Below are 57,671 nucleotides of genomic sequence, written 5' to 3'. Positions count from 1 at the left end.
TCGTGTTCACCCACGACACCCGGCTCCAGCGGGCGTTCACCAGCCAGGGTCTGCCCGTGACGGTGTTCGAGGTCGAGCGGGCCAAGTCGTCCAAGGTGAAGGTCAAGCCGGTGACGGACCCGGTACGGCAGGCGCTCGACGACGCGCGGGCCCTCGCCAGTACCGGTGACCTGCCGTCGGCGGCACGGACCCACGTGCTGCCCAGCCTGTGCCGTATCGCCCTGGAGAACGCCTTCCTCGAAGCCGCCTGGATCCGGCATCACCGCTCCGGCGCACCCGAGGACGAGCTGCAGGCTGCCGTCGGCAGTGCCGACAAACTCATGAAGGTCGCGGCACTGGCCCTGTTCGGCGACGCCGGCCGGACCGGCGACGTCTACCGGGAACTGCGCACCCTGTGCGGACAGCGTGCGGTGGACCTCCTCAAGGAGTGCCAGAACGGCTCCCACGCCACGGGAGCGCGGATCACCGACCCCCACCGCTTCGTGGACGACATCGAGATCATGGCGCAGAAGGTGCGCAAGCCGGGGGTGACCGCGTGACGAGCACTCCCAGCACCTCGGTCGAGGAGCTCCTGCTGACGGCGGATCAGCTGCTTGCCGGCCGTACGGGCGCCACGGCCGTCGGCCGGCACCGCGGAGCCTCCCTCGCTCTGCGGACCGCCCTGGAGCTCTCCGTCGACCGCGTGCTCGACGCCGCGGTGCCAGGGCTCGCCGACACCACGATGCGGGCCAAGCTGCTGTGCCTCCACTGCTACACCGCGGCGGAGACCGCTCGCCGCACCAACGCCGTCTGGTCGCATCTCTGTCTGGGATGCCACTACCACCGGTACGAGATCGGCCCCACGCACGACCAGGTTCGCGCCTGGCGGACGGAAGTCGGCGATCTGGTCGGGACGTTGACCATCTGACTGTTTGTTACCAGCAGGTCTCTGATAGTTATTCCGACGGGGCCAGGCGTATGCCCGTCGCAGCGTCCTCCGGGGTGCTGCAAGGGGAGGGGGACGTGTACATGGGCACCACCACGCGCAACGAGATCATCGCCGTCGAGCAGAAGGCGGTGGACCACGCCTACGACTGCTATACCGCGCGGCTGGCCGAAATGACCGGGGGCTCGGTCGCCTCGGCCTCCGCGAGCGGCAAGGACAGCGTCGCCAACCGTCTCGCGGCCGAGGAGCGAGCCGCGGCCTATGGAGGTCTCGGCAGCGCTTCGCTGGTCATCAGCCGCGTGGACGTGCAGGACGGCCGAGGTGGGGAGCCCGAGACCTGGTACGTCGGCCGGCGTGCCGTTTCCGACGTGCGGACTCGCGATACCGTCGTCGTGGAGTGGACCAACGCGCTTGCGAAGCAGTGGCTCGACGCGCTGCCGGACTCTCCGGGGGAGGTGCTTCTGCGGCGGCGGCTGCGCTGCACGCAGCGCGTCGTCGAAGGTTATGCCGACGACATCTCCGTCACCGTCCCCACCCCGCGGCCGACCGTGGACGACGCCGATCCACAGTCCGCGGCGGCAGACTCCACCACCGACACACAGCGGCCTGACAAGGCACGGCGGCCCGCCCTCACCCCCGCCGACATTGCCCGCCGCCAGCGCCGGAAGCCGCCGCAGCCCGACGACTTCCTCCTCCGCGAGCTTCAGCGCTCTCGCCGCGGCAGCATGCGGGACATCGTCGAGACCATCCGCCGCGACCAGATGGCCCTGGTCACCGGCTCGCCCTCCGACATCCTCGTCATCCAGGGCGGCCCGGGTACCGGCAAGTCGGCGGTCGGCCTGCACCGCGTGACCTGGCTCGTCAACAACGGGCACTTCAAAGCCCAGGACGTCCTCGTCGTCGGCCCCCATCAGCGGTTCCTGGAGTACGTGAGCCAGGTGCTGCCCACGCTCGGCACCCGGAACGTCAACGCCGTGCAGGTGACGCGCCTGTGGGACGGCGAGATCCTCGGCACCGACACCCCCGCGGCGCGGATGGTGAAGTCCGATGAACGCATGGCGGCCGTCCTGCGGCGGCGCGTCGAGATCGAGTGCCGTCCCGAGGCCGTCGACGAGTTCACCACCACTGCCTCCTACGAGGGGGCCAAGCCTGAGCTCACCGTCACCGTCGGCAGCACGACCCTGCGCGTCCCGCGCTCCGAGATGCTTTCGCTCCTCGAAGACGTGCGCCAAGGCGACGGCTCCTACCGTGAGCGCCGCGACCGCTTCCGCGGGTTGCTCGTCGACCGCCTGCTGCGGGAACTCGTCGCCGTCGCCCCTCGCCGCAGCCGCGACGACACGATCCGCCGCGACCTGGAACGCAACCGTCAGGTCGAGCGCCTCATCGAACGTGTCTGGCCTTCGCCCGGCGCCAGGGAAGCCCTCCGCACCCTCTACGACTCGGAAGACCTCCTGCGTACCTGTGCCGAGGGCATTCTCGACGCCGCGGAGCAGGCCGCTGTGCGCCGCCCTCGGGCCGACACGGCCGACGCCGATCCCTGGACGCTCGACGACCGGGTCTGCCTCGAAGAACTGCGGTATCTCATCACCGGGGAGACCCCACAGCGGTACGGGCACATCGTGGTCGACGAGGCGCAGGACCTGGCACCCATGCAGGCCCGCTCCCTGCGCCGGCGCTCCGCGGCGCAGGGCTCCATGACCATCCTCGGCGACCTGGCCCAGGCCACGGGCCCCCACACCCACACCGACTGGGACCGCCTCGGCACCCTCCTGTCCGACCACGGCGACTGGCGCGTGGCCGAGCTGAACACCAGCTACCGCGTGCCCGCCGAAATCATGGAGTTCGTCGCCCCCTTGGCCCGTACCGTCGCCCCCACGCTGCCCTACCCGCAAGCCGTGCGCGCGGCGGGCGAGGACGCCGTACGGACGGTCGCGACGGAACCGTGGAAGCTCCTCGACGACACTGTGGCGGAAGCCACCCGCCTCATCGGCACCAGCGACGGACGGACCCTGCGCTCCGTGGCGGTCATCGTCCCCGATGACTCCGGCTGGCTCGACGAGATCAGTCATCACCTGGACCTGGCCGACGGCATCACCGAGCAGGGGCGCGAGGCGGTGTCCGTGCTGGCTGCCGCCCAGGCCAAGGGCATGGAGTACGACCACGTCCTCGTCGTCGAACCCGCCACCATCGCCGACCGGGGCCCGGCGGGCCTGCGCCAGCTGTACGTCGCGCTCACCCGCAGCACCCAGAGCCTGACCGTCCTGCACACGTCCCCGCTCCCGGAAGCACTCACGACCACCGACGGCAGCGGTACCGAACCAGCACCTGCCGAAGGCGAACCAGGCATGGCAGACGCCAACGTCCCCGACATCGGTACGGACGTCCGAGTCCGCGTGACTGGCCGGGCACCCGGCGGCCGGTACAGGGTCAAGGCCCTGTCGCCCGCGATCGACGTCCCTCTTGTCCTGACCGTCCGCCACGGCTCAGTGCCCCCGCGTCCCGGCGCGGTACTGGACTGCTGGGTGTTCGCCCACGAGACGAACCACTGCCTGCTCACCGCGGACCAGCGTGGCCGCCAGCCCATCTCCCCCACCATGGCGGAACGCTATGTGTCGGCGCTCGGCGTCTTCGACGACCTGACCAACGGTGACGGAACCGTTCCCGAGAACGCCCGTGACCGTCTGTCCGAGCTCAAGGGCATGGCCAACCGCGTGCTCCGCCGTGACCAGGCGGACTGGGTGAACGTGCGTCGTGTGCTCGGATCCCCGGACAAGCACCGCCTCAGCCTCCTGCGCGACCTGGCGGCGCACACCAACCGCATGGTCAAGGACAACAACCTGGACCTGAACCGACTCCAGGCGGACCTGGTACGCGCCGACTGGGCCCAGGCCCTGAAGGCGGCCCGGGAGACGCTCCAGCACCGCCGGGCCGCCCTGGGCGAACCGGAAACCGAGAGTGCGCCCGCCTCCGTCGAACAGTCATCCGAGCAGAAGGAAGCAGAACTCGTGACCTCCGCAGGCATGCCCGCCACGCCGACGCCCGCCACGCCCGCCAAGGGACTTCTGCACTCGCTGGAGACCACGGCGGCCGCCGACCGCACATGCAAGAAGCACGAGGCGGTGCGCCATGCTCTCAAGGCGGCTCTGCTCTGGGCGGACCTGCAGCCGACCGACTCCCCGGTCATCGATGTCAGCCGCACCGCGGAAGACGGCCGCTTCCTCTACGAGGTCCTCGGTGCCGGCCGCTCCACCTACGCCGACCTCCGCTCGGGAGCCACGCGCCTCCTGGAGATCAACCACACTCTGCCCGCTCCTGCCGACCGCCTCTACCTGGTGCTTTCCGAACCGCCCGCCGAAGGCTGGTCGGCCGACACCGTGTTCGGTGCCTTCGGGGTTCAGGTCCTGTGGCGTACCCCCGACAGTTGGGGCGGCAACGACGCAGAAACCGCCCTGGGCTCCGGAGAGGCGTAACCACTTTCGACAGAAGCGCGATTCTTCCCCGGAGAAGACCGGGCCGGAGCCCGTGCCGGAGGATGCTTATCCGCTGGAGAGATTTCGGAGATCAACTCTCCGCCCGCTCACGCAATCGGCCCCGGACGAGGAGTCCGAGGCCGATCAAAAGCCCTACCTGGGGGAGAAACCCCAGCTCAAACCGGTAACGTGCTGTCCTCCGGGCAGGATTCGAACCTGCGACACCCGCTTCAGGAGAGCAGGGCCCGGCCCTTGTCGGTGCGCGGTGCGGGTGACCGTCAGTAGAGGGCGACCCTCGGGTGGACCGTGCCCGGGTCCGTGCCCCCGGCCGTCGGGCCGGTGACGGTGACGCGGTAGACCTCGGTGAGGGTGGCGCCCGCCGGCAGTGTGCGCCGGGCGGTGGTCAGGTCGGTGAAGAGGGTGCCGGTCTGGCTGCCGAGGCTGACGGCCTCCCAGCAGCCGTCGGCGCTGCGGCGCTCGACCCGGACGTCGGACGGGGCGAGGAACGGGCCGGCGTCCGGCGACTCCACGAGGAGCTGCGGGGCGACGGTCCGGTCGGCGCCGGAGTCGTTGCGGTAGGTGACGGTGACCTCGTGGCTCTCGCCGTCCGCGGTGAGCGGGGTGGTGGCGAGGTCGACGAAGCCGACGGGTATCGCGGACGCCTGCGGCGCCGTGGACACGGTGGTGGCGGTCTGCGGTGCGGCAGCGGCGGCGGGTCCCGCGAGGGCGAGCCCGGCGGCGGCCACGGCCACGGCGAGGACGGCGACCCGGAGACGGCGGCTGTTCTTGGATGACACGTGCGCGGATCCTTTGTGATGGTGGGGGGTTCCGGCCGGACCCCGACACTGGAAACCGGCCAGGGACGTTCCAAGATTACGAAGAGACGGCCGCGGACGGTAACTACCGCCGGGTAGTGGAGAGATTGCACAGAATCCCGGCCACGGTGGCACCGCTCTGGCCTTTTTCCCCTCTCTTCAGTTAGACACTTCTTGACCCCACCTTGACCAGTGGGTTCTTGGGGATACTGACCGCTCAGGGGGGACACACCCATGTCCACGTACCACCACACACCGAGACGTGTACCGCGTCTCAGACTCGTCGGTGCCGCGGTGACCGCGCTCGTGCTCGCGGCCACGGGGACCGCGACGCAGGCGATGGCGGCGCAGAGCACCACGCAGAAGCCGCAGTCGGCGAAGACCCCGCCGCCGCCCGTGCCGACGCTCGCCTGGACCGACTGCCAGGGCGGCTACGAGTGCGCGAACGCGGACGTGCCGCTGGACTACCGCAAGCCGCAGGGCCAGAAGATCACGCTCGCCGTGGTCCGCAAGAAGGCCGCCGACCCGGCCAAGCGCAAGGGCACGCTGTTCATGCAGCCCGGCGGACCGGGCAACTCCGGGGTGGACTTCGTCCGCAACAACTACGACGACCTCCCGGCCGCCATGCGCGACTCGTTCGACGTCTTCGGCTACGACGTCCGCGGTGTCGGCCGCAGTTCGGCGCTCACCTGCTTCGACGACGCCCGCTACACCAAGGCCGTCACCGACGCCAAGGGCGTCCCCGGCCCGGACGCCTTCGGCCCGGCGCTGCGCGAGGCCGCAGAGTTCAACCAGGCCTGCCTGGACAACGCGGGCGGCCTGCTGCCGTACGTCGGCACGGAGTACGTCGCCCGGGACATCGACCTGCTGCGCCAGGCCCTCGGCGAGGAGCAGCTGACCTACTACGGGCGGTCGTTCGGCTCGTACATCGGCACCGTCTACGCGGCGATGTTCCCCAAGCGGGTGCGGGCGCTGACCCTCGACGGGGCGTACGACCCGTACAAGTACGCCTCCCGCCCCTACGACTACGACCGGGACCAGTACCTGGCGCTGGACGGCTCCATGGGCCGCTTCCTCGACTGGTGCGCCACCGACCCGGCGGTCTGCGGCTTCGGCGACGGCGACCCGCGCGCGGCGTTCGAGCAGCTGAAGAAGGACCTCGACGCCAACCCGGTGCCCACCGCGAACGGCGGCAAGGCCAACGGCTACACCCTCGTCTACCGGCTGATGTTCAACATCAACGAGGGCAAGGTCATCTGGCCCTCGCTCGGCGCGGCGCTGAAGAAGGCGCAGCTGCGGGACAACACCTCGTTCCTGCTGCGTCCGCCGTCCCCGGCGAGCTACGACTTCCTCGGCCCGAACGTGGTCGTGGAGTGCGTCGACAAGGAGTACCCGAAGAGCCTGCGCAAGCTGGAGTGGAACGTCACGGCCAACGCGAAGGACGCGCCGCTGCTCGGCCCGGCCATGGCGTTCGGCCCGCCGACCTACGACCACCAGCACGCCACCGCGTGTGTGCAGTGGCCCGCCGAGAAGGCCAGCCGCTACGACGGCTCCTTCCGGGCCAAGGGCTCGGCGCCCATCCTGGTCCTCGGCACCACCGGTGACCCGGACACCCCGTACCAGCACGCGGTCGCGCTGTCCCGGCAGCTGGACAACGCCGCGCTGGTGACGTTCGACGCCGAGGGCCACACCGCGTTCGGGCGCAGTGCCTGTGCGACGGACGCGGTGGTGGACTACCTGGTCGACCTGAAGGTCCCGGCCCGTGGCACCACCTGCGCGGACGAGACCCAGCCGCCGTCCTCGGCCCCGAAGACGGCCCCGCCCGGCACAACCCTGGGCGAGCTGCGCAACGGCGTCAACGAGCGCGTCGAGCGCATCGGCGATGTGAGCTGACCGCCCGGCACGTTCAGTGAACAGAGCGGCCCCCACGGTCGGTTGACCGGGGCCGACACGAACCCCGGGGCGCCCGCGCCTTCATGGCGAGCGCCCCGGGGTTCCGCACGACCGGGTTGAAGCTGGGGGGAGCGGACCGGTGGGACTGCGTATCCATTTCACGTACGAGGACCTGGCCCGGGTGGTGCTGGCGGAGGAACCCGACCCGTTGTGGGAGGGGCTGCTCAGCCTGCATCTGCTGCAGAACCGGGACGGCGCGCTGGTCTTCGGCCGCTGGCGGCGGTCGTCACGCGGTCTGTTCGACCCGGAGCTGCCGAGGCTGCGCCATCTCGCGCCGCCGCGCGGCTACTCGGCGGACTTCCTGACCCCGGGCGGCGCGGCCGGCGGCCTCGACGCGGGCCTGGACGCGCTGCTCACCACACCCCGGGCCCGGCTGCGGACCGATCTGACGGAGCTGTCCCTCGCCCGCCCGCTGCCCGGCTGGGCGCGCCCGCTCGCCGACGGCGACACCCAGGCGCTGCGCGGGCTCGCCGGGCTGGTCCGGCGGCATCACGAGCGGTTCGTCGCCCCGTACTGGGCCCATGTCCGGGCCCGCTTCGACGAGACCCGGTCGGTGGCGGCCAGGGCGCTGCTGCGGTCCGGGTTCTCGGGGCTCGCGGAGGGGCTGCATCCCAGTGTGCGCTGGTCGGCGCCGGTGCTGCACATCGCCGGCTCGCATCTGCGGGGCGATCTGCATCTGGACGGCCGGGGTCTGCGGATCATCCCCTCGTTCTTCTGCTGGCCCGGCCCGATCGTGCTGAAGGACGGTTCGCTGCCCCCGGTGCTGGTGCATCCGGTGACCCACGACCCGCGCTGGCTGGCACCGCCGCCGCCCGCCGCGCCCGGCACCCACCAGGCCCTCGCCGCGCTGCTCGGCCGGGCCCGCGCCGCCGTCCTGGAGGAGGTCGCCGAGGGCCGCACCACGAGCGAACTGGCGGCCCGGGTCGGTCTCAGCCCGGCCACCGTCAGCCACCATGTGGCCGTCCTGCGGGAGTCGGGCCTGCTCACCAGCCGCCGCATCGGCGGAGCCGTCCTGCACACCCCCACCACCCTCGGCCTCGACCTCCTCGAAGGCGGCCCGGCCTGTGGGATCCTCCCGCCCTCGAAGGCCGCGGCGCGCGGCGCGCGGAGCCGCTGACCCCCGGCCGCCCGGCGCCCGAACGCGCCCTGACCTGCGGGATTCGATCACCTTCGAATGCCGTGGTGCGGGGCGGGCGGGCGCGGTGAGCATGGGTGGACGGGGCCCCGGGGACCCACGCCCCGGTGTGCCCCCGGCCGGCCGGGCGTCATCGGAACCGGCCGGCCCCGACCCCACCGCTCGACACCCACAGAGGGAACACGAACCCATGCGTCCCACGACCAAGCGCTCCCTGCTCGGCGCGGCCGGCACCCTGACCCTGGCCCTGGCCTCCGTGGTCACCGCCGGTCCGGCCCAGGCGGCGACCTCCGCCGCCTCCCCGACGACCTCACCGGCCGTCCGCTCGGAGCTGCTCGCCCCCGGCTCCGGCGTCGTCTGCAGCTCGGGCAACTTCTGCGCGTCCGTGTGGGATCCGGCGGCCAACCGGTTCCGCGTCTTCTACTTCTACAACTGCGCCCGCTACTCCCTCTCCAACTGGAACGAGTGGGGCGAGGCCAAGAACAGCCAGACGGGCAGCGCCGTGGCCCGGACCTACGGATCGAGCGGCAACCAACTGGGCGCCTACAACGCCGACAACGCCGTGTACGCCGTCAACTGGGCGCCCGTCTACTCCATCCGCAACTGCTGACCGGCCGACCGGCCAAGGAAGGAAGCGGAACCATGCGTATCGCTCAGCGAATCGGCGCCCTGCTGGCCACCACCGCGCTCGCCACCGGCGCCGCCCTGCTCACGGCGCCCTCGGCGTCCGCCGCGAACCCCTGCTGGCAGAGCGGCGGCAACTGGTGGTGCAACAACGTGTCCGGGGCGGCCGTCTACAAGAACCCGTACACCTTCGAAGTCGTGGGCCACATGTACAGCAACCCCAGCTGGTTCAAGTGCCGTTACGACTTCGGCGGCAATGTCGGCGGCCCGCACCCCAACCGCTGGCTCTGGACCCAGGCCGACAACGGCGCCTGGGGCTGGATGAAGGACACGGACATCTACAGCGAGACCGACTCGCTGCCGGCGGCCTCCCCGTCCTGCCCCTGAGGTTCACCGGCCGCCCCTGAGGGTCACCGGCTCCCGTCCGTCCGCCCTCCGTCCCCATCGGGCTCCAGGTCCCCGAACGGCAGCGCGTCCAGGTCGCCGTCGAAGTCGTCGGGGACCAGGAGCGAGGGGGCCGGCGGACCGGCGGGCGGCTCCTGTCCCTGTCGCGGGTCGGGGCAGGTGAGGGACTGCTCGGTCCAGATGCACTTGCCGGTGGCGGTGTAGCGGCTGCCCCAGCGCTGGGAGAGCGCGGTGATCAGCTGGAGGCCCCGGCCGCCCTCGTCGGTGTCCCCGGCCCGGCGGATCCGGGGCATGGTGAGGCTGCCGTCGAAGACCTCGCAGACCAGTTCGGCGCCGTGCAGCAGCCGTAGCCGGACGGGGCCCTTGGCGTGCCGTACGACGTTGCCGACGAGTTCGCTGGCGAGGAGTTCGGTGGTGGGGGTCAGGTCGTCCAGGCCCCAGGCGGTGAGCTGCTCGCGGACATGGCGGCGGGCCTGCCCGGCGGCCCTCGGGTCGTCGGGCAGCGGCCAGGAGGCCATCCGGTCGTCGGTGAGGGCGTGCAGACGGGCGACGAGGAAGGCCGCGTCGTCCGCCGCCGCGTGCTCGGGCGGCAGCAGCCCATGGGTGAGGGTGTCGCAGAGGCGTTCCAGGTCGGCGGCGGTGCCGTCCTCGTGGGCGGTGCGCAGCAGCCGCGCCAGATCGGCCAGGCCCTCGTCCATGCCGCGTTTCGCCGACTCCACCAGGCCGTCGGTGTACAGCACGAGCAGACTGCCCTCGGGCACGCTCAGCTCGACCGTCTCGAACGGCGGCTCGGCCGCGCCGAGCGGCGGGTCGGCGGTCCACTCCGGGAAGCGCACGGTCCCGTCGGGCAGGACCAGGGCCGGTGGCGGATGCCCGGCGCGGGCGATGGAGCAGACCCGGGTGGTGGAGTCGTAGAGGGCGTACAGACAGGTGACGTAACTGTCCTCGCCCAGGGAGCCGACGATGTCGTTGAGGTGGCTCATGATCTCGTCGGGCGGCAGTTCGAGGTCGGCGAGGGTGTGCACGGCGGTGCGCAGCCGGCCCATGGTGGCGGCCTCGGACAGGCCGTGGCCCATGACGTCGCCGACGACCAGGGCGACCTGTCCGCTGGAGAGCGGGATGACGTCGTACCAGTCGCCGCCGACGTCCATGCCCTGCCCGGCCGGGAGATAGCGGGCGGCGGACTCGCAGGCGGCGAGGACGGGCAGGTCCTGCGGGAGCAGGGCGCGTTGGAGTTCGCGGGACCGGGTGTGTTCGAGGTCGTAGAGCCGGGCGCGTTCCAGGGACTGGGCGAGGAGCGCGCTGATCGCGGTGAGGAGGGTGCGTTCCTCGTCGGTGAGGCGGCGCGGCCGGTCGAAGGAGACGACGCAGACACCGAAGGTGTGGTCGGACGCGGTCAGCGGCAGGAACGCCCAGGACCGCTTGCCCGCCCGTGCGGGCAGGTCGGCGTGCTGGGGGACGTAGGCGGCGTACTCCTCGGGCGAGGAGATGAAGATCGGGGCGCCGGTGTTGATGGCGTCCCAGGCGGGGCCGTACGGCGTCCTCGGGCGGTGGTTGACGAGGTCGATGAACTCGGGCGAGTAGCCGACGGCGCCGACGTTGTGCAGCCGGCCGTGCTCGACGGCCTGGACGAGCAGGCCGCTCGCGCCGAACGGCGGCAGCACCCGCAGGGCGACCGCGTCGACGACGTCCTGGGAGGTGGTGGCCTTGGCGAGCGCGGCGGTCAGCGCGGCGATGCGGTGGGCCCGTTCGGAGGCGGCGCGTTCGGCCTCCAGGCGTTCCTCCTCGTGCCGCCGTCGCTCGGTGACGTCGGTGAAGTAGATGGTGCGGCCGTCCGGACCGGGCACCAGCCGCAGGTGGTAGACGCGGTCGCCGTCCGGCACATGGACGTCGAACCCGGAGGGTCTCTCCTCGGCGGCGGCCTCCCGGCAGCGGGTCTCCAGACAGGGCGTCTCGCGCACGGACGGCAGGTCCCACAGCAACTGCCCGAACAGCTCCTCCTCGGAGAGCCCGAGGGTACGTTCCGCCTCCAGGTTGGCGAAGGTGATCCGCCAGTCGTCGTCGACGGCGAGGAAGCCGTCGCTCATGTGCCGCAGGGCCCGGCTGAGGGCGTCCCGCGCGGACCGCGACTCGTTGCTCTCCCAGCCGACGCCGACCATCCGCCGCGGGTCGCCGTGCTCGTCGTAGCTGGCCCGGCCGCGGGCCCGGGTCCAGCCCCAGGTGCCGTCGAGGCGCCGGACCCGGTACTCCGCCTCGTACACACCGTGGTCGCGGATGGCCCGTTCCGCCGCGGCCAGGGTGGGCGCGAGATCGTCGGGGTGGACGATCCGCATCCAGTTCTCGATCTTGCCGGTGAACTCGGCCGGGGTGGTGCCGTACAGCTCCAGGGCGGCCTCGTCCCAGATCAGGTCGCCGGTGCGGATGTCCCAGTCCCAGGAGCCGACGCTGACCTCCTTCAGCGCCTGCCGCAGCCGCTCCGCGCCCGGCTCGCCCTGCGCGGGGCCGGACGGCGGGGGTGCCTGCGCCATCCGGTCCTCGGTCCAGTCGACGACGGCCCGCAGGAAGTCCCACTGCAGGCCGGTGGGTTCGCCCCGGTCGCCGGTGAGGACGGTGAGCGCGCCGACCGGGCGGTCACGGCCGGACACCGGCAGCGCGGCGAGTCCGGTGCCGGGCCAGGCGATGGCCATGGAGCCGAGCGGCGACCACACCCCGCTGCCCTGGTGCAGGGCGCGGGCCGGGGGCAGCGGACCCTCCTGGTCGATGATCTCCCAGGGGCGGGTGAGGGCGGGCGGCAGACCGGTGACCGACACCAGACGCAGGGCCGACATGGGGCCCCGCAGATGGATCATCCCGCCGAGGGCGCCGAGTTCACCGACCGCGTGCTGGAGCGCCAGCCGGAAGATCTCGCTCTCCGCGACACCCGGATCCACCGTGCTGAGCAGGGCCAGCCGTGCGTTCATACGGCAGACCCTAATGCTCTACTCACACGTAAGGCAGTCCGCCACAGGAATTCCACAGTGGCTCCTCCGCGCCGGCCCCGGGAACCCCTTCGACGTCAACGGCACTTTCCCCGAAGTGAATTGACGCACTTTCAGACAACCCGGAAGACCCGGCCCGTCTGTCCGGAAGAAGCCGGTCCGCGTGACCAATATCCGATGAACGTCGTTGGGTCGCTGCAACCCCAGGATGTCCGGCCCAACCCCAGCAGGCGCCCCATGTTCAAGTCGTTGTTCAGGACGTTCGTCGAGCAGTACACGAGGAACCAGCAGCTCAGACGGGAGTTGAGGGCGCAGCGAGGTGAGCAGGAGCGGCGCTGGCGGGAGGAGGACCGGGCGATCCTGCACGCGGCCCTCGCCGCCAACCGGGTCGCCCTCGAACAGCACAACGCCACGCTCCGGCGCGCGGCCGGCGTCTCGTACCTCACCCTGCGCTGCCACGAGGACACCTGGACCTTCCTGGCCCGGACGGCGTTCGGGGTGTGGGAGCCCGGCTGGACACAGAGCACCCGCGACCCGTACGACCGGGTCGGCCCCACCGCGACCAGGGCGGCCCACTTCACCGCGAACCCCAATCTGCCGCCGGGCCGTATCGCCAAGGCGGACGGCGGGATGCAGGACGTCCTGCTCTCCGGCCACAACCTGGTGCACCTCCTCGACGCCCTCCGCGAGGCCACGGGTTCGGAGCTGACCGCCACCGGGGCGCGGGCCCGGACCCTCTACGACCGGCTGGCGTCGTTCACCGCCAAGCTCGACGCCGCCGCGCCCACGGGCCGCACCACGGGCATCCTCTGGCGGATCGACGACAGCCTGCACAGCCAGTACGTGAGCCGCCCGCCCGGTGGCTCCGGCCCAGGCTCCGGCCCCGGACGGGCCGCCGCCGCGCCCCTGCTGCACAAGGTCCCCTCCTCCACCCCGACGGCCCGCCGCCGCCACCCCGAGCGGGGCGGCTCACCGACGCCCGTGGCCCAGAAGTAGGAGACGGACGGGCGGCTTCCGGGCTCCGGGTTTCCGGGCTGCTTCCGGGCTCCAGGTTTCCGGGCTGCTTCCGGACTTCCGGACTTCCGAACTCCGGAGTACAACCTTCCGTCGCAACCGGTCGTCTCATCCGATATCAGCACCACGACAGTGTTGTGCGACGAAGGGGGACGAAATGCGACGAATCGGAGTGACGGTCCTGGCGCTCGCGCTCGCGGCGACCGCGATCGGGACGGGCGCGGCCACGGCGAGCGCCGCGCCCGGGAGTGCCGCGCGAGCGGCGGCGGCCTGCCCGACGGGCTGGGGCAGCGGCGTCAAGGGCAGCCCCGACAGCGGCGCGGTGCCGCTGTCGGACATCAGGACCGGCCGGCACGACTGCTTCGACCGCATCGTGTTCGACGTCCCCGGCGGCGGCGACCGCCTCGGCCACTGGGTCCAGTACGTCGACCGGCTCCACCAGTCGGGCTCCGGCGACCTCATCCCGGTGACCGGTGGGGCCATCCTGGAGATCCGGATCGCCGCGCCCAGCTACGACCCCGAGACCGGTGGCGTCGCGTACCCGGGCAAGGTGGGCAAGAACCTGCCCGGCGTGAACATCTCCGGCTACCGCACGTTCCGCGACACCCGCTTCGCGGGCAGCTTCGAGGGCGAGACCCAGATCGGCGTCGGCATCCGCGCCCGGCTGCCGTTCCGGGTGCTCCAGCTGCCGGACCGGCTGGTGGTGGACGTGGCGCACAGCTGGACGTAGGGCCTGTCCTGCGAGGTGCCGGGCCGGGCCGACTTGTAGGGTCCGGACGGTGGAGAGATCGCGTGAGGGTGTGCGGGACGGCGGGCGCGGCGGCGTGGGCGGTGAAGACGCGTCGTCGTTGCTGGACGTGCTGCTGGAGGCGGCGGACCGGGCGCCCGGGCAGACCGTCGTCCACGTCCGGGGGGACGGCGTCGAGCACACCGTCACCTTCGCCGAACTCCGCGACGACGCCCTGCGCGTGGCGGGCGGCCTGCTCGCCGCGGGCGTGGCACCGGGCACCCCGCTGCCCCTGGTCGCCGACCGGGGCGACACCTTCCAGCCCCTGTTCTGGGGCGCGCTCGCGGCGGGAGCGATACCCGTGCCCCTCGCCCCCGAGCCGCGCCGGATCGGCCCGGTGCGCGAACTCCTCGGCGACCCGCCCGTGCTGGTGGGCGAGGAGTCGACGGCCACCCTCGTCGCGACGCGGCTCTCCCCGCGCATACCGGTGCTGCGGCTGGACGACCTCCGCGGCGGCCGTCCGCCGCGGCGCCCGCACCGCCCCTCCCCCGACGACATCGCCTTCCTCCAGTTCTCCTCCGGCAGCACCGGCGCCCCCAAGGGCGTGGAGCTGACCCACGCCGCGGTCCTCGCCAACCTCCGCCAGATCCGTACCGCGATGGCGATCACCGAGGACGACGTGATCGCGACCTGGATGCCGTACTTCCACGACATGGGGCTCATCGGCACCCATCTGGTCCCCATGGCCGCGCGGGTGAAGCAGGTCCGGATCGAGCCGCTGTCCTTCGCGAAGCGGCCCGCGCTGTGGTTCGAGGCCGCGGCCCGGCACCGCGCGACCCTCCTCTCGGCCGCGAACTTCGCCCTCGCCCTCGCCGTCCGCCGTGTCCCCGCCACCGCGCTCGCCGCTCTCGACCTCGGCTCCGTACGGCTGCTGCTCGTCGGCGCCGAGCCCATCGCACCGCGCGTCTGGCGGGAGTTCACCGCCCGCACGGCCCCGGCGGGACTGGACCCGCGTGCCCCGCTGCCGGTGTACGGGCTGGCCGAGGCGACCCTCGCGGTGACCGTACCGCCGCTGGGCGAGACGGCGGCGCCGCTGGTGCTGGACCGGGCCGCGCTGGGCCGGGGGCGGGTGATGGACGCCGAACCGGGGCCGCACGCGGTCGAGTTGATGGACCTCGGGATGCCGGTGGACGGCTGTGAGGTCCGGATCACCGGGGGTTCCGGTGCCGTGCTGGGGGAGCTGCGGGTCGGGCAGGTGGAGGTGCGGGGGCCGCAGGTGGGACGCGGGTACCACCGGGCGCCGGACGCGAGCGCGGAGGCGTTCGGGGCCGGCGACGGCTGGCTGCGGACCGGTGACCTCGGGTTCCTGCGGAACGGGCGGCTGTGTGTCACCGGCCGCCGCAAGGACGTGGTGTTCGTCAACGGCCGTACGTTCCACGCGTCCGACCTGGAGGAGACGGTCGCCGCGACGCCGGGGCTGCCGCCGGGGGCCGTGGCGGTCGTGGGGTCCACCGATCCGGACGGCGGGGGCGAGCGGGTCGTCGCGTTCGTGCAGTGGGCCCGGCCCCCGCGCGCGGTCGCCGCGCCGGTGCTCCGCGCCGCCGCCGGGCGGCTGCGGGAGCTGCTCGGGCACGACGACGTACGGGTACTGCCGCTGCCGCCGGGGGCGTTCGCCCGGACCACCAGCGGGAAGCTGCGGCGGGGGGTGCTGCGGGAGCGGTTCGAGGCGGGGGCGTACGCGGTGGTCGAGGAGCGCTGGGCCCTGGGCGCGGGTGGCGCCGTCGAGGGCGAGCGTGGTGTTCCCCGTTCGCTGCGGGAGGTGCGGGAGGCCGTACGGGAGGTATGGGCGCGGGTGTTGGAGGTGCCCGTGGCCGAAGTGGGGCTTCAGGAGCGGTTCTTCGACCTCGGGGGGTCGTCGCTGAAGGCGATGGCTGTGCTGGGTGGGTTGGAGGAGGTGTTCGGGGTTGCTGTGGAGCCGGGGGTTCTGCGGGAGCACGACACGGTGGTGGGGTTGGCGGGGTATGTGGATCGCCTCATGGGCCGGGAGGGGATGTCCGTCGGCGACCGCGGGTCCAGTGGGGCTTCTCGCGCCCACGCGGCGGAGCCGCAAATGTCACAGCCCCGCGCCCCTGAAGGGCCTGCGGCCCTTCCCGGGGGCGCGGCCCTCGCCGTGCTCTCCGTCGCCTGTCGGTTTCCCGGGGTCGGATCGCCCGAGGAGTTCTGGGAGTTGCTCGTCGCCGGAGGCGGGGCCGCCGGGCGGCTGCCCGAACCCGGTGCCTTCGACGCCGCCTTCTTCGGGATGGACGACGCGCAGGCACGGGCGACCGATCCGCAGGCGCGGATCTTCCTGGAGCTGGCGCACGAGGCGCTGGAGCGGGCCGGGTACGCGGGGGCGCGGCGGGCCGGGCGGCGGGTGGGGGTGTTCGCGGTGGCCGGGGAGAGCGGGTACCGCGAGATCCTGGCCGAGGCCGCCGACGGGGACCTCGCCCGGCACCCGGCCGCCCTCACCGGCAACCTGCCCAATCTGCTCGCCGCCCGCGTCTCCCAGATCCTGGACCTGAACGGCCCCGCCCTCGCCGTCGACACGGCCTGCTCCTCCGCGCTCGTCGCCCTGCACCTGGCCCGCCGCAGCCTGCTGTCCGGCGAGTGCGACCTCGCGGTCGTCGGCGGCGTCAACCTGGGGCTGACCCCGACCGGTCACCGCCTCCTCGACGCGACGGGCGCGCTGTCGCCGAGCGGAAGCTGCCGGGCGTTCGCCGCCGACGCGGACGGTTTCGTACCGGGAGAGGGCGGCGCCGCGCTCGTCCTCGCCCGCCTCGACGACGCCCGCACCGCCACCGACCCGGTCCTCGCCCTCGTACGCGGCACGGCCGTGAACAACGACGGCCGCTCGCTCGGCCTGCTCGCCCCCACCCCGCGCGGCCAGCGGGAGGTGATCGGGCAGGCGTACGCGGAGTGCGGCGTCGATCCGGACGACGTGACGTACGTCGAGGCGCACGGCACGGGCACACCGATCGGGGACCCGGTCGAGGCACGGTCGCTCGGGCAGGCGTTCCCGCCCCGCGCCGACGGGGTCCCGCGCGGGCTCGGCTCGGTCAAGGCGAACCTCGGGCACCTCCTGAACGCGGCCGGCCTGCCCGCCCTCGTCAAGGTCGCCCTCGCCCTCTCCCACCGCCGTCTCCCGCCCTCACTCCACGCCACCGCGCCCGCGCCCTTCCTCGCCGCCACCGCCCCCGGCTTCCGTCTGCTCACCGAGCCCGAACCCTGGACCGGCCCGGCCGACCGCCCCCTCCTCGCCGGCGTCAACTCCTTCGGCTTCGGCGGCACCAACGCCCACGCGGTGCTGGAGGAGGCGCCGAGGGAGACGGCCGGGGCGGTCGCGCCTCCCCCGGCCGCCACCGGTCCGCACCTCCTCACCCTCTCCGCCCGCACCCCCGGCGCGCTGCGCGTCGCCGCCGCCGAGCTGGCCGCACATGTACGGGCCCACCCCGAAGCCGACGAGGGCGATGTGTGCACGGCCGTCAACACCGCCCGGGACGAGGGGCCGTACCGGATCGCCGTGGTGACACGGGGCCGGGGCGACCTCGCGGAGCTTCTCCGGGAACGGCTCGCGGAGGTCGGGGAGCCGGGCGACGCGAGCTTCGCGGCGACGGGTCCCGTACGGCCGTCCCGCCCCCGCACGGTGTTCGTCCTGCCCGGCCAGGGAACCCAACGCCCGGGTCTCGGCCGGGAGTTGTACGACACCGCCCCCGCGTTCCGGGACGTCCTGGACGAGGTCTCCTCCCTCACCGGGCCGGTCCTCGGCCGCACCCTGGCCGCCTGGTGCCTGGACGAGGACACCGACCCCGCCGCCCTGGCCCGTACGGAGGTGGCACAGCCGCTGCTGGTGGCGTTCGGGGTGGCGCTGGCCGGGCAGTTGGCCGCGTGGGGCGTGACACCGGACGCGGTCGTGGGGCACAGCGTCGGCGAGATCACCGCCGCGTGTGTCGCGGGCGCGCTGTCCCCGGCCGAGGCGGTCGGCTTCGCCGCCGAACGCGGACGTCTGATGGGCGCCCTCGTCGCGCCGGGCGCCATGGCCGCCGTACGGGGTGACGAGGACTCCGTCGCCGCCGTGGTCGCCGAGTCCTCCGGCACGCTCACGGTGGCCGCCGTCAACTCGCCCACCCAGGTCGTGCTTTCGGGCGGGACGGACGCCGTCGACCGCGCGGTCGCCGCGCTCACCGCCCGTGGTGTGGCCGCCCGCCGCCTCCGCGTCTCCCACGCCTTCCACTCCCCGATGGTGAACCCCGTGCTCGCGCCCCTCCACAGCGCGGCCAAGTCCCTCACCGTCCATCCGCCCACCGTTCCGATGCTGAGCACGGTCACGGGCGAGTGGGCGCCCGGTGCCGGTGCTGGTGCCGGTGCTTCGGGTTCCGGTTCCGGTTCCGGCTATTGGCGTGATCACGCGGTACGGCCCGTCCGCTTCGGTGCGGCCGTCTCCCGGCTTCTGGACGAGGGTTACGACCATTTCGTCGAGCTGGGCCCCGGCGCCACCCTCACCGCCCCGATCCTCGCGACGGCCGCCGCGCGTTCCGACGTCACCCCCTCCGAGGTGACGGTCCTGCCCGCGCTGACCACCGCCCCGAAGCGCGGTGGGCTCGGGAGCGCCTCGGCCACAGCGGCATCCCAAGCCGTGCCCGGCGCGACGGCGTTGCTCGAAACCGTCGCTCTGCTCTGGACCCGGGGGACACCGCTGTCCCCCGACTCCCCCGCCCGGAGCACCGCACGGCGACGGGTCCCGGTCCCCACGTACCCGTTCCAGCGCGGCCACCACTGGCCGGAGCCCCTCGGCACGGCGCCCGCCTCCGACACGGCTCCCGCATCCCATGCCGCACCCACCCCGCGTCCCCTCCTCTGGCGCGACGCACCGCTGATCGCCGCCCCCGGCCCCCGGGTCGTCCGGCTGACCGGCGCCGACACCGCCCTGCGCCGTTCCCTGGCCGAGCGGCTCACCGGTCGTGGGGTGACCGTGCTGGGGTCGACGGCGTCCACGGCTCCGGAGGTCGTGCTGTGGTTCGCCGGTGACGATCGCCCAGAGACAGAGCCGGACACCACCGCCGCCATCGCCTCCCTGCGCGCGGTGCTGCCCGCGCTCGGCACACCCCCCGTCCGCCTGCTGCTCATCACGGAGGACGCGTACAGCACCGGCACCCACCCCCACACCGACAGGCCCCCACTCCACCGCCGCCCCGCGCAGGCCCTCCTCCACGGCTTCGCCCTGGCCCTCCCCGAGGAACACCGGGGCCTGTCCTCCCTGAGCATCGACCTGTCCGCCCAGGACACTCCGGAGGCTCAACTCGACGCCATCGAGCGGGAGTTGGAGACGGCATCCCCCACCACTCCCGACGCGGGCGGCACCGTCGCCTGGAGAGCGGGCCGCCGTCTCACCCGGACCGCCACGGCCCCCGCCTCACCGGTCTCCCCCACCACTCCGCTCCCCCCGAACGGCACCTACCTGATCACCGGCGGAGCAGGCGGCCTCGGCTCCGCGCTCGCCCGTGACCTCGCGGAACGCGGCTCCCCCACCCTCGTCCTCACCGGCCGCACGCCCACCCCGCCCCGCGCCCTGCTCGCCGACCTGCGCGCCCTCGGCGCCCACGCCCGCTACGAGGCCGCCGACGTCTCCGAAGAGACCGCCGTCGACGACCTCGTCGCCGGACTGCCGCCGCTGGACGCGGTGTTCCACGCGGCGGGCACGGCCCGCCCCGGCAGTCTGCGCGCCAAGCCGGACGACGAGATCGAGGCCGTACTCGCCGCGAAGGTGCGCGGCACGACCCTCCTGGCCGCGGCGCTCCGCCGCCACGGCCACGGGAACGCCCGGTGCGTCGCCTTCTCCTCCGTCTCCGCCGTACTGCCCGGCCTGGCCGGCGCCCTCGGCGACTACGCCGCCGCCAACTCCTTCCTCGACGCCTTCACCACCGCCGAACGCGCCGCCGGCCGCGCCTGGCAGACCATCGCCTTCGGCCCGGTCGCCGACACGGGCCTGGCCGGCGCGACACCCCCAGCCGCCTCCACCCCCATGACCGCCCAGGCCGCCCTCGCGGGCCTCCACGCCGCGCTGAACCTGGACGCGGCCCACGTACTACTGGCGGACACCACCCCCGACGACGACCGCGCCCCCTCAGAGGGCCGCGGGCCCTCCAGGGGCGCGGGGAACCGCGCGACCAGCCACAACACACCCGCACCCGCACCCGCCGACGAGCAGCTCCCCCCGCCCCCTGAGGCGCCCACCCCCCTGACCCCCCTCATCCGCCGCCTCCTCGCAGAGGCACTGCACCGCTCCCCCCAGGACATCGACGACAACGCCCAGTTCCTCACCCTGGGCCTGGACTCCCTCAGCGCCGTAGACCTCGCCCGCCGCCTGGAACGCGAACTCGGCCACCCTCTCCCCGCCACCCTCCTCTTCGAACACCGCACCATCGCCGAACTGGCCACCCACCTGACCACCACGTCACCACCCGCACAGACGCCCCCGCCCCCGCCCCCGTCCGGAACAGGGACAGGGGCAGGGGCAGGGGCAGGAACCCACCACCCCCTCACCCCCCTCCAACTCGCCTTCCACACCACCGAAACCCTCCACGACGGCATCACCGCCTACGGCTACCTGCGCCAGACCATCAGCGGTCCCCTCGACACCGCTCTCCTCGGCCGGACGCTCACCCACCTCACCGCCCGCCACCCCATGCTGCGCATGCGGATCACCGACGACGGCGGCCCCCGCCCCCACCGCTACACCGCCCCCGCCGACCCCCTGGACACGGCACCCCGCTGGTACGAGATACGACGGGAACCGCACACCCCCCAGCAACTGACCGAGCTCGAACTCGCCCTCTGCAACCGCCCGTTCGACCTGACGACAGAGGCCCCCGTACGAGCGGTCCTCGTCCCCGACCACAGCGATAGCAACGCCGACGGCGACGGCGACGGCGACCGCGCCCATCTGCTCCTGGTCGTCCACCACGCCGCCGCCGACGGCTTCAGCCTCAAGCTCCTCGCCGAGGACCTCTGGTCGCTCTACACCGCCCTGGACCGTGCCGACGGAGTCCCCGAACTCCCTGCTCCTCAAGCGGAGTTCGCCGACTACGCAGCCGCCCTGACCACCGAACGCCAGTCCCCGGCGCACGCACGGAACCAGCAGTACTGGCGCGACCGTCTGACCAGCCACACGCCCCCACGCCCTTCCCTCCCGTACGACGGCGACCCCGAAGCACCCCCCACCCCGCCCCTCACCCACCGCCGCACCGGCATCGACGAGGAACTGACCGCCACGCTCCGTGAGACGGCGGCGCGGCACGGGGTCTCCTTGTTCCATCTGCTGCTGGCGGCGTACGGCCGCTGCCTGGCGCGGTGGAGCGGCCGGGAGACCGTCGCGGTCAACGTGGCCCGTGCGCGACGGGAGTCGCCGCTCCCCGGCATCGACCGTCTGGTGGGCCCGCTGGCCGACACCCTCCCCGTGTTCGTGGACATCGACCCCGCCGAACCGGTCACCGCCCTCGCCGACCGCCTGCGCCGGATCTGGCGGGAGGCCGAGGCCCACGCGACCCTGAGCAGCACGGACTTCGCCCGTCTGCTGTCCGAGGTACGCCCCGTCACCGGCCCGGCGCCCCGCACGGCGGCCGAGGCCGGCTTCAGCTTCGCCCGCTTCCCGGTGGTGCACGGCCCGGACTGGCCGGTCACCGTCACCCCGACGGCAGCCGCCACCGCCTCCGCCGCCACCCGCCTCGGCCTCCTCTGCTGGGAGTCCGACTCCGCCCTGCGCCTGTCCTGGAACTACCCGGCCCACCTCTTCCGCCCCGAGACGGTAAGCCGCCTGGCGGACGAGTACGTCACGGAACTACGAGCCACGGTCGCCCAAAGCCCCCAGGAACCCCGCCCAAGCACAACGCCCCCGCCCCCTGAGGCGCCCCCCACCACAACCCGCACCGACATCGTGTCCCGCCTCACCACCCAATTCCGCACCACCCCCCACGCCATAGCCGTAGACACCGGTGACACCAGCAGCCACCCGACCCACCTCACCTACGCCGCCCTGGACACCACCTCAGCCACCCTCGCCACCCGCCTCCGCGACATCGGCGTACGCCCCGGCGACCTGGTCGGCCTCCTCACCGAACCCGGCGGCACGGACACGGTCACCGGAGTCGTCGGCATCCTGCGCGCCGGCGCCGGCTGGGTCCCCCTGGACGCCACCCACCCCACCACCCGCCACCGTGACCAGCTGTCCCGTACGGGAGTCCGCGTCCTGGTCTGCGACCGAACGACCCACGAGGCGGCCACCGCCCTGGACGGAATCACCCCGGTCGAGGTGCCCGAGCCCCCCACCACCCCCGTAGCCACCCCGCGGAACTCCGCCCCCGACCCCACTCCCGACCCCGACCCCGAGGCCATCGCCTACGTCATCTTCACCTCCGGCTCGACGGGCCGCCCCAAGGCCGTCCCGATCACACACCGTTCGATGACGAACTACCTCGACTGGTCCCTGACCACCTTCGGCTACGGCCCCGGCGACCGGCTCGCCCAGACCGCGTCGGTCTGTTTCGACGCCTCCGTACGGCAGTTGCTGGCCCCGCTGCTGGCCGGCGCCACCGTGCACACCCTCTCCCGTGAGGTGCTGCGCGACCCCGAGGCCCTGCTCGACCGGGTCGTGGCGGACCGGATCACGGTGTGGAGCTCGGTCCCCACCCTGTGGGAACGCCTCCTGACCGCCGCCGAGGAACGCGCCCGCCGACACGGCACACCCCCCGACCTCACGGCCCTGCGCTGGGTCCACGTCGGAGGCGAGGCGCTGCCCGCGGCCCACGTACGCCGCTGGTTCGACCTCCTCGGCACCCCCACCACCGACGGCCCGCGCCCTGCCCATCCCCACCGGATCGCCAACCTCTACGGCCCCACCGAGGCCACCATCAACGCGACCTGCCACATCATCGACACCCGCCCGTCCGACGACGTACGCCACCTGCCCATCGGCCGCCCGATCACCGGCACCGAACTGACCGTGATCGACGAGAACGGACGCGAAGTCACCCCCGGCGAACATGGCCTGCCCGGTGAACTCCTCATCGCCGGAACCGGCCTGACCCCCGGCTACCTCGGCGACCCCGGCCTCACCGCCGCCGCGTTCACCGAACGGGACGGCCGCCGCTGGTACCGCAGCGGCGACCGCGTCCGCCGTACGGCCGAGGGGGTACTGGAGTTCCTGGGCCGCCTCGACGACCAGGTCAAGGTCCGCGGCCACCGGGTGGAGCTGGGCGAGATCGAGGCCGCCCTCCTCACCCACCCGGGTGTGTCCCGCGCGGCCGTACTCCTGCGCGACAGCCGCCTGGAGGCATACGTCGAGCCCCGCCCCGGCACCCACACCCCCGGCCCCCGCGAGGTGCGCGCCTTCCTCGCCCGCACCCTCCCCCCGTACATGCTCCCCGCACGCGTCCACTTCCTCCCGGCCCTCCCCCTGACCGGCACAGGCAAGATCGACCGCAACCACCTCACCACCACCGCGACCCCCGCGACCCCCGCACCTGGCATCGCCGCCGGCACCACCCAGGGTGGAGCCCCGCCCGCCACCCCCACCGAACACCTGCTGGCGCGCACCTGGTCCGCCCTCCTGGACGTACCGGAACCCGAGATCAGCCGCGAGGACGACTTCTTCATCCTCGGCGGCGACTCCATCACGGTGCTGGAGATGTTCTCCCGCCTGCGCGACGAGCGCCCCGCGCTGCCCCGCCCCACCACCGTCTACACGCACCGCACCCTGACGGCCCTGGCGGCAGCCATCGACGACACCGCCCCCGACCCGGCCCCCGACAGTGCCGCCACCACCCCCCTCGACACCCTCACCCCGTACCCCCTCACCCCCTCCCAACAGGGCTTCCTCCTCGCCGACGCCCTCACCACCGGAGGGCCGGGCCCGGTCGGCGCAGCCGGCCCCGACCCCGCCTGGCTGGCCCGTTTCCGCGTCCACGGACCCGTCGACCCGGACCTGTTCCAACGGGCCGTGGACGTCCTCATGGCCCGGCACCCCATGCTCCGCACGGTCTTCCCGGCGGGCGCCCGCCCGCCCGTGCAGCAGGAACTCCCGGCCTCGCTACGACTCCCCGTCGAGACGGAGACCCTCACCCACCCCGGGCTGCTGGAGGAGCGGGTCGCCCAGGAGGCGGCCCGCCGCTTCGAAACCTGGGCCTGGCCCCTGCTCCGCCTACGCCTCTTCACGATCACGCCGGACGACCACGTACTCCTCGTCCACGCCCACCACCTCATCGGCGACGGCTACAGCGCGGCCCTCCTCAGCCGCGAACTCCTCACCGTGTACGGCCGTTTCGCACGCGGCCTCCCCCACGGCCTGGAGCCCCCGCGCTCCACCTTCCGCGACCACGTCCTGCACCGCACCGCACCCCACCGGCCCACGACCCCGGAGGCCGAGGCGTACCGCGCACGTCACCTCACCCCGTACACCCCGCCCGTCCTGTGCACCCCCCACACCCCCGGCTCCGCCCCCACCCCCGCCTTCCACACCGCCACCCTCACCCTCGACGCCGACCGCACCCACGCCCTGCGCCGCCTAGCCCGGACCGCCGGCACCACGCTCCACGCCCCGGTCCTCACCGCGTACTACCGCGCCCTCACCACCCTCACCGGCCGCCGTGACCTGGTGCTGGGCATGGCCGTCACCGGCCGGGACGAGACCGACCGGGACACCCACGACGTCTTCGGCCCGTTCGCCGAGGCGGTGGCCCTGCGCCCGGCGAACCCGTCCGAGGACCCCCTCCCCGCCCCCGGCTTCGACGAGGACCTCCACCGCGTGGCCGCGGAGTCGCTCACGGCCCGCGCCACCGGCCCCCTGAACCTCCATGACCTCCGTGACCTCCGTACGCCCCAAGGCCTCCCCCGCACCGCCCAGTTCTTCTTCACCTTCCTGGACTTCACCGCCCTGGACACGCCCACCGACGCACCCCCGCCCCTCACACTCCGGGCCGACGACTCCGCCACCGAACTCGCCCCGCCGCCCCTGGGCACCGACGTCTTCCTGGCCGTACGCCCCACCCCGGACGACGGAGGCCTCAGCATCACGGCCCGCGCGTCGGCATCGGCCATGACGGGTGAGCAACTCGGCTCCTTCATAGAGGAGTTGACCAGCCAACTGAAGGAAAACGCACAGCCGACCAACACCCCCACCCCTCCCTCCCCCTCTCCTCCTCCCCCTCCTCCCCTCGACGCCGCGCTGATCGGCTACCTCCCCGACCCGCACGCCCTCGCCGCCTTCGCCGGGCTCCCCCCGGAGAAGGCACCCGGCCGTGAGACGATCCGCGCCCTGCTCTTTCCGGACGGCCGGCCCAGGCTCCTGGAGACCGTCACCACGCCCCTCGGCAGATCCGGCTTCGTCGCCCTGCCCCTCTTCGCCGACGAACTGACCGCCCCTCCGACGCCCCACCCGCTGGCCGCTCTCACCGCACACGCCATGGACCACGCCGCGACCCTCGGCGCCCGCTGCGTATCCCTGGCCGGCATGATCCCCTCCCTCACCGGCTACGGCTACGACGTCCTGCGCGAGGCCTCCCCCACGGCCGGCGCCCGCCCCGCCCTGACCACAGGCCACGCGGCCACGACGGTCGCCGTGGTGGCCACGGTCCGCGGCGCCCTCGACGCGACCGGCCGGGACCTCGCCGAACTCACCCTCGCCGTCGTCGGCTGCGGTTCCATCGGCACGTCCTCGCTGCGTCTGCTCCTGGCCCTCAGCCCCCACCCCCCGGCCGGGCTCCTGCTCTGCGACGTGCCCGGCAGCGCCCCGCGCCTCCGACGCCTGGCCGCCGAACTGACCGCCGAGCACCCGGCGATGTCCGTGCGGGTGGTCGAACCGGCCGACCCCCGCACCCTCCCCGCCGAGGTCTACGACACCGCCGATCTCCTCGTCACGGCGGTCGGCGGCGGTACGGCGACCGTGCTGGACGTCGACCGGCTGCGGCCCGGCACGATCGTGGTGGACGACTCCTTCCCCCACTGTTTCGACACCGCACGGGCCCTGGACCGTATGCGGCGCGAGGGAGACGTACTGATCGTGGGAGGCGGCCTGCTGTCCCTGGACGCCACGGAGACCCACCTCTCACCGGACCTCCCGGCCCCGGCCCTCACCGCCCTGGGCGCCCTGACCCCGCCCACCGGCCACGCCACCACCCGCCCCCCACAACATCTGGCGCTCCACCTCCCCGGCACCCTCGCCTCCTGCCGCCTGGAGTCCCTCCTCCACGCCCACGCCCCCGACACGGAACTCCCCCTGATCCACGGCCTGGTGGACCTCCCCCGAGCCCTCGCCCACTGGAACGCCGCCAAGGCCGCCGCCGTCCACCCGGCCCCCCTCCACCTCCTCGACCACACCGTCCCACCGGAGGCTCTGACGGCGCTGCCCCCGCCGCCGTCGCGGTCCGCCGCCGGGTCAGGGCGTCGGGATGCCCGCCGGGCGGGCCGGGCGGCCGAAGCGGGCGGGGACGCCGGGTGAGTAGAGGACGCTGACGGGCCGCCCGACGGGCGCCGGGAGTCCGGCGGCGGCCAGCAGGTCCTCCTCGCACTCGACCAGTTCGGCCCGGTGCAGCGGCCAGCGCGGGTGGGCGTTGGGCAGGAACATCGAGCGCCCGAAGAACGCCCCGTGCATCCCCCACCGCGCGGTCAGGAAGTGCTCCAGCCCGGTCGGCTCGTCGATCGGCCCGCCCACCCGCACGACGATCCGGGTCCCCGCCCCACGGGGTCCGGGCCACCGCCGGGAGCTGGTGTAGGTGACCAGGTCGCCCACGCCTCCGCCGCCGGGCTCGATGTCCATCCGGGACCACAGGTACGGCATCCGGAAGCCGAACCGCCCGACCACCACCGGCAACAGCCGCGACGCGTCGAGCGAACGGAAGACGACGCCGCGCCGCCCGTGCCCGTCCACCGAGTAGAGCCGCACATTGGTCTCCGGGAAACTGCCCAGATAGGGCACGCCCGGCAGCCGCAGCCACCCCACCTTGTGCATCCGGAACGCGACCAGCCCGACGTACGTCACCCCGTCCAGCGTGTCGGGCACGGTCCCCGGCGGCAGCAGCCCGGCGACGGCCTCCGGCTCGACGGCCCAGTGCACGAAGGTCAGATCGAGCCAGGACTGCGTGAGCAGGGGCCGCGCTATCGCCTCGGGCGCGTCGGGGGTGATGGGCGTGAGGGGACTGACGGGATGGACGGAATGGACGGGTGTGGTCGCGGTGCTGGCAGTGCTGGCGCTGGTGGTGGTGACGGGGTCCGGGCCCCATCCGGGTGACTGCGGCATGCGCCAGTACTACTACGGCCGTACGCCGAAGCCCACGGCAGGCCCGGAGCTACTCCTGCTCCGAACCCATGACGAGGGAGCGCCCGACAGGCCGGCAGCCCGTCAGGGTCAGGGGGGTGTGTAGTTGCACATGCCGTAGCGGCATGTGGTGTCGTCGAGGGCACCACGGCACGAAAGGCCCTGTCTGCGATGTACCCCACCCCCATGCCTCCCCGCAAGGTCAAGATCGGCGATGCCGCCGCCTTCGCCGGAACCACCCCGCGGGCCATTCGTCACTACCACCAGATCGGTCTGCTGCCGGAGCCCGAGCGAGGCGGAGACGGACGCCGCCGCTATGGCTACGACGACATGATCCGCCTGCTGTGGGTCCGCAAGATGTCCGAGGCCGGCATCGGCCTGGACGACATGCGGACCGCCTTCAACGAAGCCCGGGACGTGGAAGACGTCCTGGGCCGGCTGGAGGAAACCCTGGCCGCCCAGGAGGCCGACATCAAGCGTCAGCGAGCGGCGGTCCAGCGCCTGCGGGCCGTGGGCAGCCCACTGGGCTTGCTCTCCCCGTTGGTCACGGACCGGCTCAGCCACCTGCCTCCTGGGTCGCTGCGCCCCTCCGACCTGGACGCCCTGCTGGTCACGGAACGGATCTTCGGGCCGCTGGGAGCCGCGATCCAAGCCAGCGTGTTCATCATCCTGGCGACCCATCCCGGCCTACGGGCCGAGGCGGACCGCCTCGAAGCGGCCGACGCCGCCCTCGATGACACCGTCGACCCCCACGACCCACGGGTCGACGAACTCGCCGCGCAGCACTGCGCCCACCACAAGGCCCTGAACGAGGCCATCGAAGCGGCCGGACTGGACGCGGCCGAGGAGAAGCTCTTCGACATCTACGACGCCGAGGCGAGCGGCGAGGAGGACGAGGAGGTCCACATGAGCGCCTTCGAAGCGATAACCAAGATGCCCTACGGCTTCTCCCCGGCCCGGACACGGTGCGTGGTACTCACCGGACAACTCGTTGCCGGGCTCCTCTCCGCAGACAGCTGATCGCTGGTGTTGGTCAGGGCCGTGACACGACTGTCAGGCACGGGCCCGGACGATGAGCGTGCCGATGTGCCCGGCTTGTGGGGCCTCCACCACCGTCGCCTCGGCGGACGTGAACCCTGCCCTGAGCAGGTGCCGCTCCCACACCGCGGGCCGGTAGCTGTAGCGGTAGGTGAACATGGCCTTCCCCGCGAACCCGCCCTTGTACATGCCCTGCGGCCCATAGGCGCCCGGGATGGCCGGCGGCTGGGAGAACACGAAGACACCGCCGGGGGTGAGGTGTTCACGGACGAGGGGGAAGAGGCGGGAGGGGTCGGTGAACCAGGCCGCGCCGAAGACGGAGTACACGGCGTCGTACCGTCCCTCGTCGGCGGCGAGCCAGTCGAGGACCTCCCCCGCCTCGATCCGCACCCCGAGCGCCGCCCACTTCTCTCCCGCGAGCGCCACCATGCGCGGCGACAGGTCGACCCCGGTGGCCTTGACGCCCTGCCGCGCGAGGTGGGCGAGGGCGCGGCCGGTACCGCATCCGACCTCCAGCACGGCCGCCGGGCTGCCGAGCAGTTCCGGCCCGGGACCGTGTCCGGCGTACTGGGTCCAGCAGAACGACGGCTCGGCGTCGTCCTTGAACGCGGACTCGGCGTAGGCGTCCCACAGTTCGGTCTCGGCGACGATGTCATGCGGTACGGGCACGGCTGTTCCTCTGGTCGTCGGAGGGCGGGGGTGACTGGAGCCAAGGTCAGTGGCTGTCGGGGACCTGGTCGTCGCACGGTGAGCGGTCCTCGCCCCGGCAGGACGCGGGCGGCAGCGACAGCGCATCCGGCACCCGCGGGAAGTGCGGGGCGCAGTCCCGGCACGCGTACACCGTGAAGCCGGGACCGGTGCCTTGATGGACCTCGGAGACGACGACCGGTGCATCGGTGATGCACAGCAGCGCACGCACATCCGCACCGGCGCCCGTGTCCCGCCCGGGGCCGCCCCGGGGCGCTCGCCGTGCTCGCTCGGCCCACTCATCCGGCCACCGCCTCGGCGCCCACCACATGCAGGTCGAGGTCGATACCGAAGTCCGCCGCGAGAACCATGGCGACACGACGCCGCCGCTGCCGCGCCCGCTCGCACTCCTGCGCCCGCTCCCGCTCGGCGAGAACGACATACGGCCGGACCACCGCCGTCGCCTCACCGGGCAACGGCTCCTCCAGACCGTACGGCGACCGCCGCACCGGAGGCCACGGCTCAGCCGCACCGGGCGCCTCCGGCATACGCGCAGGGGCCTGCCAGGCGGGACACGTGCCCGCCCTGCGCCTGCCGGTACCGGGCGCGAACACGCCCAGGACCCACAGCGCGAGCGCGTGGATAATGCTCACTGTCATCAGCTCCTCAGAGGCTGGTGGCCATGCCCCGGGGCCCTGCAAGGCCGCCGGGGTCTTCTCTGCATAGGGTAGACCTAGCTAGCTAGGGTAGATAGTCGATATTAGCAAGCTCGTCTCGCTCATCCTGGTCGGGCCGCCTAGCGTCCCCAGCATGAAATGGGAGCCGGACGTACCCCGCTGGAAGCAGGTCTACGCAGTCGTCGAGGGGCGGATCGGAGACGGGACCTATCCACCCGGATCGCAGCTACCCGGCGTTCTGGCGATCCAGGGTGAGTTCGGCATCGCGCAGATGACCGCACGACGCGTGTTGACGGAACTGCGGGCTGCGGGGCTCGCACAGATGCACCCGGGGGTAGGCACCTTCGTCAGCGAACTCCCCCAGCAGCCTGAGTGACGGCGGCCCTGAACGGCCTGTCTTCATCGGCTCAGTGCGCGCCTGGCCGCGTTGATGACGTTGTGCGCGTCGGCCCCGTACAAGGCCGACTCGCTGAGGGTCCTCCAGACCTTCGAGTACAGAGCGATGCTGTCGGCGTCGTCCAACCACAGCTCGGCGTGCCAGTCCTCCGCCGAGACGACCCGGTCGTCCAGGATGCAGAAGCTGTTGCCGGGCGGGATCTTCACCGGGGCCGAGAGCGGAATGATCCCCAGCTCAACGGTGTCCATTCCGATGGCCCCCGTGAGCCGGTCGAGCTGGGCGACCAGCACGGAGGACGGACAGACCAGGACCCGCAGCGCGGCTTCCCACATGACGACCCGCAGCCGATGCCCTGATGTGTACAGCCAGTCCTGCCGCCGCATCCTGACCCGTACGGCTTCCTCGGTGTCCGTCGTGGAGCCGTGCAGCTGTGCGTACCGGGTGAGGACCGCCCGCGCGTAATCGGCTGTCTGGAGCAACCCGGTGACCGTGGATTCTTCCCATGCCCGGATGACCCGCGAGCGGGCGGTCTCCGTCGCCCAGTTCTCCTGTACCGGGCTCTGCCCTGCCGCGAGCTGGCGACGCCAGGAGCGGATATGGGTCTCGAACCCCGCGAGCCGACCGACGAGTTCCTCGTACGCCTCGGGCTGCCCGGTGGCGTCGACCCACGCCCTGAGGTCCCTCTGCGTGGCGGTCTGCCGTCCGTGCTCCAGCTTGCTGACCTTCGAGACGGGCCAGCTCAGCTGGGCCGCCAGCCGCGTAGCGGTGATCCGCCCACCGGGCGCGGTGAACCTGAGCCCTCTCAAACGCGCGCCGAGCGCCTCGCGCGCCTGCTGATAGTCGGTCACCGGTATACGTCTGCTCCTATTCCCTGGCGGTTACCCGCGCCGCGAACTGGTCGTACGGGACGGCGTGATGCAGGGCTGCGTCACGCGCGATGGAATACCGCACGACTTCGGCGGGCTCCGTCTTGGCTTCATAGCCGGTCAGTTCGTCGGCGTCGTCGAAGTGCAGCACCACGACAAGGCGCGAATCGAAGATCCAGAAGTCCTCTTCAAGCAGCCGCAGCATCTCGGCGTCCGACCGCCACAGACAGCGGGCGTCCTCACCCGTGGCGGCGTTGCACGCCGCGTAGCCGAGCAGGAACCGTTGTCCGTCAGTGGGCGGATCGTCGACGACCCGCACCCGCCCGATGGCCTTGCCCATGTCGGCCTGGCGCCGGATGTTCTGATGCCACTCGCCGGCCATGTCGGGCTCCCACACCACGACGCCGGTCCTGAGGAACTCGTCGAATGTCTCGTCACGGTCCGATGCGTAGCCCCGCCTGGTCTCCAGGTGCCACGCGCTGTGCTCGAAGTCCCTGAACAGACGGGTGAACTCGTCCGCGTCGATCATGTCGGGCATCGGGTCGGTCTCCTTCGGCGCCCAGTTCACCAGCAGCTCGCGGGGCACGACGACCGCCGCGTCTCCGGTGCCGAAATGACGCAGCTGAGCAAGGTCTTCGGCGTCGGTCAGCGGCCTGCCCTGCACCACCACCTCTCGGGTGTCCAGACTCTCGTGCAGTGCCGGGCAGTTGCCGACCTTGCTTTCGGTACCGGTGAAACGCAGGCGCATGGTTCCCGTCCTCTCGTGGTTGCGGACCACTCCAGGATGCGCGAGCTGTACATCACGGACTACAGCGTGCAACCGACCTCAGGCGAAAGAAAGAGAAAGCCAGTCATCGGACAAGAAAAAGTGAGAAAACTCCGTGGTGACCGACGCTTGCCCGTCCCTAACGTCCGGTTCATGCCCACGAAGAAGCCTGACGTCGACCCGTACGCGGCGGCTGAATCTCTGAGAGCAGCACTCACCGCAGCCGGAATCGTCCTGCCCTCTCTCAACGTCGACTGCGCGTCCCCGCAACTGGGACTGGTCGAGCTGGGACGTGTGCGCGCCGACGTGGCCGCTCGCCTGGCCGAAGTCCTTCAGCGAGGGGGCCAGGAGTGATGAGCGCGCTGGAGAAGCCTCCGACGACGCTGAGTCACGGCGAACTCCCGTACCCGCGCGGAACGCTCGTCGAGGACACCGAGCGCCACTGGACCGGCGAACTCGTCGGCGTGATCGAGGAACGCGTCAAGGAGTCCGGCAAGCTCCTCAGTCGAACCGCCTACCTGCGGCCGAGAGGTGGCGGGATCGAGTGGGACGCGCCCTTGGCCCATATCCGGCCGGTCGAGCCACAGTCGTGACGACGCCGACCAAGATGGCTGCCCGCCTGGGACCCGGTGACCACTACCAACGCTTGAACTTGGATCGCTGGTAACTGGACGGTCCGACGTGAATTTCCCGGCCACGGCGTGTGCGAACGCGGCCGCCCGTCCTGACTATCGGATTTCCGTCGAGACCGGACCGAGGAAGAAGAGGCACTGGTCAGTGTTGAACTCGCCCACCTCGGCGACGAAGTGGAACCTGTCGCCCTCACCTACGGTGGCGGGGATCTTCTTGCCTGTCAGTTTCAGGTCAAAGACGCTGACGTCCTCGTACATGAAGGCCGGGCCGACCGTCGTGTTCGGGCCCTTGTCGCCCGGGCCCAGGAGGAGGTCGTAGCGGGTGCCGTAATCGCCGTGAGGGGACATGTTCACGACCGAGCCGTTGAACGCGACGGTCCGGCCCTGGTGCCTGGTCGCGAAGTCCAGGTTCGCGTCGTCACATGTGTCCGCCTTCAGCAGTGCCGCGAACTCCGGGTTGTTCTGAGACGTGATCACCTCAGTGGCAGCGGACTCGGCCGCAGCTGGAGTCGGCGTACCTGAAGACTTCTCGATGGCAGCAGCCGTTGCTTTATCCGACTCACTCTTCTTGTCGCCCTCGTCACTGAGTGCAGAGCCGACGCTGATGACGGTAGCCAGAATCACGAGGACGGCGGCCGCCGCACCAATCATGGCCCACGGCTGCGGCTTCTTCGGCCGACGGAAGTTGAGGGTGGAGCGAAGCCCGTCCTGGGCCTGATCCACAAGTTCCCAGCCATCCTTCTGCATCTTGGAGATCACCAAGCCGCCGGCGCCGCGAACTGTCCGCACGGTCTTGCACTCGTACTTGATCTCGTCGACCACGCGGCTCCGCGCCCCCTCAATGGACTTTTCGTACCAACTGCCTCGCGAGCATAGGGGACTCTCCGCGAGAAACTCACCCTCCAACCACCCCTCCCCACTTCACGTGCTGACCGCACAGATCACCCACCTCGCGGCCTCCGCCTCCCGCCGAACACCCCCAATCCTTCGCTCGGTCGCCTTCGCGACGGACCCCGCCGACCGCCGCCCCGCCTACCACTTCACCGATCGCCCGACCCATGCCCCACGACTCCACAAAATGAAAGGTTGCTTGACTTAAGTAAGTCGATTGTGATTGCCTAAGTCAAGCAATGAAGAGCAGCCGAGCATCTCGGTGCCACGACCGCTCGACCCCGTCGAGCGCATGGACCGGGGCCGCCCTGAGCGGAGGGCGGTCCCAGCGCGCCGGACCCGTGGGGACGGGGCTCGGCGCGATCGGTGGCCCGGCGGCCGGAACACTCCCCCCGTTCCGCCGCCGGGCCCGCCGGTACCGGCACCGGCGTTCCGCCCCGGCCCCGACCCGGCGCGGTCACCCCCGTCGACCCCGGACAGGACCCCCACGATGGCCCCCTCCACAACCTCTCCCCCGGCGCACCTCCGCCGGGCCGCCCCGCACCCCCGCGCCCTCCGCCGGACCGTCGACGCGACCCTCGCCACCGTGCTCCTCGCCTGCTCGTTCCCCGGGACCCTGATCACCTGGCCGGGGCACGCGCTCACGGTGCCGTGGTGGCCGGGGGTGCTGCTGGCCGGGGTGTCCTGCGGGGCACTGCCGGGGCGGCGCGGCCGGCCTCGGACGACCGTGGCGGTGACCCTGGCGTGCGCCATCGCGGCCTGTGCGCTCGGGTATCTGCTCACCGTGCTGCTGCTGGCACCGCTGATGGTCGCGCTGCACTCACTGGCGGTGCGCACGGACCGGCGGACGGCCAACTCCTTCACGTTCACCGGTATCGCGCTGCTGGTGGCCACGGGGCTGATCGCGGGGCCCGTCGGGGAACCCCTGGTGCTGAAGCTGATCGGGCCGACCGCCTGGCTGCTGCTGCCGACCTCGCTCGGTACGGCGACCCGGCTGCGCGGCGCCTATCTGGAGGCGGTGCGGGCACGGGCCGAGCACGCCGAGCGGACCCGGGACGAGGAGGCCAGGCGCCGGGTCGCCGAGGAACGGATGCGGATCGCACGGGACCTGCACGACGTCGTCGCCCATCACCTCGTGCTGGCCAACCTCCAGGCCACGACGGTGGGCCGGTTCGTACGGGCCCGGCCCGACGAGGCGGAACGGCTCATCACCGAACTCTCCCGCACCACCACCTCGGCCCTGCGCGAACTCAAGTCCACCGTGGGGCTGTTGCGGGCGGAAGGGACGGAGAAGGCGGAGACAGCGGAGAGAGCCGGAGGGGCGAAGGCGGCGGAGCGCCGGGACGACATGGACAGCCGGCCCGTCGCCTCCACTCCCGGGCTCGCCCAACTCCCCCAGCTGGCCGCCTCGTTCGCGTCCGCCGGGCTCGCGGTGACCGTCACCGGCACGGGCGACCCCCGGCCGCTGTCCGCCGGCGCGGACCTCACCGCGTACCGCATCGCGCAGGAGGCCCTCACCAACGTCACCAAACACGCGGCCACCCGCACGGCCGAGGTCCACCTCGTCTACACCACGAAACGACTCCGGCTCACCGTCCTCGACGACGGCGGCCCCCGCCCCGGCGGCGAACCCTCCCCCGGCGGCGGATACGGCCTCCTCGGCATGCGCGAGCGCGCCCACTCCGCCGGGGGCCTCCTCCGTGTCGGCCCCCGGCCCGGTGGCGGTTTCGAGGTGGTCGCCGAGCTGCCGCTGCCGTCAGTCGAGGACGTGGCGTAGATACGAGGCCGGGTCGGCGAGGTAGCGGCGCCAGTGGTCGACCAGGGCCAGTTCGTCCCAGGGGACGCGGCGCAGGCCGTGGTCGCCGACCTCGATGATGTCGGCGCCGGGCAGCGCGGTCAGCAGCGGCGAGTGCGTGGCGCAGATGACCTGGCCGCCGTTGCTCACCAACTGGTCGATGTGACCGAGGAGTTCGAGGCAGGAGGTGAAGGACAGCGCCGCCTCCGGCTCGTCCATCACATACAGGCCGGGCTGCAGGAACTTCCCCCGGAACGCCGCGAGGAAGCCCTCGCCGTGGCTGACCGAGTCCGGGGCGAAGCCCTCCCGGTCCAGTGCGTCGAGGGCCGTCTCCGCGCGCAGGAAGAAGCCCTTGCGGGCGGACCAGCTGCCCAGCATGCGGCGTCCGCGCGGGGCCGCGTCGAAGCGGATCCGTTTGCCCAGCACCGACTTGGGGCGGTGGCTGGCGTACCGCCAGTCGTGCGAGCCGCCCCAGGAGTCCAGGCCGAAGCCCTCGGCGAGCGCCTCCACGAGGGTCGACTTCCCCGAGCCGTTCTCCCCGACCAGGAAGGTCACCGGCGCGGTGAAGCGCAGACCGTCGGTCACGAGCGCGCGGACTGAGGGGACGGACCAGGGCCAGCCCTCGGCCCCTTCGTCCCCGTCGAGTCCGTCGTCCCCGCCAAGTCCGTCGTCCCCGTCGAGTCCGTCGAGCACGTCCGTGCCGACTGTTGCGTACGCACGTTCGATAATCACGCCCCGAGTCTCCCATGGAGCGGCCCGGATTCCCCGGAAGAACTAGCTTGCGTAAGTCAAGCAATCTAATTATGGTTGAGTTAGTCAAGCAAACCAGTTCCGACGGAGGCCCCGCCATGTCCCACGCCCTTGCCCGACCCGCCGACGCGGGGGCCGGCACCCCCGCGCGGCCCAACGCCGTGGTGGCGGTGCTGGCCCTGGCCGGGATCGTCGTCGCGCTGATGCAGACGCTGGTCATCCCGATCGTGCCGGAGCTGCCGAGGCTGCTGGACGCGCCGGCGTCCGACACCGCCTGGGCGGTGACCGCCACCCTGCTCGCCGCGGCCGTGGCGACGCCGGTCGTGGGGCGGCTCGGCGACATGTTCGGCAAGCGGCGGATGCTGCTGCTCAGCATCGTGCTGCTGGTGTCCGGCTCGGTGGTCTGCGGACTGGCCGACTCGCTCGTCCCGATGATCATCGGCCGGGGTCTGCAGGGGCTGGCCGCCGCCGTCATCCCGCTCGGCATCAGCATCATGCGGGACGTCCTGCCCGCCGAGCGCCTCGCCGGGTCGACCGCCCTGATGAGCGCGTCGCTGGGTGTCGGCGGCGCCCTCGGGCTGCCCGCCGCCGCCTTCATCGCCGACAACTGGGACTGGCACCTGCTCTTCTGGACCTCCGCCGCCCTCGGCGCCCTCTCCTTCCTGCTGGTCCTGGTGGTCGTACCGGAGTCGAAGGTCCGCACCGGCGGCCGTTTCGACCTGGTCGGCTCGCTCGGGCTGTCCGCCGGACTGGTCTCGCTGCTGCTGGCCGTCTCCAAGGGCGCCGACTGGGGCTGGACGAGCGGGACGACGCTCGGACTGTTCGCGGCGGCGGTCGTGGTCCTCGGCTCGTGGGGCTTCTACGAGCTGCGGGCCAAGCAGCCGCTGGTCGATCTGCGCACCACCGCCCGCCCCCAGGTGCTCTTCACCAACCTGGCCTCGGTCGCGCTCGGCTTCTCGATGTTCGCGATGTCGCTGGTCCTGCCGCAGCTGCTCCAGCTGCCCGAGCAGACCGGCTACGGCCTCGGCAGGTCGATGATGACCGTCGGCCTGGTGCTGGCCCCGCAGGGTCTGGTGATGATGGCCATGTCCGCGGTGTCCGCCGGGCTCACCAAGGCCAAGGGGCCGAAGGTGACCCTGATGGTCGGCGCGCTGATCGTGGCCGCCGGGTACGGGCTCAACATCGTCCTGATGAGCGAGGTCTGGCACCTCGTCCTGGTCTCCTGCGTCATCGGCGGCGGTGTCGGCTTCACCTACGGCGCGATGCCCGCCCTCATCATGGGCGCCGTACCGGAGTCCGAGACGGCCGCCGCCAACAGCCTCAACACGCTGATGCGTTCGCTCGGCACGTCGTTCGCCAGCGCCCTCGCCGGCGTCATCCTCGCCCAGATGACCACCGACTTCGGCGGCTACGCCCTGCCCTCCGAGAACGGCTTCAAGGTCGTCATGGCCATCGGCGCCGGCGCGGCCCTCCTCGCCTTCGTCCTCGCCTCCTTCATCCCCGGCCGCCGTACGGCCGCCCCGGCGCCGGACGCCCGGGGCCCCGTACAGCCGACGGAGACGAAGTCGGAGACGGAGGCCGCCACGGCGAAGGCGTGACATCCCCGCCCCCAACCCTCACCCCCCGTACACAGCGAAACCCCCAGGCCATGGGCCTGGGGGTTCGTCGTCGCCGGGGGGAGGCTCAGATGGTTACCACTGTCGCAGTCACTTGGCGTTGATCAGGTCGTGCGGCGGGACCTGGACCGTGCGGGCGCCCTCCTTGCCGCCGAGGATCACCTTGCGCAGCGCGACGTTGTTCTTGGTGTTGGTCTCCTGGAGGCGGTTCTCCGGGTTGGCGATGACCTGGATGTAGTACGTGCCGTTCGGCAGGTCGGTGATGTCGAAGGACTGGCCGGGACGGTACTGGGTGTACGTGTCGCCGGAGCCGACGTCGAGGACCTCACGGACGTTGATGGCGTCCTCGGAACCGCACGCGGTGGACAGGTCGGTGTTCTCCGGGTGCCAGTTGGCGTTCTTCACCGTGTAGTCGATGGCGTCGGTGTTGGCCAGGCAGAACGCCTCCTTGCCGGAGCGCACCTCCTTGGTCTTGTCCTCGCTGAGCAGGCGGTAGCTGGCGAAGTCCGTGAAGTGCCAGTGCTCGTGGCCCTCGCGCGGGTCCCACTCCATGGTGCCGGCGGGCGCGTAGCCGACCTGCTTGCCCTTGGCGTCGTAGAAGTACTGGTACGAGTCCATCAGGTCCGCGCCCGGCTTGCGGAAGCCGTCCACGACGAGGGGCGCGGGGCCCGCGTTCCAGACGTTCGCGCTGAAGGCGAGGTAGTCCTTGCCCGCCACGTCGCCGTCCTCGCCGTCGGTGATGGCGATGTCCCACGCGGGCAGCGAACGCAGGTCCGGCTTGGGGGTGTTCGCCGGGGCGCCCGCCTTGCCGGTGGGCCGCTTGGGGGCGGCCTTCAGCGCGGGGGCGATGCGGGAGCCGTCGGTGTGGCCGGCGCCGTCGCCCAGGTGCTTGGCGCGGCCCCGGTCGACGAGGGCGTACGGAAGCTCGGGCGGGGTCGGGGCGTCGGCGCCGCGCGGGCCGTAGTGGTGGGTGTCGGGGGCCGGCTGCTGCCCGTCCGGGACGGCCTGCGCGGTCTTGCCGCCGCCGTGGCCGCCACCGTGGTGGGAGGAGGTGGACGACGAGGACTTCGACGGGGCCAGGCCCTCGCCCCCGCCCTCGGTGTCCTCGCGCACGGTCACCTTGACGGTGGGCCGGTCGTTGCCCATGCCGAACAGGTCGCGGTACTTCTTCGCCACGCCCACCTGGGCGGTGTACTCACCGGCCGGCAGGTCCACCGGGGTGTCGTAGTTCCAGCTGGTGGTGTTGGTGGCCCAGCCCTTCTCGACACCCCACACCGAGCCGAGCGTCCACGGGTTGGTGGAGCAGCTCTGCGGATAGTGGTTGGTGTCCGGGGCGTCCGGGCGGATCCGGCCGGAGGCGTTGTTCGGGCAGAAACTCCCCTTGCTCTTCACGACCTCCTTCCCGCTCGCGTCCTTGACGGAGATCTCCAGGAAGTCCTTCAGCCCGGAGAAGTCGTCGACGGTCCCCTTCGGCAGGGTCTTCGTCTTGACGGTCTTGCCGTCGCGGAGGATCTGCTTGGCGACGACCGGGTCCTTGTACGACTTACGCGTCACCTGGAACTCCAGGGGCGCGTTGTCGACCGAGACGTACGTCCCGAGCTGGAGGCTGACGCCTTGGGACCACTCGTAGCGGGTGAGCGTCACGGACTTCGACGCGGCGATCAGCTTGATCTGCGGCTTTCCGGGGGTCTTCGCCGCGGCGGGCGCGGCACCGGCGCCGGGGGCGGCGCCGGCGACGGCGGCCACCACGGTCAGCGAGGCCAGGGCGGCGAGGCCCGGGCGGGTCAGGCGCCGGCGGCGCTCCTGGCCGTCGGTCGGGGTGATGGAGCTGGTGTTCTGGCTGGTCATCGGTTCCTCGTCTGCGAGTGCCCTGGTCAGGGGCATCGGACTGGACAGCCCACGGACGACGACCGACGGACCCGGCCGGCCGTGCGGATGCGCCCCAACGCACCCCGGAGCCGACCGGCCGGACCCGGCCCGTTCACCCTGTGAGCAACTTGAGAGATTGGTAAATGGCGGGTGTGGGTTGCCTGTTGATGAGGAATTCGGCAAAAGGTGTGGCTGGTTGCGGCGGGTGGTCCGTGGCGGGCACGGCTCGCACACATGCCCGTACGTCCCTGCGGAACGGGCGCCAAGTCCCCGGCGGATCCACGCAGGAGCGTCACACAGCCTGCACACAGCTCTGAGAATGGCTCGTTAGCGTTGCTGACCGCTCGATCCGCTCGATCCCACGTGCGAACGTGACGTGACCGGGCCGCGGCCCGGCGGGTCGACGGCATGCCCACACAGGAAGACCGCCATCTCTCCATGGACTACTGCACCTCGTGTCGCCGACATCTCAACGGCGCTCTCGTGTGCCCCGGCTGCGGCGCCTACGCGCCCGACATAGCCCCGGCCACGATCGACAGCCGGGTCAGCCCCTCGGGCCCGGCCGGGACGACGGCCACCGGGCCGGTGATGATCCCGATGCCGCCGACGACACCGGCGGCACCGATGGTGCCGACGCTGCCGACGGCGGCCTGGGGATACGGGGCGGGGGACGGCGGCTGGCACGAGGGGCCGGTGTCCGGCGTCGAGGACGTCCACGTCGACGTCGACGCACACGCGGATGCCGACCCTGACGTGGACCTGGACGGTGTCCCCGTGGCGCCGCAGGGGCGGGCCGCGCGGCGGCGCCAGATGGCGCGGTGGAAGAAGAACCAGCGCCGGGCCGTGGTCGCGACCGCCGTCGCACTGGTCGGCGGCGGGCTGACCGTCATGGGCATGGACCGGCAGTCCACCGACCGCACCCAGGCGGCTACCGCGCCGGACGCCGAGAGCCTGGGCTCCGTCGAGGAACAGGGCTCGCAGGGCGGCCGTACGTCGTCCGCGACGGAGACCGACGACACCCGGCGCACCCCGGACGCCCCCACCACCTGGACCCCGTCCGGCGACACCTCGCGCGACCGCTCCACCGCCAACCGGTCGGGCTCCCGCGCGCAGCACCCCAACGCCCCCCGTACGGACTCGGCCACGCCGTCCGCCCAGGAGGCGCGGACCGGCTCCGCGGGCGCGGGCGGGACCACCGCGGACGACCCCACGACCACCCCGTCGGCCGGGACGACCACGCCCCCGGCCACCGACGACGCCGGTTCCTCGGCGGACACGGGCGCGGGCACGGGTTCGGACACGGGTTCGGGCTCGGACTCCGGTGCGTCCACGGGTACCGAGACCGGCGGCGGCTCGGACTCGGGCAGCGGCTCGGACACGGGAACGTCGGACGGCGGTTCCGGCTCCGACACGGCGACGACGTCGCCCTCGGGGCTGTGCCTGCTCGGACTGGTCTGTGTGAGCTGACGTACGACCGCCGGCTCGACCGTGCGAGAAGGGCCGGCCGTCTGACGACGGCCGGCCCTTACGCGTCACGCGCACTCCCTGCACGCGGACTCCCTCAGTGCTCGTCGGCGGCCACCGGGCGTGGCCAGGAACGTCCGCTGACGCGTTCGATATCGGTGTTGAACCGCTCCAGGTCGGCGACGAAGCGGCGGAGGCGTTCGGCGGGCCAGTCGGCGATGACACCGGTGAGGCCGTCGACGAACTCCTCGCGCTGCGCCACGAGACGCGCCGCGCCTTCCTCCGTGATGCGGAACTTGCGGGCCACTCCCCCGTCGGGGTCGAGGGTCCGCTCCACCAGGCCCTCCCGCAGGAGCGCCGAGGTCTGCCGGGTGAACGTGGACGCGTTGAACCCGAACGCCTCCACGAAGTCCGGGATGGACATGGGCCCTTGGGCCTCCAGCCGGGTGAGCAGCACATAGGCGCTGCGGTCCAGGGCACCGCCGTCGCGGACGCCGCGCGGCGTCGACGTCTCGCGGTTCCGCGTCAGGATCAGCAGCTCCCGCTCGATGCGCTCCCCCGCCTCTCGGGCATCCACCGATCTCCTCCTGACCGTCCGACCTCCGGGCCCCTCACCGAGCCCCTGACTGAAGCCTTCACCCTACGTCGAAATTGCGCCATGCACGGAGAGTGCATCATGCACCATTGATGCATGATGCACTACCTGTGTAGCGTGCATTCCTGTCTCCCTCCCTTCCCCCCACCAGGAGATGACGAGATGAGCCAGACCGAGACGAGCGGAACCACGAGGAACACGAAACACGGGACGCAACACCCGGACGACGAGGTGGTGCGGCTGCCGATGGTCAGTGACGGCCCCCTGGACCCGCCCGCCGCATGGGAGCGGCTGCGCGCACGGTGCCCGGTGGCGACGGTCGAGCTGCCGAGCGGCGACCGGGCGAAGTTCGTGAGCCGTTACGCCGATGTCCGCGCCCTCCTCTCCGACCCGCGCTTCGCCCGCCCCCGCGCCGGGGAGGACTCCGCGCGGCTCTCCGCCGACGGCTCGGGCGGTGTCGCGGCCGACGCGTCCCCCGAGTACGAGCTGGCGATCCCGGAGACGGGCGAACCGCATCTGCGCTGGCGGCGCCAGGTCGGCCGGTACTTCACCGCGAAACGCATGGCGGCGCTGCGCCCGGGGATGGCGGGGATCGCCGAGTCCCTGCTCGACGAGATGACCGAGCGGGGGCAGCCGGCCGATCTGAAGGCGGCCCTCGGCTTCCCGCTCCCGGTGTACGTCATCTGCGATCTGCTGGGCGCGCCGGCCGGGGACCGGGACCGTTTCTCGCACTGGTCCGACGCGTTCCTGAACGTCAGCCGGTTCTCGAAGGAGGAGACGGGCGCGGCGTTCAAGGAGTTCGCGGGCTATATGGCCGCCCTGGTCGCCGCCAAGCGGGCCGCGCCGGGCGAGGATCTGCTCAGCATGCTGATCGTGGAGAGCGCGGCGCTGCCGGAGGCCGAGCGGCTCACGGAGGCCGAACTCCTCGCCACCGGCATGGGGTTGCTGGTGGCCGGTCACGAGACCACCGCGAACATGATCGGCAAGATGGCGGCGCTGCTGCTGGCCGACCGGAGCCGCTGGGAGCGGCTGCTCGCGGACCCGTCCCTCGTCCGTACGGCGGTGGAGGAGGTGCTGCGCTTCGACGCCAACCTCGGCGGCTTCGGGATGCGGCGCTATCTGAGCGAGGACGTGGACCTCGACGGGGAGGTGCTGCCGGACGGGACGACGGTGTTCTGCGGGATGTCCTCGGCCAACCGCGACGACCGTGTCTTCGCCGCCCCCGCCGAGATGGACCTCACCCGCAGCCCCAACCCCCACCTCACCTTCGGCGCCGGCCCCCACTCCTGCCTCGGCCAGGCCCTCGCCCGCACCGAACTCCAGGTCGTCCTGGAGGTCCTCCTCCGCAAGCTCCCCACCCTCGAACTCGCCGTCCCCGCCGACGAGTTGCGCAAGGTCGAAGGCCTCCTCGTCGGCGGCCTGCGCGAGGTCCCGGTCCGCTGGTGACGACGAAGGGTTCCGTGTCCCCATGAAGCTCCACGTCGACGAGACGAAGTGCTGCGGCGCCGGCCAGTGCGTCCTCGTCGCCCCCGACATCTTCGACCAGCGCGACGAGGACGGCATCGTCGTACTCCTCGACCCGGCCCCGCCCCCCTCCCGCCACCCGTCCGCCCACGAGGCGGCGGCGGTCTGCCCCGCGGGGGCGATCGGGGTGGACCCGGAGGGGTGAGCCGGGGGCGGGCCCGCCCCCTACGTCCCTGCACCCCTACCCCCGCGCCGCCCGATGCGGCCCCAACTCCGCCAGGACTTCTTCCAGTTGGCCGGCGGTGAGGGCGGGGCCGGGCAGGGGCGGGGTCGGGGGACCCGGAGGGCGGAGGCTGTCGAGGAGGAGGGTGAGGGGGCGGCGCCAGGCGTCCGGGGTGGTGGCGGAGGTGAGCGCGGGGACGGCGCGGCCGAGGGCGGCGAGGGCGAAGAGGACGTCCTCGGTGGTGACGTCGGCCCGGACCGTGCCCTCGTCACGGCCGCGCCCCAGCAGGAAGGCCACGGTCCGCCGGTTGTGCTCGTGCACGTCCTCCAGGACGTCGACGCCCCGGACGTGTGTGGTCATGAGATCGTTCGTGCCCCGGTCGGCCGCGAGCGTGTCGAAGACCGCGCCGAGGTATTCGTTCAGCCCGGTCCAGGCGTCCGGCGCGTTGCGGACCCGGTCCCCGACGGCCATGGTGCCCGCGAGCTGGTCGTGGAAGACGGCGTCGATGAGCGTGGCGCGACTCGGGAAGTGCCGGTAGAGCGTCGCGTTGCCCACCCCGGCCCGGCGGGCGATCACATCCAGCGGCGCTTCGAGCCCCTGCTCGGTGAACACCTCGTGGGCCGCCGCCATCAGCAGTTCCCGGTTCCGCCGCGCGTCACGCCGCCGTGGCGGCGGTGTGACGGGGCCCACACCGACGGTCATCCTGATCCTCCGCGTGAAACGGGGACTGCACCCCGTCGCCGATGCCCCCGACAGCCCCGATGCTATCGTCGAGGCATTAAACGGGGAGTACTCCCCATATAGATCAGAGGTCACTCGGGGCACATCCACCCGCGAACGGAAAGGCGGCGACCAGTCATGCGAGCGCCCACACTGGACGAACTGGCCCCCGACGGCCATGACTTCGCGGCCGACCCGCACCCCGTCTACGCGGCGCTGCGCGCGCGGGGACCCGTCCACCGGGTGCACATCCCGCAGACGGGTGACTGCTGGCTGGTGGTGGGCCGGGACGCCGCGCGGGCCGCGCTGACGGACCCCCGGCTGAGCAGCGACATCCGCCACTCCGCCTGGGACACGGACGGCGGACACGCGATCGGCGTGAACATGCTGCAGAGCGACCCGCCGCACCACACCCGGCTGCGCGGCTCGGTCGCCGCGCGCTTCACCCCCGCCCGCACGGCGTCCTTACGCCCCCGGATCGAGGAGATCGCGACCGCCCTGCTGGCCGAACTGCCCGCCGAGGGCACGGCGGACCTGGTGAAGGGGTACGCGCTGCCGCTCCCCGTGGCGGTGATCTGCGAGGTTCTGGGCGTGCCCGGCCCGGACCGGGACGTGTTCCACGACTGGTCGACGGAGCTGGTGATGCCGACGTCGCCGGAGGCGGGGGCGGGCGCCGCGGCGGCCCTCACGGACTACCTCACCGACCTGATCGCCCAAAAGCGCGCCGCCCCCGACGACACCCTGCTCAGCGAACTCGCGGCGGCGGACGCCGAGGCCCTCTCCTCCGAGGAACTCCTCGGCATGGCCTTCCTGATCCTGGTCGCCGGCCACGAGACGACGGTCAACCTCGTCTCGGCGACCGTCCACAGCCTGCTCACCCACCCCGACCAGCTCGCCGCCCTCCGCGCGGACCTCACCCTGACGGGCGCGGCGGTCGAGGAGTCGCTGCGCCACAACTCCCCGGTCCACGGCACCGCGTTGCGCTTCGCCGCCGAACCGCTGGTCCTCGCGGGCACCCGTGTCTCCCCCGGCGACGCCGTCCAGATCTCCCTGGCCGCCGCCTCCCGGGACCCGGCCCACTTCCCGGACCCCGACCGCTTCGACCTCACCCGCCGCCCCCACTCCCACCTCGCCTTCGGCCACGGCCTCCACCACTGCCTGGGCGCCCCGCTGGCCCGCACCGAGGCCACGATCGCCCTGCGTCTCCTCCTGCGACGCCACCCCCGCCTCACCCTCGCCACCGCCCCGGCCGACCTCACCTGGCGGACCGGCGCCCTCCTGAGGGGACTTCCGGAACTGCCGGTCCGCCTCGGGTGACCGGCCGGGACCGCGACACCGGTCAGCCGGCGGCGACGGCCCGCTCCGCCGAGGGCGCCCGGCGCGGAGCCGGACTGTCGAGATGGACCACGACAGAGGCGTAGAACCGCTGTACGGCGTCGTCGACGCTGCGGATGAACCCGGACTCGGCGTTGCCGCGCGTACTGCCCATGCCCTTGAACAGGGACAGCCGGAACCCGGTGATCTGCGCGCCGTTGGCCGGGAGCAGGTCGGCCGGTTCGGGGCGCAGCCGTTCCAGTGTGCCCCGGGGGCCGCCGGTCCCGCCCTCGACGAGGGTCTCCACATGGAGGTCCGCCGGGGCCTCGGCCAGCCGCTTGACCAGGCGTTTGGCCCAGTTCAGGGGGTAGCCCTGCTCGGGCGGGGGGATCTCGATGGACGTCCGCAGCTTGCCCGTCCGCAGATCTGCGCTCAGCGCGAGGACACCCGGCGTCCCCTCGATGCGTACCTCGGACCGCAGCGTCCCCCGCTGGCACAGCTCGTCGGCCATCAAGGCCCGCCGGACCCCGGGGTCGGTGCCCCGCTTGGCGCGGCGGACCGGGAGCACCTTCTGCCCGAGTTCACCGCCGAGCCCCAGACAGACCTGCCGGATGAGCCGCTCCCAGCTCTCGACGACCTCCAGGGTGCGCGGATCGCCCTGGCAGAGGGTCTCGTCGTCGATGCCGTTACGGACGGGGACCCAGGCGGCGCCCATGTTCTGGAAGCCGTGGCAGCCGGAGTTGTCGTGCTGGAGGTAGTGCAGGAGTTCCTGGAGCAGCCAGGCATGCGCGCTGTTGCCGACGCCCTCGTGCCGGATCAGCATCTGGGCCTGGTGGGCGACCTCGGCCCAGGACAGATGCCAGAGGGCCACCTTGTGCTTGCGCCGGCCGTCGATCTTGACGTCGACGAGCGGACTGCCCTCCAGCGCGACGTCGTTGGACAGCGTGATCACGGCCTCGTAGCCGCGCCGCGCGGCGATGTCCATGTACGCCTGCACCTGTTCGCTCTTGAGGGCGTTGCCGTTGGTCTTGGTCTCCACCAGCGCGGTCCACAGCTTGCCGGCCCGCTCGACCCGGATCACACCGTCCGGGCGCCTCGGTGTCTCGCCGTGCGGGAGGGAGACCTCGGTGAACGTCTCCGTACGGCCCGCCGGCGCCCCGAACGCGGCGGTGAGCCGCCTGCCGAACTCCGGCACCTGCGCCATCACCGACAGCAGCACCGAGGTGGCCCGGGTCTCCCGGTCGCGGTCGCTCTTCAGCGCCGACACCGGGAAGAGCCGGGCCTCCTTCCAGGACTCGTTCTCCGCGAGGGACTTCTTCACCGCCTTGGGCAGCGTGACCTTCTTCTTGGCGGTCCGGGGGCGCGTGGACACCTTCTTCGGCTCCGCCGCCGCCGGCTCCGCCTCCTGCGGGGCCTTCTGACCGGCCGGCTCCGCGTCGGCTCCCGGCTGCCTGGGCGCGGGGAGTGCGGGGAGGGCCTCCGGCGTCGGCGACTGCCGCTCCACGGCCGGAGCCGCGACCGCGACCACGGGTGCCGCAGATGCCGACTCCGCCCGCTCGCCCTCGTCCTCGGCCGACTCCTCGGCCGACTCCTCCACCGGCTCCTCGGCCGCCTCGGCGTCGTCGTCGATGTCGACGCCGAAGTCCGTCGCGAGGCCCGCCAGTCCGGTGTCGTAGCCCTGGCCCACGGCCCGGAACTTCCACTCGCCCGCGCGCCGGTACAGCTCGCCGAAGATGAACGCGCTCACCGAACCGGCGTCGTCGATCGCGAACCGGAGGAGCCCCTCGCCGGAGCCGTCGGCCAAGGTCACGCGCAGATCGTCGAGTTCGCCGAAGCGCGCGTCCTCGTACCGGCTCGCGGCGACGACGATGCGCTCGACGTCGTCCGGGATCGCCGTCAGATCGAAGACGATCTGGTCCTCGCTGCCCTCCCCGGCCGGCTTCTTGCCCAGGAGTTGCACACTGCCGTCGGCGGCCACCGGGTTGTTGTAGAAGTAGAAGTCGCCGTCGCCGCGCACCTTTCCGTGTGCGCCCAGCAGCATGACCGAGACGTCCGCGTCGCCCTCACCGGTCGAACTGGCCCATCCCAGCGTCACACTCACCGAGTCGACGTTGTCGCTCAGTCCCGCCAACCCGACGTTGGCGCCCTTGGTCATCTCGTGCATGAAAGCCCCCAATCCCCGCACACGGGCATGCCGGGCCCCCTGCGCCCGTCACCCACTCCCCGTGTGACATGCCGCACATTCGACGCAGGCAGAACTCTAGTGCGCCACGGGCCGACATACGCCGATCCATCGGAAACCGTCCGATCCGGTGCCCCGGTGATCGGCTCGTGTGCCGGTCGGAGGAAGCTGAGGGCGGTGTCGTTACCCCCCAACTTCCAAGGAGACGACCGGAGATGACGAAGCGTCTGGCGCGTAGAGCGGTGTTGCGTGGTGGGCTGGGCGGTGGGCTGGTGCTTGCCGGGATCGGGGCCGGGGGCGGGTATGCCTCGGCCGCCGGGGGCCGGGGCGGTGAGGTGTACGTGCCGGTCGCGGTCGGGGCCGGGGGCGGGCCCGCCGGGAGTGACCGGGTGCATGTGCTGAAGGTGGGTCCGCGGGACGCGGGGACCGTGGTGGTGCTGGTGCCGGGGATGTTCGGCGCTGCCAACGACTTCCGGCTGATGGCACGGGATCTGGTGGCCTCCGTGCCCGGCATCCAGGTGTGGGCCGTCGACCGGCGGGAGGAGAACCTCGCCGACCGGAGCGGGTTCGAGGGCGGGGACCCGGCGGGCTACTACCTCGACGGGCGGTACCGGGTGCTGGAACCCTCCGCCGCCGGGTACTTCGGGCAGTGGGGGCTGACGCGGACCCTCGACGACCTGCGGTGCGTCGTGCGCGCCGCTCGCGCGGGCGGGCGGCGGCGGGTCGTGCTCGGCGGGCACTCGTGGGGCGCGACCACCGCGATGGCGTACGCGGCCTGGGACTTCGGCGGGCGGGCCGGGTACCGGGACCTCGTGGGGCTCGCGGTCCTCGACGGGGGCGTGCGCGGGGCGTTCGAGGGGACCGGGGCGCCGGTGCAGGACTCGCCGGAGGAGGTGCGGGAGCGGCTCGCGGCGATCGCCGGCGGGCGGGTCCTCGACATGACGCTCAGCGGGGTCGGGCTGGGCGGCCGGGCGGAGAGCACACAGATCTGGTACCAGCTCGCCGGGTGGTACGCCCACCACGACCCCGAGGGCCGGTCCGTCCTCCAGGACCGGGTGCCCGAGGCACTGCGGGTGCCGTTCCCGGTGACCAACGCCGCGCTGCTCGGCAGCTTCGTCGACGCCGGCTTCGGCTGGCCCAACGACATCAGCGTCCACTCCGGTCACCTCGCGGCCGAGGCCGACGCCGACGGCGTACGCGGGTGGGCCGACGACGGGATCACCCCGATCGGGCGGGTCGCGGAGGCGTACGCCGGGCCCGTGCCCGGGGTGTGGGAGTGGTACTGGCCGGCCCGGCTCTCCGTGGACCTGGACGTCAGCGACGTCTACGCCGACACCGACCTGGCCCGCTCCCTCGGACTGCGCCTGCGGCACGCCACCGGCCTCGACATACCCCTCTACGCCTTCGGGACCAGCTACTCCAAGGGCACCGTCGTGGAGAGCGCGCGCCGCGTCGTGGCGGAGTCCCGCGTCCCGTACGCCGTCCACGCGTCCGACGAGGGCATGAACCACCTCGACCCGCTCTTCGCCGCCACCGAGCACAACACGGCCACGCGCACGCTCGCGGAGTTCCTGAGGAGGGTCGGCACCACGGCCGGGTGACTCAGAGGGTGCGGGCCAGCAGGTCCAGCAGTGCGGCCCAGTGGCGTTCCGTCGCCTCGGGGCTGTGCATGGCGGTGTCGGCCTGGGTGAAGCCGTGGTGGGCGCCCGCGTAGACCTCGCCCCGGTGGCGGACACCGGCGGCGGTGAGGCTCCTGTCGAGGCGGGCGATCTGCTCGGCGGGGTTGGTGGAGTCGTCGTCCGCGTGGCCGAAGTACAGCTCGGCGGTCACGCGGTCGGCGAGGAGATGCGGGCTGTCCGGCGCGTCGGTCGCGAGGTACGCCCCGTGGAACCCGGCCGCCGCGGCCACCCGCTCCGGGTACGTGCCCGCCGTACGCAGCGCCAGCCCCGCGCCCATGCAGTAGCCGGTGACGCCGACCGGGCCGCCGTTCGTCAGGGGCGAGGCGGCCAGCCGGTCCAGGTAGACCCCGGCGTCCCGCATCGCCGCCTGCGGGGTCAGCCCCCGCATCGCCGGACGGATGCGCTCGATGATCTCCGGCCGCTCCGCCGGGTCGATGAACGCGGGAAGCTCCACCAGGGGCGCCCGCCCGCCGCGGTACATCACGTTCGGCAGCAGGACCACGTACCCCGCCCCGGCCAGCCGCTCCGCCATCCCCTTCAGATGCGGACGCACCCCGAACGCGTCCATGTAGAGCAGGACGCCGGGGTGCGGCCCGCCGTCGGCCGGGTGGAAGACATGCGCGTCGACGGTCCCGTCGGGGGTCGGGATGTCCGTCGGGAAGGCGCGTACGGAGGGGGTGGAGGAGGCGGCGGAGGCGGCGGGGGTGGAGGTCATGGGTGGGCTCGTTCCTGATGCGAGGGGTGGGGCGGCGAGGAGGTGGCGGAGGCGGGAGCGCCCCGCTCAGGCGCGGTCGGGCACCGTCGGGCCGTCAGGCGCTCTCAGTCGCCCGCGAGGGCCATGAGGGAGCCGCCCGGCTCGCCCCGGACGGCCGAGTCGGTCAGCTCCCGCACCCGGGCCGCCGGGACCGGCACACCCGGCGTCTCGAAGAACCAGCGCCCCGCCTCCTCCTGGCTCAGCCCGGCCGGGCGCTCCGCCAGGTACGGCGTGACGTACACCGGCGTACCCGGCTCGGCGCGCCAGCTGTCGGCGAGGGGGCCGAGGTCGACCGTGTCGTAGCCGAGGGCGTCGAGAAGGGCGGTCGCCTCCGCCTTGGCCGCCGGGTGGTCGCCCGCGATCGGCAGGGCGCTGCGGTCGGCGGCCCCGGCGGGCCGGGCGCTGGTGAGCAGCCGCCGGAAGTCGATGGTGTTGAACGCCTTGACCACGTACGAGTCGGCCAGATGCCGCTGCACCAGGGCGCTGGAGGTCAGCTCGGACCCGTCCAGCTCGGCGAGGCGGCCGTCGCGCTCCGGGTAGTAGTTCATGGTGTCGATCACGGTCCGGCCCGCCAGGTCGGCGGCGGAGAGCCGTGCGTAGGCGTGCAGCGGGACCGTGGCCACCACCAGGTCACCGGCGCGCGCGGCCTCGGCGGGGGTGGCGGCGCGGGCGCGGGCGCCGAGCTCGCCGACCAGGTCGGCGAGGGTCTCGGGGCCGCGCGAGTTGCTGAGGACGACGTCCAGTCCGGCGGCGACGGCCAGCCGGGCCAGCGCCCCGCCGATCATGCCGCTGCCGATGAGTCCGAGGGTCTTGGTCATGGCGACAGGTCTCCGGTCCGCGGTGAGAATGGATACCAAAGGTGAAACTGAGTGTCACGGTAGCCACTGAGGCTCACACCTGCAAGCGAGGGTCGTCCGGCGGTAGCATCGCGGGGTGAGCGGAGCGAGCGGAGCGGCACCCAAGGCGGGGGAGACCGCGCGGGCGAACACCAGGGACATCGCACGGGCCGCCGTACGGGCCGAACTGGCCCAGGTGGCCTTCGAGTTGTTCCTGCGCGACGGCTTCGACAAGGTGACGCTCGACGATCTGGCGTCGGCCGCGGGGGTGTCCCGGAGCACGTTCCTGCGCTATTTCGGCACCAAGGAGGACGCCGTCCTCGGCGCCTTCGACGCGCACGGCACCTGGGTCGCCGACGCGCTGCGCGCCCGCCCCGCCGACGAGGACGACTGGACGGCGCTGCGGCGGGCGCTGGACACGGTCATCCAGCGCTATCACCAGGACCCGGCGGGTTCGCTCGCCACCGCCCGGCTGGTCCGGGACACCCCCGCGCTCTGCGCCCGCCAGCTGGAGAAACAGCACGGCTGGCGGCCCACGCTGGCCCGGGCCCTCGCCGCACGCCACGGCTCCTCGGGGCCCCCGGCCCTCGCCGAGACCGTACGGGCCGCCGCCGCCATCGACTGCCTCACCATCGCCCTCGACCACTGGACCGCCTCGGACGGCGACCTCGATCTGGTGGCCCTCCTGGACGAGGCGTTCGCGACGCTGGCGTGACGGCCGGGGGCGCGGCCGGACCTCGGGGCGGGCGCGTCAGACGTAGACGATCGGGCAGCCTCGGCGGAGCGAGTGCTGGGCGGCGCGCAGATAGAGGGCGACGTAGAAGGCCGTGTCGAGGTCGTCGGCCCAGGGGCCCGGGCGGGTCGCCGCCAGTCTCTTCGCGTCTCCGTCCAGGAACCACGTGGTCAGGTCGAGGTTGTCGCACATCTCCGGGGTCTCGGGCGGCAGTACGACGGCCGCCGCGAGCCGCTCCGCGAGCGCCAGCACCTGAGGGGCGCCGGCGACGACGGCCGAGTCCGCGTAGCCGGTCTCGACGTCCAGCTCGATGTCCTCCTCCAGCGGCAGCGGCACCAGCACCGACCAGCCGCAGAGCCGCTCCGCCTCCTCGTGCGTGAGGTGGGCGTCGCACAGCCTGACGAACCCGTCCATCGGCGGGACCAGCTTCTCCTCGAAGGCCTGCCCGGAGCCACGGACGAACTCCGCCTCCTCGGGCACCGAGTCGTAGGACGGCAGCCCCCGCCGCCGCAGCTCCTCGTTCAACGCCGAGGCGACCCGCCCCCACCGCAGCTCCTCCTCGTCCTCCTCCTCGTCCTCCTCCTCACCCCCCTCCGCATCGAACCACTCCTCTGCGTCGACGCTCACCAGGTAGATCCCCATGGCCGGAACGTACCGCCCGCCACTGACATCCGGACCGGGGGTGTAGCCCGCTACACCCCCGGTCCGGGAGAGCACTCCCTCGTTACCCGGACCGCCGGACGGGATCGTTGAAGCACGAGGTCGGAACGGCCTCGTGACTCCCCCCGAAAGGAAAGTCCCATGAAGGCCCTGCTCGGTTCGAAGCCCGTCCTGTGGTTCCTGTTCCTGTTCAACCTCGTCGTCGCGGCGGCCGCCCCCTTCGTCGTCGACGGAGCGCAGGGCGTGGCGACCGCCGTCGGCATGGGCGTCGTCTCGCTCGGCGCGGGCGTCAGCCTGCTGCGCGGCCGGGGCCAGGATCAGAGGCAGGGTCAAGGTCAGGGCCGACGGCAGCACGCCTGAGCGTGAGCCGGGGCGACCGGGTCCCGTATCTCCGGTACCGGGTCCGTCACGGGACGGTCCGGATCAGGAACGACCGTACGAGTGCGACCTCTATCTGGCTATGGTCGACAACTGTCCACCTCGGCCCGCCAGAGAGCGAGCAACAACCGTGCTGGTCCTCATTCTGTCCGTCGTCATCCTGCTCGCGCTCGGCGGCTGCGTCTGCGTCTACTGGACGGCCCGAGGCGACGCGCCCGCCTGGGCGCGCGGCGTGGCCCGCACGACGGAGGTGGCGAGCAAGGTGGTGCGCCGCGCGAACACCGCGTCCAGCAACCGCAACAACGGCGACAACGACTAGCCGAGGCAGCCGAGGCCACCTCGGTCCATCTCGGACCACCTCAGGTCGCGTGCCGCGCCGCCGAGTGCCGGCAGCCGCTCCTGCCGCACTTCGCGGCGTCGCCCACGTATTCCGAGCACCCGCACGTACGGCACCGGCTCCCGAACCAGTCGTCGGCGAAACGCGCCGCTCCGACCCGCGTCAACATGGCGGCGGCTTCATGGCGCGCGCCGACGACCACGAGCGCGGCCTGCTCCAGCGCCTCGGACTGCTCGTCGCTGAGCGCCTTCAGACGCTCGTCGAAGTCGGGGATGTGCACCCGCGCCCGAGCGTGATGCGGCGGAGCGAATTCCGCATTGTGCGCGACAGCGGCCCGGTCGGCGTCCTCGCGGGTGCCGTACACGGTGCCGTCCGGTGCGTGGTCCTCCTCCGGGCAGTACGCCTCCCATCCGGTCCCGCTCCGTACGCCCGCGGCCGTCGGCTCGTCAAGGTTCGTCATCGGGGAAACACCTCCACGCCGAAGAGGCCCTGGACTGCCACACCTTCAGTGTCCGACCGGCGGCGCCGACCTGCCACCGGGAAGCCGCACAACTCCCGGGCCGTGCGAGGAGTCGTTCTCCCAGAGGGCTACGGAGGGGGAGCGGAATGGGCGGGTTCCGGAAGACTCGGGGCGGTGGGGCGCGTGGGGCGGCGCATCAGGTCGCCTTTTTCCTGCGGGAGTTGGCGTCGGAGGAGGCCGGGCGGCGGGCCGCCGCCGTCAAAGGGCTGGGGCGGGTGGGGTGTTGGGCCGCCGCCGAGCACGGTGACGTCGTGGCCGGGGTGGGCGCGGCCGTCGTGGGGACGGCCGGGGACCCCGACGCCCCGGTGCGGGCCGCGGCGGCGGACGCGCTCGGCCGGCTGGGGCCGCTCGGCGGGGAGGAGGCCGGGCCGGTGGTCGTCGGGTTGATGGGCGACGCCGACCCGCTCGTACGGCGCCGGGCCTCGCTCGCGGCCGAACGGCTGGCGCTGACCGGGCCGGACGTCACGGAGGCGTTCCGGCGGCTGTTGGAGGACCCCGACTGGCATCTGCGGCTCAACGGGATGATCGGCCTGGACAGTCGGGGCGGGACGGCCGAACCTGCCGTGCTCATACGGTTGTTGGGCGACCCGCGGTCGTATGTGTGGGGGCTCGCGCAGGGCGCCCTCTACCCCCGCCGGGACGAGCCGCTCGTACGGGACGAGCTGATCCGGACCGCCCGGCACGGCCACGGGCTCTCCCGCGCGCGGGCCCTGGAGATGCTGCCCGACCCGCAACTGCGCGGTCTGCGCGACACGTTCCTCGGCGGGCTGCGCGACGAGTGCCCCGAGGTTCGGCGGATGTGCGCGCTGCTCATCGCCAGGGAGCCGCGGTACGGCCCGGTCGGCGCGGTGCCGGCACCGCTGGGGCTGTCCGGGGCGGTCGACGGTCTCTTCTCCGCGCTGCGCCGGGCGGGAGCGCCCGAGTCGCTGCTGTCGCTGCTCCAGCCGTCGGAGACGGCCGACGCGCTCCTCGCCGCGCTGGAGGCCGAGACCGCCGCCGACACCGCCGCCCAGTTGCTGCGCGCCCTCGGCGATCGCGGAGACGCCCGGGCCGTGCCCGCCGCCGTACGGTGGCTGGACCGTCCGGGCGCGGGCGCGAGCGCCGTACTGGCGCTGGCCGGTATCGGTACGCCGACGGCGGTCCGGTGGATCGCGGCGACGGCCGCCGCCGGTCCCGGGCCCGACCTGGGCCCCGGTCTCGGCCACCCGTACGTCCGGGCGACCGCCGCCACCGCCCTCGGCGAACTCGCGGCCCCCGACGCCGTGGACACCCTGCTGCCGCTCCTGGCCGACCCGGACGCGGAGGTACGGACCGGGGCGCTGAGGGGACTGGCGCATCTGGGCGACCACGAGCCGCCGGGCCCACGACGCCGGGCGGTGACAAAGGCCCTGCTCACCCAGCTGACCACCGACGAGCGGAACCTCTGGTACACCGGCAACGCGCTCGCCGCGTACCCCGAGACCCTGCCCGCCGTACGACGGCTGATCGACCACCCGTCCGAGGAGGTCAGGGTGACGGTCCTCGGCGTCCTGGACGAGGACGACGAGAGCGACCTCGCGGTCCTCCTCGCCCACCTCGACGACGCCTCCGAGCCGGTCCGTCACGCGGCCCTGCGCGGGATCGGCCGCTACGTCGACGGATACGGCGAGCTGCCCGAGGCACCGCCCCCCGCGCCCTCGGCCGCCGAGCTGCTCGGCGTGATCACCGCGCTCGCGGAGCTTCCGTCGCCCAGCCAGATCGGCTACACGGCCCGGCGCGTCCTCGACGACCTGAAACGACACGGAGAGGCCGGCCCGACGTGAACCGCCGGGCCGGCCTCCTCCCACTTCTTCGGGTCGGCGGTCAGTCCGTGCCGAACTCCATCGCCGCGCGGTCCAGCAGCTCGTCGTCGTCGGAGCCGGTGGTCGCGCCGCGGGAGGCGATGGCCTCGGCGCCGCCCTCCGGGAGCTGCCCGATGAGGCCGGTCGCGGCGGCCTGGGCCGCGCCGATCGCGGGGCTGCCGGAGCCGATGAGGCCGAGCACCGAGTACTGCTCCAGCTTGGCGCGGGAGTCGGCGATGTCGAGGTTGCGCATGGTCAGCTGGCCGATGCGGTCGACGGGGCCGAACGCGGCGTCCTCGGTGCGCTCCATGGAGAGCTTGTCCGGGTGGTAGCTGAAGTGCGGGCCGGTGGTGTCGAGGATCGAGTAGTCCTCGCCGCGCCGCAGCCGCAGCGTGACCTCGCCGGTGACCGCGGAGCCGACCCAGCGCTGCAGGGACTCCCGGATCATCAGGGCCTGCGGGTCCAGCCAGCGGCCCTCGTACATCAGCCGGCCGAGGCGACGGCCCTCGGAGTGGTACTGGGCGAGGGTGTCCTCGTTGTGGACGGCGTTGACGAGGCGCTCGTACGCGGCGTGCAGCAGGGCCATGCCCGGGGCCTCGTAGATGCCGCGGCTCTTGGCCTCGATGATGCGGTTCTCGATCTGGTCGGACATACCGAGACCGTGCCGGCCGCCGATGGCGTTGGCCTCCATGACCAGGTCGACGGCGGAGGCGAACTCCTTGCCGTTGATCGTCACCGGGCGGCCCTGGTCGAAGCCGATCGTCACGTCCTCGGTGGCGATCTCGACCGACGGGTCCCAGAACCGGACGCCCATGATCGGCTCGACGGTCTCCAGACCGGTGTCCAGGTGCTCCAGGGTCTTGGCCTCGTGGGTGGCGCCCCAGATGTTGGCGTCGGTGGAGTACGCCTTCTCCGTGGAGTCCCGGTACGGCAGCTGGTGCGCGACCAGCCACTCGGACATCTCCTTGCGGCCGCCCAGCTCGGTGACGAAGTCGGCGTCGAGCCAGGGCTTGTAGATGCGCAGGTGCGGGTTGGCCAGCAGGCCGTAGCGGTAGAACCGCTCGATGTCGTTGCCCTTGAAGGTCGAGCCGTCGCCCCAGATCTGGACGTCGTCCTCCAGCATCGCCCGGACCAGCAGCGTGCCGGTGACGGCACGGCCGAGGGGGGTCGTGTTGAAGTACGCCCGCCCGCCGGAACGGATGTGGAACGCGCCGCAGGTCAGCGCGGCGAGGCCCTCCTCGACCAGCGCGGCCCGGCAGTCGACCAGGCGCGCGATCTCGGCACCGTAGGTCTTCGCGCGGCCGGGCACCGAGGCGATGTCGGGCTCGTCGTACTGGCCGATGTCAGCCGTGTAGGTGCACGGGACAGCACCCTTGTCGCGCATCCACGCGACGGCGACCGAGGTGTCGAGCCCGCCCGAGAAGGCGATGCCGACGCGCTCGCCGGCCGGAAGAGAGGTGAGGACCTTGGACATGGAAATATTATGCATGCCAATGCATGATCATGCAAAGCGCGGTTCCGGTGACGGCCCTCACGTGCGGGGGACGCGGGGGCCGTGGATCGCCATGGAGGGCTGTTGCGGGCCGTGGAGGGCTGTTGCGGGCCTCGTCAGGCGTCGCCGAGTTCCGTGAACAGGGTCAGCTGGAGGTCGCCGGGGCCTTCGAGGCGGGCGTTGAGCGAGTTCCAGGGGGTGCGGGTCGGCTCGGCGATCACCTCGGCGCCGGCCGCGGCCAGCTTCGCCGTGGTCGCGGTCGAGTCGTCCACCTCGAAGGCGACCCGCACATGACCGGCCACCCGGCGGCCGACCTCCACCTCGTCGATGTACTCCGCGTGCTTCGTGTCGGTGATCTCCAGCGTCGCCCGGCCCGCCTCCAGGATCGACACCCGCCCTCCGTGGGACGAGAACGCCGCCCGCTCGGGCAGGCCCAGCACATCGCGGTAGAAGTGCAGCGCGGCGTCGTAGTCGGCGGCGGTGACGACCAGCCGGAGTTCACGGACGGCGGGTACGGGCTCTTCGGACACAACAGCTCCTGGAGGAAAGGTAGTTGGACAATGGTTGGACGATAGTTGGATGGTGAAACGATGATCGCAGAGTCACCGGACATGACCGAGGACTGGCGGCACGACCGGATCGGCAGCGCGCTGCGGGGGACGAACCCGACCGTACTGCGCAGGCTGACGGCCGGGTTCGCGGTGATCGGGGACACGCAGTTCCTGCCGGGGTACTGCGTGCTCCTCGTGGACGACCCGGCGGTCGAACGGCTCTCGGAGCTGCCGAGGGCCCGGCGGGCGGCGTTCCTCGCGGACATGGACCGGCTGGGTGAGGCCGTCGAGCGGGCCTGCGCGCGGCTGGACCCGGCGTTCCGGCGGGTGAACCTGGAGATCCTCGGCAACACGGACCCGTTTCTGCACGCGCATGTCTGGCCGAGATACGGGTGGGAGCCGGCGGAACTGGTCGGCCGACCGGTGTGGCTGTACCCCCGGGAGCGGTGGAGCGACGGGCGTCACGCGCTCGGGGCGCGTCATGCCGGGCTGCGCGAGGCGATCAGCGAGGAGTTGGGGGTCGGCTTGCCGCCGGAGCCGGGCTGAGGGGGTGCGTTGTCGGGTGCGGGTCCGGTGA

46 protein-coding genes and 1 tRNA gene (1 of these 47 running past the window's edge) are annotated in these 57,671 nt (G+C 72.6%); 26 read left to right on the top strand and 21 right to left on the bottom strand.

What is annotated here, in order from left to right:
- From J8M51_RS34210 to J8M51_RS34200, 3 genes are all read left to right on the top strand, one after another.
- On the top strand, positions 1 to 539 hold the 3' portion of the coding sequence (locus tag J8M51_RS34210) for an AAA family ATPase (protein ID WP_086759090.1). The gene continues 1,927 nt to the left of window position 1, outside the view; 539 of the gene's 2,466 nt are visible here — the last part of the coding sequence; the start codon falls outside the window, past its left edge; the stop codon is at positions 537 to 539.
- Positions 536 to 907: a hypothetical protein gene (locus tag J8M51_RS34205; protein ID WP_086759088.1), complete on the top strand. Its 372-nt coding sequence runs from the start codon at positions 536 to 538 to the stop codon at positions 905 to 907. Before J8M51_RS34210 ends, J8M51_RS34205 begins: the two co-directional genes overlap by 4 nt.
- A gap of 101 nt (positions 908 to 1,008) precedes the next feature.
- Positions 1,009 to 4,395, top strand: coding sequence for a HelD family protein (locus J8M51_RS34200; protein WP_179203264.1), 3,387 nt, complete (start codon positions 1,009 to 1,011; stop codon positions 4,393 to 4,395).
- Positions 4,396 to 4,593: 198 nt separating this feature from the next.
- Here the strand turns inward: J8M51_RS34200 and J8M51_RS34195 are convergent.
- Both J8M51_RS34195 and J8M51_RS34190 read right to left on the bottom strand, forming a co-directional pair.
- Positions 4,594 to 4,688 (bottom strand) — tRNA-Arg (locus J8M51_RS34195).
- Positions 4,674 to 5,192 (bottom strand): hypothetical protein, encoded by a 519-nt coding sequence (locus tag J8M51_RS34190; protein ID WP_086759085.1) that lies wholly within the window; start codon positions 5,190 to 5,192, stop codon positions 4,674 to 4,676. Before J8M51_RS34190 ends, J8M51_RS34195 begins: the two co-directional genes overlap by 15 nt.
- A 252-nt stretch (positions 5,193 to 5,444) precedes the next feature.
- Here J8M51_RS34190 and J8M51_RS34185 point away from each other — a divergent pair, with 252 nt between their 5' ends.
- The 4 genes from J8M51_RS34185 (at position 5,445) to J8M51_RS34170 (ending at position 9,309) form a co-directional block, all read left to right on the top strand.
- Positions 5,445 to 7,103, top strand: coding sequence for an alpha/beta hydrolase (locus J8M51_RS34185; RefSeq protein ID WP_086759084.1), 1,659 nt, complete (start codon positions 5,445 to 5,447; stop codon positions 7,101 to 7,103).
- 139 nt (positions 7,104 to 7,242) lie between these two features.
- Positions 7,243 to 8,280, top strand: a complete 1,038-nt coding sequence (locus J8M51_RS34180) for an ArsR/SmtB family transcription factor (RefSeq protein WP_267299733.1) — start codon at positions 7,243 to 7,245, stop codon at positions 8,278 to 8,280.
- Positions 8,281 to 8,488: 208 nt separating this feature from the next.
- Positions 8,489 to 8,908, top strand: a complete 420-nt coding sequence (locus J8M51_RS34175) for a hypothetical protein (RefSeq protein WP_086759230.1) — start codon at positions 8,489 to 8,491, stop codon at positions 8,906 to 8,908.
- A gap of 32 nt (positions 8,909 to 8,940) precedes the next feature.
- Positions 8,941 to 9,309 (top strand): hypothetical protein, encoded by a 369-nt coding sequence (locus J8M51_RS34170; RefSeq protein ID WP_086759232.1) that lies wholly within the window; start codon positions 8,941 to 8,943, stop codon positions 9,307 to 9,309.
- Between the two features lie 23 nt (positions 9,310 to 9,332).
- Here the strand turns inward: J8M51_RS34170 and J8M51_RS34165 are convergent, their stop codons facing one another.
- Positions 9,333 to 12,287, bottom strand: coding sequence for a SpoIIE family protein phosphatase (locus tag J8M51_RS34165; RefSeq protein WP_086759233.1), 2,955 nt, complete (start codon positions 12,285 to 12,287; stop codon positions 9,333 to 9,335).
- Positions 12,288 to 12,482: 195 nt separating this feature from the next.
- On the opposite strand from J8M51_RS34165, the gene J8M51_RS34160 reads away from it, so the two are divergent.
- The 3 genes from J8M51_RS34160 (at position 12,483) to J8M51_RS34150 (ending at position 26,572) form a co-directional block, all read left to right on the top strand.
- Positions 12,483 to 13,301, top strand: a complete 819-nt coding sequence (locus J8M51_RS34160; protein ID WP_256965595.1) for a hypothetical protein — start codon at positions 12,483 to 12,485, stop codon at positions 13,299 to 13,301.
- Positions 13,302 to 13,476: 175 nt separating this feature from the next.
- Positions 13,477 to 14,049 (top strand): AMIN-like domain-containing (lipo)protein, encoded by a 573-nt coding sequence (locus J8M51_RS34155; RefSeq protein WP_086759236.1) that lies wholly within the window; start codon positions 13,477 to 13,479, stop codon positions 14,047 to 14,049.
- Positions 14,050 to 14,098: 49 nt separating this feature from the next.
- Positions 14,099 to 26,572 carry an amino acid adenylation domain-containing protein gene (locus tag J8M51_RS34150; RefSeq protein WP_398857471.1) on the top strand — a complete coding sequence of 4,158 codons (12,474 nt, stop codon included), beginning with the start codon at positions 14,099 to 14,101 and terminating at the stop codon, positions 26,570 to 26,572.
- Here the strand turns inward: J8M51_RS34150 and J8M51_RS34145 are convergent.
- A complete protein-coding gene (locus J8M51_RS34145; RefSeq protein WP_086759915.1) occupies positions 26,510 to 27,370 on the bottom strand; it encodes a YqjF family protein in 861 nt (286 codons plus the stop codon). The two genes, J8M51_RS34150 and J8M51_RS34145, sit on opposite strands and share 63 nt — an antisense overlap.
- 189 nt (positions 27,371 to 27,559) lie before the next feature.
- On the opposite strand from J8M51_RS34145, the gene J8M51_RS34140 reads away from it, so the two are divergent.
- Positions 27,560 to 28,408 (top strand): MerR family transcriptional regulator, encoded by an 849-nt coding sequence (locus J8M51_RS34140; RefSeq protein WP_086759913.1) that lies wholly within the window; start codon positions 27,560 to 27,562, stop codon positions 28,406 to 28,408.
- A 33-nt stretch (positions 28,409 to 28,441) separates the two neighbouring features.
- Here the strand turns inward: J8M51_RS34140 and J8M51_RS34135 are convergent, their stop codons facing one another.
- The 3 genes from J8M51_RS34135 to J8M51_RS34125 form a co-directional block, all read right to left on the bottom strand.
- Positions 28,442 to 29,095 (bottom strand): class I SAM-dependent methyltransferase, encoded by a 654-nt coding sequence (locus tag J8M51_RS34135; RefSeq protein ID WP_086759911.1) that lies wholly within the window; start codon positions 29,093 to 29,095, stop codon positions 28,442 to 28,444.
- A 46-nt stretch (positions 29,096 to 29,141) separates the two neighbouring features.
- Entirely contained in the window at positions 29,142 to 29,345 is a 204-nt protein-coding gene (locus J8M51_RS34130) for a hypothetical protein (protein ID WP_179203307.1), read from the bottom strand.
- A 67-nt stretch (positions 29,346 to 29,412) separates the two neighbouring features.
- Positions 29,413 to 29,772, bottom strand: coding sequence for a hypothetical protein (locus J8M51_RS34125; RefSeq protein ID WP_086759909.1), 360 nt, complete (start codon positions 29,770 to 29,772; stop codon positions 29,413 to 29,415).
- A 151-nt stretch (positions 29,773 to 29,923) separates the two neighbouring features.
- Here J8M51_RS34125 and J8M51_RS34120 point away from each other — a divergent pair, with 151 nt between their 5' ends.
- Positions 29,924 to 30,166 carry a GntR family transcriptional regulator gene (locus J8M51_RS34120; protein WP_086759907.1) on the top strand — a complete coding sequence of 81 codons (243 nt, stop codon included), beginning with the start codon at positions 29,924 to 29,926 and terminating at the stop codon, positions 30,164 to 30,166.
- A 23-nt stretch (positions 30,167 to 30,189) separates the two neighbouring features.
- Here the strand turns inward: J8M51_RS34120 and J8M51_RS34115 are convergent, their stop codons facing one another.
- Entirely contained in the window at positions 30,190 to 31,035 is an 846-nt protein-coding gene (locus J8M51_RS34115; protein ID WP_086759905.1) for a DUF5753 domain-containing protein, read from the bottom strand.
- 16 nt (positions 31,036 to 31,051) lie between these two features.
- A complete protein-coding gene (locus tag J8M51_RS34110; RefSeq protein WP_086759903.1) occupies positions 31,052 to 31,801 on the bottom strand; it encodes a DUF6879 family protein in 750 nt (249 codons plus the stop codon).
- A gap of 171 nt (positions 31,802 to 31,972) precedes the next feature.
- On the opposite strand from J8M51_RS34110, the gene J8M51_RS34105 reads away from it, so the two are divergent.
- Both J8M51_RS34105 and J8M51_RS34100 read left to right on the top strand, forming a co-directional pair.
- On the top strand, positions 31,973 to 32,173 hold the full coding sequence (locus tag J8M51_RS34105) for a hypothetical protein (RefSeq protein WP_086759901.1): 201 nt from the start codon (positions 31,973 to 31,975) through the stop codon (positions 32,171 to 32,173).
- The gene (locus J8M51_RS34100; RefSeq protein WP_086759899.1) at positions 32,173 to 32,412 is read left to right on the top strand and encodes a hypothetical protein; all 240 of its coding nucleotides are present in this window, start codon (positions 32,173 to 32,175) and stop codon (positions 32,410 to 32,412) included. Before J8M51_RS34105 ends, J8M51_RS34100 begins: the two co-directional genes overlap by 1 nt.
- Positions 32,413 to 32,547: 135 nt before the next feature.
- On the opposite strand, the gene J8M51_RS34095 is transcribed toward J8M51_RS34100, so the two are convergent.
- Complete coding sequence (locus J8M51_RS34095; protein WP_086759897.1) at positions 32,548 to 33,273, bottom strand: DUF4839 domain-containing protein; 726 nt, start codon at positions 33,271 to 33,273, stop codon at positions 32,548 to 32,550.
- A gap of 559 nt (positions 33,274 to 33,832) precedes the next feature.
- Between J8M51_RS34095 and J8M51_RS34090 the strand changes: the two genes are divergently transcribed.
- Complete coding sequence (locus J8M51_RS34090) at positions 33,833 to 35,119, top strand: sensor histidine kinase (RefSeq protein WP_267299732.1); 1,287 nt, start codon at positions 33,833 to 33,835, stop codon at positions 35,117 to 35,119.
- Here the strand turns inward: J8M51_RS34090 and J8M51_RS34085 are convergent.
- A complete protein-coding gene (locus J8M51_RS34085) occupies positions 35,099 to 35,722 on the bottom strand; it encodes an AAA family ATPase (RefSeq protein WP_256966266.1) in 624 nt (207 codons plus the stop codon). The genes J8M51_RS34090 and J8M51_RS34085 overlap by 21 nt on opposite strands.
- Before the next feature lie 263 nt (positions 35,723 to 35,985).
- Between J8M51_RS34085 and J8M51_RS34080 the strand changes: the two genes are divergently transcribed.
- The gene (locus J8M51_RS34080; RefSeq protein ID WP_179203466.1) at positions 35,986 to 37,485 is read left to right on the top strand and encodes an MFS transporter; all 1,500 of its coding nucleotides are present in this window, start codon (positions 35,986 to 35,988) and stop codon (positions 37,483 to 37,485) included.
- Positions 37,486 to 37,593: 108 nt separating this feature from the next.
- Here J8M51_RS34080 and J8M51_RS34075 read toward each other — a convergent pair whose 3' ends face one another.
- A complete protein-coding gene (locus J8M51_RS34075; protein WP_256966265.1) occupies positions 37,594 to 39,351 on the bottom strand; it encodes a lysyl oxidase family protein in 1,758 nt (585 codons plus the stop codon).
- A gap of 429 nt (positions 39,352 to 39,780) precedes the next feature.
- Here J8M51_RS34075 and J8M51_RS34070 point away from each other — a divergent pair, with 429 nt between their 5' ends.
- The gene (locus J8M51_RS34070) at positions 39,781 to 40,839 is read left to right on the top strand and encodes an SCO2400 family protein (protein ID WP_256966264.1); all 1,059 of its coding nucleotides are present in this window, start codon (positions 39,781 to 39,783) and stop codon (positions 40,837 to 40,839) included.
- Positions 40,840 to 40,933: 94 nt separating this feature from the next.
- Here the strand turns inward: J8M51_RS34070 and J8M51_RS34065 are convergent, their stop codons facing one another.
- Positions 40,934 to 41,413: a MarR family winged helix-turn-helix transcriptional regulator gene (locus J8M51_RS34065; protein WP_086762933.1), complete on the bottom strand. Its 480-nt coding sequence runs from the start codon at positions 41,411 to 41,413 to the stop codon at positions 40,934 to 40,936.
- A 180-nt stretch (positions 41,414 to 41,593) separates the two neighbouring features.
- Here J8M51_RS34065 and J8M51_RS34060 point away from each other — a divergent pair, with 180 nt between their 5' ends.
- The gene (locus J8M51_RS34060; RefSeq protein ID WP_267299731.1) at positions 41,594 to 42,877 is read left to right on the top strand and encodes a cytochrome P450; all 1,284 of its coding nucleotides are present in this window, start codon (positions 41,594 to 41,596) and stop codon (positions 42,875 to 42,877) included.
- A 22-nt stretch (positions 42,878 to 42,899) separates the two neighbouring features.
- Positions 42,900 to 43,100: a ferredoxin gene (locus tag J8M51_RS34055; RefSeq protein ID WP_267299730.1), complete on the top strand. Its 201-nt coding sequence runs from the start codon at positions 42,900 to 42,902 to the stop codon at positions 43,098 to 43,100.
- A 36-nt stretch (positions 43,101 to 43,136) separates the two neighbouring features.
- On the opposite strand, the gene J8M51_RS34050 is transcribed toward J8M51_RS34055, so the two are convergent.
- Entirely contained in the window at positions 43,137 to 43,820 is a 684-nt protein-coding gene (locus J8M51_RS34050) for a TetR/AcrR family transcriptional regulator (protein ID WP_267299729.1), read from the bottom strand.
- A gap of 156 nt (positions 43,821 to 43,976) precedes the next feature.
- Here J8M51_RS34050 and J8M51_RS34045 point away from each other — a divergent pair, with 156 nt between their 5' ends.
- Positions 43,977 to 45,155 carry a cytochrome P450 family protein gene (locus tag J8M51_RS34045; protein WP_267299728.1) on the top strand — a complete coding sequence of 393 codons (1,179 nt, stop codon included), beginning with the start codon at positions 43,977 to 43,979 and terminating at the stop codon, positions 45,153 to 45,155.
- 22 nt (positions 45,156 to 45,177) lie between these two features.
- On the opposite strand, the gene J8M51_RS34040 is transcribed toward J8M51_RS34045, so the two are convergent.
- Complete coding sequence (locus tag J8M51_RS34040) at positions 45,178 to 47,316, bottom strand: TerD family protein (protein WP_267299727.1); 2,139 nt, start codon at positions 47,314 to 47,316, stop codon at positions 45,178 to 45,180.
- A 233-nt stretch (positions 47,317 to 47,549) separates the two neighbouring features.
- Between J8M51_RS34040 and J8M51_RS34035 the strand changes: the two genes are divergently transcribed.
- A complete protein-coding gene (locus J8M51_RS34035) occupies positions 47,550 to 48,935 on the top strand; it encodes an alpha/beta fold hydrolase (protein WP_267299726.1) in 1,386 nt (461 codons plus the stop codon).
- 1 nt (position 48,936) lies between these two features.
- Here J8M51_RS34035 and J8M51_RS34030 read toward each other — a convergent pair whose 3' ends face one another.
- Entirely contained in the window at positions 48,937 to 49,728 is a 792-nt protein-coding gene (locus J8M51_RS34030; protein WP_267299725.1) for a dienelactone hydrolase family protein, read from the bottom strand.
- Between the two features lie 104 nt (positions 49,729 to 49,832).
- Positions 49,833 to 50,585 (bottom strand): NADPH-dependent F420 reductase, encoded by a 753-nt coding sequence (locus tag J8M51_RS34025; RefSeq protein ID WP_267299724.1) that lies wholly within the window; start codon positions 50,583 to 50,585, stop codon positions 49,833 to 49,835.
- 115 nt (positions 50,586 to 50,700) lie between these two features.
- Here J8M51_RS34025 and J8M51_RS34020 point away from each other — a divergent pair, with 115 nt between their 5' ends.
- Positions 50,701 to 51,318, top strand: coding sequence for a TetR/AcrR family transcriptional regulator (locus J8M51_RS34020; RefSeq protein WP_267299723.1), 618 nt, complete (start codon positions 50,701 to 50,703; stop codon positions 51,316 to 51,318).
- Positions 51,319 to 51,354: 36 nt separating this feature from the next.
- Here the strand turns inward: J8M51_RS34020 and J8M51_RS34015 are convergent, their stop codons facing one another.
- On the bottom strand, positions 51,355 to 51,978 hold the full coding sequence (locus J8M51_RS34015; RefSeq protein ID WP_086757979.1) for a hypothetical protein: 624 nt from the start codon (positions 51,976 to 51,978) through the stop codon (positions 51,355 to 51,357).
- Between the two features lie 159 nt (positions 51,979 to 52,137).
- Between J8M51_RS34015 and J8M51_RS34010 the strand changes: the two genes are divergently transcribed.
- Both J8M51_RS34010 and J8M51_RS34005 read left to right on the top strand, forming a co-directional pair.
- Entirely contained in the window at positions 52,138 to 52,356 is a 219-nt protein-coding gene (locus J8M51_RS34010) for a hypothetical protein (RefSeq protein WP_086757980.1), read from the top strand.
- Positions 52,357 to 52,504: 148 nt separating this feature from the next.
- Positions 52,505 to 52,693, top strand: coding sequence for a hypothetical protein (locus tag J8M51_RS34005; protein WP_256965312.1), 189 nt, complete (start codon positions 52,505 to 52,507; stop codon positions 52,691 to 52,693).
- A 40-nt stretch (positions 52,694 to 52,733) separates the two neighbouring features.
- Here J8M51_RS34005 and J8M51_RS34000 read toward each other — a convergent pair whose 3' ends face one another.
- Positions 52,734 to 53,171, bottom strand: a complete 438-nt coding sequence (locus J8M51_RS34000; protein WP_086757984.1) for a DUF6422 family protein — start codon at positions 53,169 to 53,171, stop codon at positions 52,734 to 52,736.
- Between the two features lie 221 nt (positions 53,172 to 53,392).
- On the opposite strand from J8M51_RS34000, the gene J8M51_RS33995 reads away from it, so the two are divergent.
- On the top strand, positions 53,393 to 55,033 hold the full coding sequence (locus J8M51_RS33995) for a HEAT repeat domain-containing protein (protein ID WP_267299722.1): 1,641 nt from the start codon (positions 53,393 to 53,395) through the stop codon (positions 55,031 to 55,033).
- Between the two features lie 40 nt (positions 55,034 to 55,073).
- On the opposite strand, the gene argG is transcribed toward J8M51_RS33995, so the two are convergent.
- On the bottom strand, positions 55,074 to 56,525 hold the full coding sequence (gene argG, locus J8M51_RS33990; RefSeq protein WP_086756248.1) for an argininosuccinate synthase: 1,452 nt from the start codon (positions 56,523 to 56,525) through the stop codon (positions 55,074 to 55,076).
- A gap of 134 nt (positions 56,526 to 56,659) precedes the next feature.
- A complete protein-coding gene (locus J8M51_RS33985) occupies positions 56,660 to 57,073 on the bottom strand; it encodes a VOC family protein (protein WP_086756247.1) in 414 nt (137 codons plus the stop codon).
- An 81-nt stretch (positions 57,074 to 57,154) separates the two neighbouring features.
- Here J8M51_RS33985 and J8M51_RS33980 point away from each other — a divergent pair, with 81 nt between their 5' ends.
- Positions 57,155 to 57,640 carry an HIT family protein gene (locus J8M51_RS33980; protein WP_086756245.1) on the top strand — a complete coding sequence of 162 codons (486 nt, stop codon included), beginning with the start codon at positions 57,155 to 57,157 and terminating at the stop codon, positions 57,638 to 57,640.
- The last annotated feature ends 31 nt before the right edge of the window (positions 57,641 to 57,671 follow it).

The organism is Streptomyces griseiscabiei (assembly GCF_020010925.1).
GTDB classification, from domain to species: domain Bacteria; phylum Actinomycetota; class Actinomycetes; order Streptomycetales; family Streptomycetaceae; genus Streptomyces; species Streptomyces griseiscabiei.
This window is presented reverse-complemented; position numbering and strand designations above follow the sequence as displayed.

What these genes read in the sequence shown, in the direction of transcription:
- J8M51_RS34200 (WP_179203264.1), top strand. Translation starts at nt 1,009, where the DNA reads ATGGGCACCACCACGCGCAACGAGATCATCGCCGTCGAGCAGAAGGCG.
- J8M51_RS34185 (WP_086759084.1), top strand. Translation starts at nt 5,445, where the DNA reads ATGTCCACGTACCACCACACACCGAGACGTGTACCGCGTCTCAGACTC.
- J8M51_RS34175 (WP_086759230.1), top strand. Translation starts at nt 8,489, where the DNA reads ATGCGTCCCACGACCAAGCGCTCCCTGCTCGGCGCGGCCGGCACCCTG.
- J8M51_RS34170 (WP_086759232.1), top strand. Translation starts at nt 8,941, where the DNA reads ATGCGTATCGCTCAGCGAATCGGCGCCCTGCTGGCCACCACCGCGCTC.
- J8M51_RS34165 (WP_086759233.1), bottom strand. Translation starts at nt 12,287, where the DNA reads ATGAACGCACGGCTGGCCCTGCTCAGCACGGTGGATCCGGGTGTCGCG.
- J8M51_RS34160 (WP_256965595.1), top strand. Translation starts at nt 12,483, where the DNA reads ATGAACGTCGTTGGGTCGCTGCAACCCCAGGATGTCCGGCCCAACCCC.
- J8M51_RS34155 (WP_086759236.1), top strand. Translation starts at nt 13,477, where the DNA reads ATGCGACGAATCGGAGTGACGGTCCTGGCGCTCGCGCTCGCGGCGACC.
- J8M51_RS34145 (WP_086759915.1), bottom strand. Translation starts at nt 27,370, where the DNA reads ATGCCGCAGTCACCCGGATGGGGCCCGGACCCCGTCACCACCACCAGC.
- J8M51_RS34140 (WP_086759913.1), top strand. Translation starts at nt 27,560, where the DNA reads ATGTACCCCACCCCCATGCCTCCCCGCAAGGTCAAGATCGGCGATGCC.
- J8M51_RS34125 (WP_086759909.1), bottom strand. Translation starts at nt 29,772, where the DNA reads ATGACAGTGAGCATTATCCACGCGCTCGCGCTGTGGGTCCTGGGCGTG.
- J8M51_RS34120 (WP_086759907.1), top strand. Translation starts at nt 29,924, where the DNA reads ATGAAATGGGAGCCGGACGTACCCCGCTGGAAGCAGGTCTACGCAGTC.
- J8M51_RS34110 (WP_086759903.1), bottom strand. Translation starts at nt 31,801, where the DNA reads ATGCGCCTGCGTTTCACCGGTACCGAAAGCAAGGTCGGCAACTGCCCG.
- J8M51_RS34105 (WP_086759901.1), top strand. Translation starts at nt 31,973, where the DNA reads ATGCCCACGAAGAAGCCTGACGTCGACCCGTACGCGGCGGCTGAATCT.
- J8M51_RS34100 (WP_086759899.1), top strand. Translation starts at nt 32,173, where the DNA reads ATGAGCGCGCTGGAGAAGCCTCCGACGACGCTGAGTCACGGCGAACTC.
- J8M51_RS34090 (WP_267299732.1), top strand. Translation starts at nt 33,833, where the DNA reads ATGGCCCCCTCCACAACCTCTCCCCCGGCGCACCTCCGCCGGGCCGCC.
- J8M51_RS34080 (WP_179203466.1), top strand. Translation starts at nt 35,986, where the DNA reads ATGTCCCACGCCCTTGCCCGACCCGCCGACGCGGGGGCCGGCACCCCC.
- J8M51_RS34075 (WP_256966265.1), bottom strand. Translation starts at nt 39,351, where the DNA reads ATGACCAGCCAGAACACCAGCTCCATCACCCCGACCGACGGCCAGGAG.
- J8M51_RS34070 (WP_256966264.1), top strand. Translation starts at nt 39,781, where the DNA reads ATGCCCACACAGGAAGACCGCCATCTCTCCATGGACTACTGCACCTCG.
- J8M51_RS34060 (WP_267299731.1), top strand. Translation starts at nt 41,594, where the DNA reads ATGAGCCAGACCGAGACGAGCGGAACCACGAGGAACACGAAACACGGG.
- J8M51_RS34055 (WP_267299730.1), top strand. Translation starts at nt 42,900, where the DNA reads ATGAAGCTCCACGTCGACGAGACGAAGTGCTGCGGCGCCGGCCAGTGC.
- J8M51_RS34050 (WP_267299729.1), bottom strand. Translation starts at nt 43,820, where the DNA reads ATGACCGTCGGTGTGGGCCCCGTCACACCGCCGCCACGGCGGCGTGAC.
- J8M51_RS34045 (WP_267299728.1), top strand. Translation starts at nt 43,977, where the DNA reads ATGCGAGCGCCCACACTGGACGAACTGGCCCCCGACGGCCATGACTTC.
- J8M51_RS34040 (WP_267299727.1), bottom strand. Translation starts at nt 47,316, where the DNA reads ATGCACGAGATGACCAAGGGCGCCAACGTCGGGTTGGCGGGACTGAGC.
- J8M51_RS34035 (WP_267299726.1), top strand. Translation starts at nt 47,550, where the DNA reads ATGACGAAGCGTCTGGCGCGTAGAGCGGTGTTGCGTGGTGGGCTGGGC.
- J8M51_RS34030 (WP_267299725.1), bottom strand. Translation starts at nt 49,728, where the DNA reads ATGACCTCCACCCCCGCCGCCTCCGCCGCCTCCTCCACCCCCTCCGTA.
- J8M51_RS34025 (WP_267299724.1), bottom strand. Translation starts at nt 50,585, where the DNA reads ATGACCAAGACCCTCGGACTCATCGGCAGCGGCATGATCGGCGGGGCG.
- J8M51_RS34015 (WP_086757979.1), bottom strand. Translation starts at nt 51,978, where the DNA reads ATGGGGATCTACCTGGTGAGCGTCGACGCAGAGGAGTGGTTCGATGCG.
- J8M51_RS34010 (WP_086757980.1), top strand. Translation starts at nt 52,138, where the DNA reads ATGAAGGCCCTGCTCGGTTCGAAGCCCGTCCTGTGGTTCCTGTTCCTG.
- J8M51_RS34000 (WP_086757984.1), bottom strand. Translation starts at nt 53,171, where the DNA reads ATGACGAACCTTGACGAGCCGACGGCCGCGGGCGTACGGAGCGGGACC.
- argG (WP_086756248.1), bottom strand. Translation starts at nt 56,525, where the DNA reads ATGTCCAAGGTCCTCACCTCTCTTCCGGCCGGCGAGCGCGTCGGCATC.
- J8M51_RS33980 (WP_086756245.1), top strand. Translation starts at nt 57,155, where the DNA reads ATGACCGAGGACTGGCGGCACGACCGGATCGGCAGCGCGCTGCGGGGG.